The following is a 43,934-nucleotide window of genomic DNA, read 5'->3' as shown; positions in this document are numbered from 1 at the left end:
GCAAGCGAAAATGTATTTTCGCTGACTACGGCTCTTTGGTTGCCTAAAGGCTCGGACGCCCGAGTTTTCTTTAAATATAGAAACCAACAGTCGCGTGTTTGAACCGTTTTATACGGGAGAAAATGGTCGGAAATTTAGAGAATCAACAGGAATGGGACTATATTTAACGAAGGAGGCCGCCGAGTACCTTGGTCACCGTATCGAACTCGACTCAAAGGTTGGAGAAGGCTCGACATTTCGAATTATTTTTAGTGTGACCCAAAACCTTACAACCGTGTAAGGAAACTGAAAGAAAAATCGATTTTTTGAAAGATGAAAAGCAGGTATACTAATCACAAGTTAAGGGATTTAAATTGAAAGGAGAACTTGTGATGCTGGATGTCAAACAAGTAAGTAAAATTTATGAAGGGAATATTGCCTATCGTGCTTTAACAGATATCAATTTAAAAATAGATGAAGGGGAATTTGTTGGCATTATGGGTCCAGCCGGAAGTTTCCTTTACTTCCGCTTGTATATGGATCTAGATGAAGATAAGCAAAAATTCTCATCGATTGCCAAAATGGGTCTAACAGTGAAGGAGCTTAAGAAGGTCTTAACCAGACAAACAGCTATTCTCTTTTTCGCTCCCATTATCGTTGCCCTTATTCATGGAGCGGTTGCGTTAACGGCATTATCCAATCTATTTGAGTTTAATATATTTAAGGAATCCGTAATGGTATTAGGTGTATTCTTGATTATTCAAATAATCTACTTTTTCATTGTCCGCTTTTTCTATACAAAGCAGATTCAGGCTGTTATTTAAATAATACTGGGCACATAGGATATTAAGGTGATTCTGTGTGCTTTTTTTGCAAAGACATCAGCAAAAGGCGGTGAGTAACATACTTGACTCAAAACATCCCTGCAACTATTCAATTAGAAAATCAACATTAAGTTAACGAAAGTTTATTAAACATAAAATTTACATAAACCTCTTTATTAATCAAAGTCTGTTCCTCTGATGTTTATATTTTGACGCAAAGTTCAATAGATTTTCCCCCAAGTTTTCCTATATTTTCAACAATACAATTTCTATTTTTCATGTTAATCTATTAACATAAAATAGATTAGTAGGTGAGAAAATGAACAAGGTGGAACAACTGACAAGTAAGTTGCAAGATTATAAAAATTATTCTGTTGTGTTAACGGCCATCAGTACATTTTTATATATCGGCTTATTTTTAAAAGGCGGACAACTGTCAAACACAAATCAATATATCGTCATTGCCGCAATGACAATAAGTCTTATTTCTGCATTACTCTTCTTCGGTATGGCGTTAGCATGTAAAAAGAAATTAAATGATACAGATGATGATTAACCTTTTCCTCCCCGCTTTTGCTTAACGTGGGGAATCCTTTCCTTTTATCCCACCTTAAGATTTTTGAGTTTACAAAAAAGATAGGTGGGGGATGAAGAAAACCCCACTGATGGAAGTTTCATTGGGTGGTTTGGTTTTTGCAAAGACTGCTATTTAAAAAATCGGAATATCAAGTAATTTAGCGGGACATACACTTTTTTGGGATTTCCAACATAGGTATAACTTATAGGCATTGGAAATTTCATTGGAGGTGGATACATGCCAGGAATTTTTTCTGCACTGGCCGTCCTGTTTAAAGAACTTGTGTTTTTTGTCTCATATGTGAAAAATAATGCCTTTCCGCAACCTTTATCACCTGCCCAAGAACGGAAATATTTAAAATTGATGGCAGAAGGGGATATGGAAGCAAGAAATATTTTGATCGAACATAATTTAAGGCTTGTCGCACATATAGTAAAAAAATTTGAGAATACCGGCGAGGATCAAGAGGACCTCATCTCAATCGGTACAATCGGTCTAATCAAAGCGATTGAAAGCTTCTCAGAAGGAAAAGGAACGAAATTAGCTACATATGCAGCCAGATGCATTGAAAACGAAATACTCATGCACTTAAGGGCGTTAAAAAAGACAAAAAAGGACGTCTCTTTACATGATCCAATCGGCCGGGATAAAGAAGGGAATGAAATTAGTTTAATTGATGTATTGAAATCCGATTCCGAAGATGTTATTGATACCATTCAGTTGAATATGGAATTAGAAAAGGTAAAGGAATATATCAGCATTCTTGATGAGCGCGAAAAAGAAGTGATTATCGGCCGATTTGGGCTTGGTATGGAAAAGGAAAAAACGCAAAGAGAGTTAGCAAAAGACTTGGGGATTTCGCGCAGTTATGTTTCCCGAATTGAAAAACGTGCTTTAATGAAAATGTTTCATGAGTATTACCGGGCAGAAAAGGAAAAAAGGCAATCCTAAGCTGTTGCCGCCTGAAATTAAAACAGGAATGAAAAAATAAGGGCTGCCATCGATTGAATTTCTTCCGGAAAAAGGATGCGGAAGAAAACATTCGATGAACGGTCCTTTTTGTACGTTTTTATAAATTTCCGGGAAAGATGTAAATTCTATGTAGCGGGAAATTTTAAGTTTCAAATTTAAGTACTTAAGAAAAGCTACGAAGCGATACTCCGCAGCCAAAATTTTTTTGACGAACAACACATTGTGATTCGGTTAAACGATCAAATCAAAAAGTTTCGGAATCATATTTTTTTTACCTTTAACGTACTTATCATTAAAAAAGAAAGAATGATCATTAAATATAAATAAATGATGGCCGGGATAAATTGGATGCCAAGATAGCTGAATGTCAGAATACATCCGGCAGCCGTAATTGGCAACCCACTAAAATAACAGTTATTTTCGGTAATATTAAATCTGGCAAGTCGAAATGCCCCGCAACCGATGAAAAAGACGGTGATAAAAATTCCCGCGCTGGAAAAATAATGAATAATTCCTTGATATAATAAAAGTGCGGGTGCAACGCCAAATGATATAATATCACTCATGGAGTCTAATTGTTTACCAAGCTCAGATTCTATTTTTAGCTTACGAGCAACCATTCCGTCAAATCGGTCCAGTAGGGCAGCCGAAAAAATCAAGAATAAACTATAATTAAGTTCACCTTGTATTGTAAAAATAATCGAGAAACCGCCTAAAAATAAATTACTTAGAGTCATCATATTGGCCAATTGTGATTTAATCTTCTTCAGAGTGACATCAATGATTTGAAATTTAAAAAACAAGTAAATCCATCCTCTCTAAAAATTATATTGGTAGAGATTCTTTTCTATATTATTATATTTTATGAAAGATGTTTAGGAAAGCGAATCTTTTGGGAGGTATTCCATGCGAAAAATTATTTATCAAAAATGTATTGAATTGACCAATCGGGCCTGGTTATCCAACTTGATCCGACAATTTACCAGGTCTAAAATTAGTAAAATCATCATCCCTTTCTTTGTCAAGATTTATAAAATTGATATGAGTGAGTTCGAATATCCTTACAATGAATATACGACATTACATGAGCTTTTTATTCGTAAATTAAAAAAAGGGACAAGATTGATTGATTCAAATATAAATACGGTCATAAGTCCGGTTGATGCTACTATTGAGTCGATAGGTTCAATTGAGCCGTCAACGGATATTAAAGTTAAGGGGAAGATGTATTCCTTGAAGGAAATGCTTGGCAACGATGAAAAAGCAGTACAATACCGAGACGGATATTTTATTGTTTTATATTTAAGTCCAAAACATTACCATCGCATACATAGTCCGGTTAATGGAAAAGTAATCAGTCGCTGGGAGTTAGGGGATCGTTCGTATCCTGTTAACCGTTTGGGGCTTGAATATGGAAAAAACCCTTTGGCAAAAAATTACCGCTCCATTTCAGAGATTAATCACAAAACCGGAAAAATGGCCCTTGTGAAAGTCGGAGCGATGTTTGTAAATTCCATTGAATATACGAATGGCAGTATGAATCTAAAGAAAGGAGAAGAGATTGCATATTTTTCATTCGGCTCCACTGTCGTCCTTTTATTTGAAAAGGATACATTTCTAATTGATGAGAGGATATCGGTTCCACATCCGGTAAAAATGGGAGAGGTAATTGGACATTTAGTTAAAAAATAAGGTTCCTCACTATTATACACAAGCAGTGAGGAACAATATGATCAGGAAATTTACATAGGATGGATTTCACTTTGAATTTACGAGCTGCCTAAAGACTTGGACGTCTGAGTTTTCTTTATTTTATTCAAAAGTGATCGACGCTCCAATTCTTTCTCAATGAGGTGGATGAACTCGGGTGAAAGTTGAAGTTCCAGTGCTTTATAATATGATTCGATTAAAAGTTGATCAGATAAATTTTCCATTTTTTCGGTATTCACCGTTCACCTCCAAAATTCATATAATCGGGGAAATCATCATATACTAAAAGATTGGACTTTCATAAAAGTTAATACAACTTTATCAAAAATTTTATTAGAGAACAAGCGTTCCAGTTATCCACATTCAAAGTGGATAAGCTGTGATTAACTTGTTAATAAAACTTTAAAATATAAGAATTGACAAGCTGAAAAATGTGTATAAACTTATCCACAGCTGTTGACAAAAGTAGAAATATGTCGAAATATTTTTTTAAATTGTCAAATAATAATGAAACTTGTCGAATAGAGGGATAGCGGTTTTTCCAATAAAAAATATATCTTAACTTGCAAAAAAACCGTAAAGAAAATATGATTAGTAGTATGTTTAATCCTTTTGTCCCGCACTAACGGTCACTAAATCTTCCTCCAGAGGCTTAAGGGAAGTCAAAGATACAAGGGAGGAAGATAAAGTGTCTGTAAGTGCCCGATTGGTTCAACTAACCGGCAGTGGGCTGAAGAAAACCCCCACTGCTGGAAGTATCACTTGACAGTAACTGGATAGAGATAAACGGAGTCATATGAGGTGTCGACAATGTTAAAACGGTTTTTACCAAATGAGTATGTTCAATCAATTTTTGAAATCACTCCCCAATTTTTAAAAGAAAGGAATATTCACGGGATTATTACCGACCTGGATAATACGTTAGTTGAGTGGGATCGTCCGTTGGCAACGCCGGAACTTACGGCTTGGTTCAAAGAAATGCGCGACAATGGGATACAAATTGTTATCCTTTCCAATAATAATGAAAAACGGGTACATAAATTTGCTACACCTTTAGGCATCCCTTATATATATAAGGCACAAAAACCACTGGGTAAAGCTTTCCGGAAGGCACTTGCAATCATGAAGTTGCCGAAAGAACAAACGGTCATGATTGGCGATCAATTATTGACAGATATTTTTGGCGGAAATTTGTCCGGTTTCTTTACAATCCTTGTTGTTCCTGTTACAGAAACAGATGGACTGGCAACAAGACTTAATCGAATGATTGAAAGAAGAATATTAAATTGGTTTAATAAAAAAGGCTTACTGCAATGGGAGGGCACAAAAGGTGGAGAATAGGCTGATTTGTATCGGATGCGGGGCGGCTATTCAATCAGAAGACCCGTCGCAACCCGGGTACGTACCTGCTTCATCCATGGAAAAGGAACAGGTCATATGCCGTCGCTGCTTCCGATTAAAACACTATAATGAAGTACAAGATGTCGCATTGACCGATGAAGATTTTTTGAAAATATTAAATGGTATCGGAAATACGACCGGACTAATTGTTATGATTGTCGATATTTTTGATTTTAACGGCAGCTGGCTCCCGGGGATTCACCGCTTTACAGGCGGAAATGATGTGCTTCTGGTCGGCAATAAAGTAGATTTGCTGCCAAAATCGGTCAATCATAACCGGCTGAAAAATTGGCTGCAACAACAAGCGAAAAGCTTAGGGTTAAAACCAATTGACGTGGCCTTGGTCAGTGCGGAAAAAGGATTATATATAAAAGAAGTCATGGAATTAATCGAGCAATATCGGAACGGAAATGATGTGTATGTGATCGGTTGTACCAATGTCGGCAAATCGACCTTTATCAATCGAATCATCCGTGAAGGGACCGGAGAAGAAAACATAATTACAACATCTTATTTTCCCGGCACAACTTTGGATATGATTGAAATCCCACTTGATGACGGCAAATCGATCTTTGATACACCGGGAATCATTAATCATCATCAAATGGCACATTTTGTTCATAAGAAAGATTTAAAGCTGATTACTCCGAAAAAGGAAATTAAACCAAAAGTGTATCAATTAAATGAGAAACAAACACTATTTTTCGGCGGGCTGGCACGATTTGATTTTATAAAAGGCGAACGGTCTTCTTTTGTATGTTATTTATCGAATGAGTTACAAATTCATCGGACAAAATTAGAGAAAGCTGATGAGTTATATGAAAATCATAAAGGGGAATTATTAAGTCCGCCGCGAAAAGAAGATTTAACAAATTTTCCGGAATTCGTTCGTCGGGAGTTTTCCGTTAAAAAAGGAAAGACGGATATTGTGTTTTCCGGCCTCGGTTGGGTAATGGTTCCGGACGGTGGAGTTGTTGTCGCCGCCTATGTTCCAAAAGGTGTCGAAGTATATGTACGTGATTCGTTAATTTAATTTATATGACGTTCATAAGGAGTAGGAATTATATGTTAACTGGAAAGTAGAAACGATTTTTACGGTCAAAAGCTCATCATCTCGTACCGATTTTCCAAGTCGGTAAAGGTGGCGTGAATGACAATATGATTAGACAAATAGCAGATGCTCTGGAAGCACGGGAGTTACTCAAGATAAGCGTATTGCAAAATTGTGAGGAAGATAAAGAGACGGTGGCTGAAAAATTATCACGCGGGGCAGATGCAGAACTTGTACAAATAATCGGCAACACAATTGTTCTTTATAAAGAATCAAGGGAAAATAAACAGTTGATTTTACCGCAATAAGAGGATGATGGCATGAAGAAAAAGATAGGAATTCTTGGCGGAACCTTTGATCCTCCACATATCGGTCATTTGATTATTGCCGATCAAATCCTGAACTTATATAAACTGGATGAGATTCGATTTATGCCGAATTATCTTCCGCCCCATAAAGAAAAGCTTTCAAACACAACGATTCAAGACCGGTTACGAATGTTGGAACTTTCGATTAAAGAACATGACCGGTTTAAAATTGAAACAATTGAGTTAAAACGGAAAGAAAAATCATATACTTACAATACGATGGTTTTATTAAAACAATTAGAGCCGGATCATGAATTTTTTTTCATTATCGGCGGCGATATGATTGATTATTTACCGAAATGGTATAAAATAGAAGAATTGATGGAACTTGTTCAATTTATTGGCGTCGAGCGACCGATGTCCAAAGGAGAAACGACTTATCCGATTCAATTTATCGATATTCCGTCAATCTATATTTCTTCGTCAATGATTAGGGAAAAAATTGCCAATGGCCAATCGGTGAAATATTTATTACCGGAACATGTGATTTCCTATATTGAGGAGCATAAATTATATGGAACGAAATGAAGCAATAGCGATTATTAAAGAACATTTACCGGAAAAACGATTTATTCATACTTTAGGTGTTATGGAAACAGCAATTCAATTGGCAAAAACATATCATTGTGATGAGAAACAAGCAGAACTTGCCGCAATTTTCCATGATTATGCAAAATATCGACCGGCGGAAGAAATGAAACAAATTATCATTAAAGAAGGTATGCCCAAGGAGTTATTAGCATTTAACACGGAAATTTGGCACGGTCCGGTTGGCGCTGTTTTGATAAAAAATGAGGTTGGAATTGATGACGAAGATATTTTGAATGCGATTCGTTATCATACGACCGGGAGACCGGGGATGACAACACTTGAGAAGGTCATTTTTTTGGCCGATTATATTGAGCCAGGCAGAAGTTTTCCCGGTGTAGAGGAAGTAAGGGAATTGGCCAAGACCGATTTGGATGGTGCCGTTTTTCGTTCTTTGCAAAATACCATTATTTTTTTAGCTAAGAAAGGTTTTGCTATTTATAAAGACACTTTAGATACGTATAACAGTTTTTTACTAAAAGGAGGCATTAATCCATCGTATGACAAATCGTGAGTTATTATTGACGGCAGTCAAAGCAGCTGATGATAAAAAAGCGGAAAATATTGTTGTATTGAATATGAAAGGAATTTCCTTGATTGCTGATTACTTTGTTATTTGTCACGCTAATTCTGACAAGCAAGTCCAAGCCATTGTTAAAGAAATTAAAGATCAAGTTGATGAAAAAGGCTTCCCTGTCAAACGTTTGGAAGGATTTGAACAAGCAAGATGGGTCTTGGTCGATCTAGGGGATGTGGTCGTTCATGTTTTTCATCGGGACGAAAGAAACTATTACAGCCTTGAACGTTTATGGGGAGATGCCCCGCAAGAAGATGTAATGAGTGAACTTTCACAATGAACTATAAACATTTTTCCCTGCTTTATGATCAACTGATGGATGAGGCACCGTATGATCAGTGGATGGAATTTCTCACAACGCAAGTAAATAACCATTTTTCTGAGGCAAAAAAAGTATTAGATCTCGCCTGTGGAACGGGGGAAATGTCAATCCGGCTTTTTGAAAGAGGCTTTGACGTTGTCGGGGTTGATTTATCCGAAGAAATGTTATCCATCGCATATCAGAAAGCAGTGGATAAAGGTTTTCGTATTCCGTTTTTTCGCCAAAATATGACCGAGCTTACCGAGTTTCCCTATTTTGATATCGTTATTATTTTTTGTGACTCGTTGAACTATTTACACACAGAACAGGATGTCGCAAATACATTTACATCTGTTTTCCAATGTTTGAATCACGGGGGATTGCTGTTATTTGATGTTCATTCTCCTTATAAAATGGAGAATGTCTATGCCGGGGCTACATTTGCGTATAACGGGGACGATATTTCTTATATTTGGAATAGCTATGCCGGTGAGTACCCGTTATCGGTTGAACATGAATTGACGTTTTTTGTTTTTGATGAACAGAGCGGAAAATATGATCGATATGATGAATTACATAAGCAACGCACGTATCCTAAAAGTCAGTATGAAAACTGGTTAAAAGCAGCCGGTTTTCAAATTTTGTCAATAACCGGAGATTTTACGAATGAACCTGTTTCCGAGACAACGGAAAGAATCTTTTTTACGGTAAAAAAACCGTAATCGTCAATCACAAGGTTATCAATGGACGAATCATAAGTCTGTTGATAACCTTGTTGTTTTATGATGGTATACGGATCGCTTTCGATCATAATAAAAGTTTGTCTTTCGATAACCTTGTTGTGTTATGCCCCGCTAACCAGCGTCGCACAAGTTTTTTTAAAAATTTTTTTGAGCAGAAGGATTTTTGGAGAATTTGTCGAATACGTAATTATACGTTATGAAATTCAAACTGATTTTTAATGATATTGATTTCCCTGTCAAATTTGTTATGCGTTGCCCTGAAAATTTTCCTGAAGATATCTTCCATTGCACTTTCTTCCAAGACATTGATTCCTTCTCCGGTGATACCACCCCTTACTGTAACTTTTTTCTGTAGTTCTGGAAAAGTGTAATATTTTTTTTCAATTAACATCCCTATTCCAATAAACATATCCGCGGCTAATTTTGTAGCGAGTTCCTTGTCAATATTTGTTTCACTTACTGCTGCATCGATAAATTTTTGCAATAAATAACTAAAAAAAGCCGGACCGCAACTGACGATATCGGAAGCAACCCTTGTTATTTGTTGATCAATGATAACCGGTTTTCCTATATGGGAGAGTAAACCGATCATTACATTCTTCCAAACATCGGTACATTTTTCACCAAAAGTCAATAAACAAACACCTGATAAGGCACGATTGGTAATACTCGGTATTGCCCGTACACAAGAGCAAGGGACAACTGTTTCCAATTGTTCAACCGATATCGGGCTGGTGATGGAAACAAGACATTGATCCCTTGTTAATCGATCTTTTATTTTTGTAAGAACCGGATGGATATCGAGTGGTTTGGTACAAAGAAAAATTAAATCACTTTTTTCAACTAATTGCTCTATATCTGTTTCGATATGAAGGTTGGGATACATTTGTTTCAGCCGGTTAGCCTTCTCAATCGTACGGTTAGTAATCGAAATATTTTTTTCACATACGGCTTTTCCGTTAATGAGGGCTTCGGTAAGAATCGTTCCCATATTTCCGGTTCCGATGATTCCAATATGCACATAATCCCTCCTTTTCGAAAAAATATCTCATCTAACTGTATGAAAGGAATTGATGTTTTATGACAAAAGGGCAAATGTTCATTCAATGGGTACAGGAAAAAAAGCAATGGTTGATCATTGGTCTTGTTTGTGTCGGGGCTGCGATCTTTTATTTCTATAATCAAAATGATGATGTGGATTTAATGAATCGGCAAGAAGTGATTAGTGAAGACATAGTTGCGGAAAATCATTCCCAAAAGGAGCAAGAACATCCAAATTCAAATGACAGTGCTGCATCGTCGAAATCGCAACCGATGAAAGTCGATATCAAAGGTGCTGTGATGAATCCCGGAGTATACACGGTTACCGGTAACGAAAGGGTTATTGATATTATCGAAAAGGCTGGCGGGTTATTGGATGATGCCGATATTGTAAAGGTGAATTTATCTCAAAAGGTTATGGATGAAATGGTTATTTATATTCCGAAAATTGGTGAAGAAGTCTTGGCAGCTGAAAATATCCCGGTGAATTCGGGTTCACAAAACAGTGGAGGAGACGGGAAAGTGAATATTAATCAGGCAGATGCCAGTGCTCTTGATTCGTTGCCGGGAATTGGGCCTAGTAAAGCAGAGGCAATCATTGAATATCGGGAAACAAACGGACCATTTCAAAAAGTGGAAGATTTAATGAATATTTCCGGCATTGGTGAAAAAACGTTTGAAAAATTGAAAGACCAAATTACTGTACAATGAACAAAACAGGTGTTTTTAAACCTATCTTAGGGATTCCAATTAACGAAGAGGATAGGTGGAGCGGGGATCAAAATGCCCCGATTTGTGCAATAATCAATCAGTGGGATAAAGCCCCCACTGATTGATATATCATTTATGATTGACTGGCACAAAATAATCAGTCTACACTATTGATAGCAAGAAACCAATTATGGACAGAAAGAAGGATGAACCGTGCAACGAATTGAATGGGATCAGTTTTTTATGGCACAGTGTTTTCTCATTTCCACCAGAAGTACATGTACAAGATTGGCTGTCGGCGCAACGATTGTTCGAGATAAACGGATCATTGCCGGCGGTTATAACGGATCGATTGCCGGCGGGGATCATTGTATTGATAAAGGTTGTTATGTGATTGATAATCATTGTGTTCGAACCATCCATGCCGAAATGAATGCGATTCTTCAATGTGCAAAATTTGGCGTTCCGACTGAAGGAGCGGAAATCTATGTGACTCATTTTCCATGCCTGCAATGTACCAAAGCGATCATCCAAGCCGGAATTAAAGTAATCTATTATGCAGAAGATTATAAAAACCATCCCTATGCATTGGAATTGTTGGAGCAGGCCGGCGTAAAAGTGGAAAAAGTGAATTTTGATAAAAGTGTTTTTGCTATGAAGATATAAGGAAAAAGAGGGAAGCAATTGGTTTAGCTGATTGCTTCACCGGTATTTTTCGGTAACCAAGAAAAGATGATGTTTGCTGTTGTAGCTTTTTTGTGCGTATACTTGATTCTTGAATTCGCATCTTTGCCGGAAATTTATACATGGTTAACGTATAAATAGAATGGGAGGGGTTGCCATAAGAAGCGGAACATTCATATATTTCGGTTTGATAATCGTTTTCGCATTTTTAAGTTACCATCACTTTTCCTTGGGGCTTACCGTAATGGTATCGTATTTTTATCTTCTGCAACATCGTCTTGAACAGCGATTTTTACTCATTTTATTAACAAGCTATGGAATTTGTCTTCTTTTTTTCTTTTTCCATTTCGAGTCACAAAATCAGGACCCGATAGAAAAGAAAATCGAGACGGACATATCGTTTACCGGATATCCGAAATTTGATGGGGATAAATTAAGTGCTACGGTTAAGACGGTTACGGGAGAGAAATTGGCTCTCACCTACTATGTTCGGACTGAAGAAGAAAAGACAAAATGGTCCTCGATTCTTCAGCTGAATACCGTTTGTACCGTTAATGGAACACTGAAAACACCGCCGGAACCGACCAATCCAAATGCATTCAATTACCGTCAATACTTGCGAACGCAAAATATTAAATACTTGATATCCGTTAATACGATTCGAACTTGTCAAAAGGGTAAAGAGACATTTTATACAAATTTATTAAAATACCGAGAGCAAAGTATGGCTTTAATTAACCATTATTTTTCGGAGCGGATTGCCCCATTCATTAATGCATTGTTGTTTGGAAATGATGATCAAATGGAAGAAACGACAGCTGAAGCATATCGGCAACTCGGTTTATCCCATCTTTTAGCCATTTCCGGATTGCATGTAACAATTATTAGCGGTTGTGTTTATTTTATATTATTGCGGCTCGGAATCTCGAGAGAATCAGTAAGAACGGGAATGTTATGCTTTCTTCCAATCTATGCAGTTATTTCCGGTGCTGCACCATCTGTGATTCGTGCGGTGGTTATGGCATGGCTTGTCTTATTTCTTTCCAGGTGGAAAACTGTCATTCACCCGGTGGATGCTCTCTCTATATCTTTTATTATCTTTGCTTTCATAAATCCGTTTATTCTTTATCATGTAGGGTTTCAACTTTCCTATTTGGTCACCTTTGGTCTATTATTATCAAAATCTCTTTTTGAGAGAACGAAAAGCTCCTTGGAAAACGGTTTTTGGATTGCACTGCTTTCACAATTAGTCGCCTTACCTGTTTTACTAAATTATTTTTATGAATTTTCCTTTCTCAGTATTTTTCTAAATATTATCTACGTACCGTTATTTTCGGTCATCATTCTCCCTTTATGTCTATTGACTTATTTTCTGCTTTTCCTTTTCCCGGCAATAGGACAACTCGGTGTCAACTTGTTAACACTGATTTTTTCAAATGTGAACCGATTTGCAGAATGGGTTTACCAGTTTGATATATTTCATATTGTTTTAGGTAGACCGCCTCTTATCCTGTTTCTGGCTTTTTTCATTTTTTATTTTATTGGCTTTACCCTCTTGGAAAGGGATGGTTTGAAAAAGAAGAAGCTGCTGATTACCTTATTTGTTGTCCCTGTTTGTCTCCAAATTTTCATGGTGAAATTTTCACCGGTGGGCGAGGTGACATTTATTGATGTTGGGCAAGGAGACAGCATCCTTATCCGGTTACCTTTTAATCAAGGAAATTATTTAATTGATACCGGGGGAAAGGTAACATTTCCATTGGAGGATTGGCAAGAGCGAAGGACAAATTTTGATCCGGGGGAAGATATTGTGGCTCCGTTTTTAAAAAGCAGAGGTATTTCCAAAATCGATAAACTTATTTTGACCCACGGAGACAGTGATCATACCGGTTCGGCCTTAGCAATTCTTGAAAATTTTCGTATTGGTCAAGTTCTTGTAGGTGATACACTGGAAAAGAAGGAAATCGAACTGAACATTATCAATGAAGCAAAGAAAAGAGGAATTCCGATTACGAAAGTTTCCGCCGGCATGCAATGGGAGGAAGCGGGTCATAAGTTTTTTATCATCGCTCCTGAAAAAGCAGCTGTTTCAAGCAATGATGCTTCGATTTGCATATACAGCAAGCTGGGAGGACAATCCTGGTTATTCACCGGAGACTTGGAAGAGATGGGGGAAAGGGAAGTAATTGAGCAATTTCCTCAATTGGAAGTGGATGTTTTGAAGGTTGGACACCACGGGAGTAAAACATCGACAACAGAACTGTTTCTTTCAAAAATAAAGCCTGAATTTGGCGTTATTTCCGCCGGTAGAGATAACAGGTATGGACACCCTCATCAAGAAGTCCTTGAACGATTAAATGCGCATAAGGTAATGATTTACAGGACAGATATTCATGGGGCTGTTACTTATAAATATTTTTTAAGCAGAGGGAAATTTTCAACTGTGGTGCACGATCCATAATTTTATTTGAGCATTTACGGCAAGTCAGGGAGGGAAATAGCTTGGAGAGGCGCTTGTCGCATGTATCTGATTATGGGGGTGGCGTAACAAATTCACTTTTCATCCAGATAAAAATTGTAAAGGGTATCAAAAATTGTCACCTTTTTGATACCCCTGTTTTTTAAGAACCGATTGCTTTAATAACTCCGGCAAGGATGAAGATTGTTGCAAAAAATCCAAATGAAACAATGAACCCAACAGCAGAATCGATAAAATCATTTCTTTTTGATTGGACATCTTGTTCAAATTCGTTCACATACACCCCTCCTCAATCAATTCTAGTATACATAAAATTTTTCTAAAAATCTACATCTTTCATTAATTGTGAAGGAACCAAAACTCATTTCCATATTTTTTCGGTTTTGCCCTTAATAATCTTTACTCAACCCTTGTGAAAAGAAGAAATTTTATTTACGATAAAAGAAACATGTCAGAAGAACGGAGAGATTATGGTGTTTTTAAAAATATGGAAAGATATCAAGAAAGGAAAATTTTCCCCGTTGTATTTATTATATGGGAATGAAGATTTTTTAATAAATGAAACAAAGAAATATATTATTGATGCGGCATTGTCGGAAGAGGAACGTGAATTTAATCTATCGATCTATGATTTAGAAGAAACGACCGTCGAATCGGCTGTAGAAGACTGTCAAACGATTCCTTTCCTTGGCGAACGAAAAGTTGTCATTATGCACAATCCTTATTTTTTAACGGCTGAAAAGGGAAAAGAAAAAGTCGACCACAATGTGAAGGTGTTTGAAGAATATATAATGAATCCAGTTCCGTCTACGATACTCATTTTAATTGCTCCCTATAAAAAACTGGATGAACGGAAGAAAATAACCAAATATTTGTTAAAAAATGCCGTTGTCCTTGAAGCCAAATTTTCGGAAAAAGATACAAAAGATTGGATTCGGCAGCGTATTACGGAAAATGGATTTGAAATAACCCCAAATGCCGTAGAATTACTCTATCAGTTTACCGGCCAAAATTTGACAATGTTAAATCACGAATTGGAAAAAATCTTTTTATACAGTGACGGGAAAATAATCGATGAAGAGATGATTCAGTTACTCGTCCCAAAATCATTAGAAAATAATATTTTTGTTCTTGTTGATAAATTTGTTCACCAACAATTGGACCAAACATTAGAAATTTATCATGATTTGTTAAAGCAAAATGAGGAACCGATTAAAATACTGGCTGTCATTGCAAGCCAAATTCGTTTTATTGCTCAGGTGAAATCATTAATAAAACAAGGGTATGGAGAACAAAAGGTTGCAAGGATTTTAAGATCGCATCCTTATCGGGTGAAATTGGCAATATCCCAGGCAAACAGATTTGATGAAGAAAAATTTTTAGCCATGATTGATGAGTTGGCAGACATCGACTACCAAATGAAAACAGGTTTTGGAAATAAAGAATCATTATTAGAAATCTTTTTCTTTAAATACTTGACGTAATAATAAGTGAGCCAGGCTGTTAAAAATGCCTGGCTCAAAGCTTATATAGAAAAAGAAAATTTGGTGTGAGTTACCAAATTTTCAAAAATCCATTATGCGTTTAATGAGTTCACTTTTTTTGTTAAACGTGATTTATGACGATTTGCTGCGTTTTTATGAATTAAGCCTTTTGAAGCAGCTTTGTCAATTTTACGAATTGCACTAGTTAATGCTTCTTTGGCAGCTGCAGCATCATTGCTTGTTACAGCAACTTCAACTTTTTTAATTGCTGTACGCATGGCAGATTTTTGTGATGTATTAATCGCAGTACTTTTCTTATTAGTTTTAATTCGTTTAATAGCAGATTTAATGTTTGCCAATTTTTTCACCTCCCAATAAAGCTAGACGGTTAAATAACTTTTTAATAGAACATCATAAAGAACAACTGCTATTTTACCAAATGATGACTGTGAATGCAATACTGAAAAAAGGAAAGCTGATATCGAATGAAATCCAATTATTTGGAAATGATAGAAAGAAGAGTAGTTATCTATAAATTTTTCCTATGCTTTTGTATTGCTTCATTGAGAAAAAAAGCTAACAATTGCCTTTTTACACAAATATTCTGTAAGGATAAAGAACCTACACAAATTGAATTTTCCCTTAATAATAGTGATCTGTTTTTGAAAGATATTGAAAGGAGATAAAGAAATGAAACAAGAGATAGAGAATTTTTCAGTGCGCACGGATTTGGCTATTGAAGCAAAGGAGATGGTTGTCGAACAACAAGGGCAACAACTGGATTCAGATCTTAAGGGCGTGATTATTAAAGAAAGAACCGAACAAGATGTGAAAATTTCCGAAGTTACCATTACCGATGAAGGAAGTAAATCGATTGGAAAAAAAGCAGGGCATTATTTAACGATTGAAAGTCAGGCGATTAGACAAGCCAATAGTGAATATGAACAGATTACGAAAAATATTTTTGTCAAGGAATTTAAAAACTTTTTAGCAAATCAACAGATTGGCAGTGATGCAACTTGTTTAATCGTCGGTCTTGGAAATTGGAATGTAACCCCTGATGCATTGGGTCCAATTGTATGTGAGAATATTGTCGTTACAAGACATTTGTTTGAATTTCAACCGGAAACCGTCCAGGAAGGATACCGGTCGGTAAGTGCCATCGCACCGGGTGTAATGGGAATTACGGGGATTGAAACAAGCGATATTATTTTTGGTGTTGTTCAAAAAATAAAGCCTGATTTTATCATTGTCATTGATGCGCTTGCTTCCCGCTCCATTGAAAGAGTTAATACGACGATACAAATTTCAGATACCGGTATTCATCCGGGGTCCGGCGTCGGTAACAAACGGAAAGAATTAAGTAAGGAAACATTCGGGATCCCGGTTGTAGCTATCGGAATTCCAACTGTTGTCGATGCCGTTTCCATTACGAGCGACACGATTGATTTCCTGCTCAAACATTTTGGCCGGGAAATGAAAGAAGGTAACCGTCCATCCCGTTCTTTAGCGCCGGCGGGACTTACATTTGGTGAGAGGAAAGTATATACGGATGAAGATTTACCCGGTGAAGATGAACGGAAAACGATTCTAGGGATCATCGGTACATTGGAAGAGGAAGAAAAACGGTCACTGATTCGTGAGGTTTTATCGCCGACAGGTCATAATTTGATGGTTACACCCAAAGAAGTTGATGTTTTCATAGAACGGATGGCAAACTTGATTGCCGGCGGACTCAATCAAGCATTACATCCAAGTTTGGATGAAACCAGGGCGAATTTTTCAACACATTAAAACTAGGTGGAATCTCGTAATGTTTTCTACTAACATCGCATATTTTATAGTAACAGTGTTTTTTGCAAGTACTACTTTCACAGCTTTGTTACCGAAGCTTTTATCATCGTCTAGTGGAAAGTTTCGGTTAAAATAGGATAAAACGAGGTGATGGATATGTTTCGTTTTCTTTTAAAAACAATGCTTCTTATAAGTATATTATTTATTGGAGTCATTATCGGCTTTCAAGAGGCAAATCACGGCCTAAAGGAGATGAAAGGCTTTGATGATGGCACATTTTCCTCCGTCATATCCGTTCAAGAGGCAGAAGATTATGGAGAGTACGAAGCAACCATCCTTGGTGAGAAAGTGACAAGTCATGACCTGGAAGAAAAGAAAAAGGCGTTGGAAGAGTTAAACAACTATAATCTATTTACAGACATTGCAAAAACATTTACCGATTTTCTGCAAAAAATGATATCTTCCTTGTTTTCATAATAAAAACTGTTCAGAGAGGCAAACCGGCTCTTTGAACAGTTTTTTCTTATCCATGAACCGAAAAAAGGATAAAAAGGTAGTGAAAAACTATGGATTCGTTTTATTGTCTAGCTCGGGTTGCTACTGGCACTTTTCTTAAAATCATCAATTGGTTTCCATTGAATATGGAAAAATGTATTGATATAATCAAAGCTAGTGACTTTGTCCAGTTTACAGGAGTGAACGAAAATGAATCGAGAAGAAAAGTTAAAACGACAGGAACGCATCCGTAATTTTTCGATTATTGCCCATATTGATCACGGCAAATCGACATTAGCTGATCGAATTTTAGAAAAAACAAATACGGTTGCCGAGCGAGAAATGAAAGACCAGTTACTAGATTCAATGGATTTGGAACGGGAACGTGGGATTACAATTAAATTAAACGCTGTAGAACTCACTTATAAAGCGAAAGATGGGGAAGAATATATTTTTCACCTGATTGATACACCGGGACATGTTGATTTTACATATGAAGTATCGAGAAGTTTAGCCGCTTGTGAGGGAGCTGTCCTTGTTGTCGATGCGGCACAGGGAATCGAGGCTCAAACATTGGCGAATGTGTATTTAGCGATAGATAATGATTTGGAAATTCTTCCGGTCATTAATAAAATAGATTTGCCAAGCGCAGAACCGGAGCGAGTCCGTCAAGAAATAGAAAATGTTATCGGACTGGATGCCAGTGAAGCAGTGTTAGCTTCGGCTAAAGCAGGAATCGGGATTGAAGAAATACTAGAACAAGTTGTCGAAAAAATCCCTGCACCAATTGGCGATCCGGATGCCCCGCTGCAAGCACTGATTTTCGATTCCGTCTATGACCCGTACCGCGGTGTTATTGCCCTAATTCGAATTGTTGAAGGTTCGGTTAAGGTCGGCGATAAGATCAAAATGATGTCGACTGGAAAAGAATTTGAAGTGACTGAGCTTGGGGTCAACTCGCCGAAACCGGTCAAACGAGATGAATTAACTGTCGGCGATGTCGGTTATTTGACCGCCTCGATTAAACATGTTGGTGATACACGCGTCGGGGATACGATTACAAGTGCAGTGAATCCGGCCAAAGAACCGTTGCCGGGTTATCGAAAAATGAATCCGATGGTGTTCTGTGGTATGTATCCGATTGATACAGCAAAATATAATGATCTTCGTGATGCGCTGGAAAAATTACAATTGAATGATGCCGCCCTGCAATTTGAACCGGAAACGTCCCAAGCGCTTGGATTCGGATTCCGTTGCGGTTTCCTCGGTCTTTTACATATGGAAATTATTCAAGAGCGAATTGAACGGGAATTCAAAATTGATCTGATTACGACAGCGCCAAGTGTTATTTATCATGTTCAGTTAACTGACGGGGCGTCCATTCAAGTAGATAATCCGTCCAATATGCCGGATCCGCAAAAAATTGAACGAATTGAAGAACCGTATGTAAAGGCATCAATTATGGCCCCAAATGATTATGTCGGTGCGATTATGGAACTGTGTCAAAATAAACGCGGAATATTCATTGATATGCAATATTTAGACGAAACACGTGTGACGATCACTTATGAAATTCCATTATCCGAAATTGTCTATGATTTCTTTGATCAATTAAAATCCAGCACAAAAGGTTATGCATCTTTTGATTATGAATTAATCGGATATAAACCTTCGAAATTAGTGAAAATGGATATTTTATTGAACGGCGAACGGGTGGATGCGCTTAGTTTCATCGTCCACCGGGATTCTGCATACGACCGGGGCAGAGTCATTGTTGAGAAATTAAAAGAATTAATCCCGCGTCAACAATTTGAAGTGCCGGTCCAGGCAGCAATCGGTACAAAAATTATTGCCCGCTCGACCATTAAAGCGATGAGAAAAAATGTTTTAGCCAAATGTTACGGTGGGGACATTTCCCGGAAAAGGAAACTCCTTGAGAAACAAAAAGAAGGAAAAAAACGAATGAAACAAGTCGGATCGGTAGAAATCCCGCAAGAAGCATTTATGGCTGTTTTGAAAATTGACGATAAGTAGTTTGATGAACCGGAGAGGTTAGGTGGAACATCCATACTAACCTCTTTGTACTTAAGAAAGATGGTGATTTTTTTGCCGAAAGCAGTGTATATACACATTCCGTTTTGTACGCAGATTTGCCATTACTGTGATTTTAATAAAGTTTTTTTAAAGGGGCAGCCGGTCGATGATTATTTAAAAGCACTAAAAACCGAAATGGAAAAAACATTTGCAAATTTGCCTCCAAAAAATGTGGAAACTGTGTTTATTGGTGGTGGGACACCGACAGCGCTAAATGAAAAACAATTGGAATATTTAATGCAAACTATCCACTGTTTCATTGATGTTGAAAAAGAGATTGAATTTACGATTGAGGCCAACCCAGGAGACTTGACCGTGGAAAAGCTGAAAATCTTAAAAAATTACGGGGTTAACCGTTTAAGTATAGGTGTTCAATCATTCAATAATAACTTGTTGAAGGCAATTGGCAGAAACCATAAAGTAGAAGATATATACAAAACAATCGAATCAGCAAAACAACAGGGCTTTACCAATATTAGCATTGATTTAATGTATGCATTGCCAAATCAAACGATTCAAGACGTGGAATTTGCTCTCAATGAATTTTTTAAGCTTGATATTGAGCATTGCTCTGCCTATTCCCTGATTGTTGAACCGAAAACAATTTTTTATAATTTGATGAATAGGGGAAAATTGCCGCTTCCTTCCGAGGATGAGGAAGCAACGATGTATCAAATGATCATGGAACAGATGGAGAGCCATGGATACCATCAATACGAAATAAGCAATTACGCAAAAAAAGGCTTTAAAAGTAAACATAATCTTGTTTATTGGGACAATGATCATTATTACGGATTTGGAGCCGGTGCCCACAGTTATATCAATGGGAAAAGGAGATCGAATATAGGTCCTATTAATCACTACTTGAAAGCAATCGAAAAGGGACGGTTGCCAATCCGGGAAGAAATTTCATTGACAGTTAAAGAGCAAATGGAAGAAGAAATGTTTTTGGGGTTAAGAAAAACGGCCGGAGTTTCACAAAAAAAGTTTTATCAAAAGTTTAGTATCGATGTACTGGAATATTATCGAGAGGAAATTGAAAAATTAATCCAAGACGGGTTGCTTCAGATCAATGAGGATGAGATCCAATTAACAAATCGGGGAAGGATGTTGGGGAATATAGTCTTCCAACAATTTATTAAAGACTAATCCAAGTAAATAAAGTTTACCTAATCGGTCAATCTCTGCTCATGAATTGACATATTTACGATAATTTGTTAATTTATATATAGATTTAGCACTCCCATTAGATGAGTGCTAAAAGGAGTGATCGTAATGTTAACAGAGCGTCAATTGTTAATATTGCAAATCATAATTGATGACTTTATTCGTTCTGCACATCCGGTTGGGTCAAGGAGTTTAGCGAAAAAGAAAGGCATTTCTTTCAGTTCGGCAACCATTCGTAATGAAATGGCAGACTTGGAAGAATTAGGTTTTATTGAAAAAACCCATACATCTTCCGGGCGGGTCCCTTCCGAAAAAGGATATCGCTTTTATGTCGATCATTTGCTTTCCCCTGAAAAGGTAAGTCATATAGAGATTAAAAGGATTAATGACCTTTTTACGGAAAAGATTTATGAAATGGAAAAAGTTATCCAAAATGCCGCGAAAGTTTTATCGGAATTAACGGAGTATACAGCGATCGTCTTAGGTCCAACCGTAGAGGATAATAAATTAAACAGATTTCAAATTATCCCGCTTAACGCTGAGACTGCCATTGCCGTTATTGTTACAAATAAAGGGCATTTAGAACACAAACTGTTTTCTTTGCCCAAATCGGTTAATTCTTCTGACCTTGAAAAAACCGTAAATATATTGAATGAACGACTTGTAGGAATGCCAATTCTTGAATTGCAATCAAAGTTAATAAATGAAGTTGTCACTTTAATTAGAGAAAATGTCCATAATTATGAAGAAATGCTCAGATCTTTATTGGATGTATTATCCGTTCCATCGAATGAAAAACTGTACTACGGCGGTAAAACCAATATGTTGAAGCAGCCGGAGTTTCAAGACATCGAGAAAATCCAAGGAATTATGAGTTTAATGGAAGAGGAAAATGATTTTTATCAAATTTTAAAACAAACGCCTTTTGGTATCCATGTAAAAATTGGTTCGGAAAATAAAATTCCGGTGATGGATGATTGCAGTTTAATTACGGCCACATATAGTATTGGTGAAGAACAGGTTGGGACGATTGCCATATTAGGCCCTAAGCGGATGCACTATTCCAAAGTGATTAGTCTGTTAAATCTACTGAGCAAAAATATGACCGTTACACTAACAAAGCTATATGATCTCTGATGGTTCAAATTTTGGCTAAAAGAAAATGGAATCAATTCTTCTCCGCACGTTTCCATTTCCGGTACGTGCGGATATAATTGTTTGTATATTTTTAGAAGCAAGTTTACCAGGAGGTGGATGTAGTGGCGGAGGATAAAAAACAGGTTAAGATGGAGGAAAGAAGTGTGGATGAAGAAATAGAAGTGAAAACAAATTCGAATGAACAGCAAGAAGAAAAAAAGTTTCAAAATGAACAAGTCGAACCAATCTTTGCTGAGGGAGATAAGACGGACACATCAGCTGAACAACAAACAGATGAAAACCACCAGGATGAAGTGACAGATGAAACCGCCGAATTAAAAGCAAAGATTGAACTGTTAGAGAAAGAATTGGATGAAAAAGATAATCGACTGATCCGTGTTCAAGCTGATTTTGATAATTATCGAAAGCGAACACGAAATGAAATCGAGGCCATCGAAAAATATCGTTCCCAGCCACTTGCAACGGAATTATTAACTGTTGTTGATAACTTTGAACGTGCCCTTCAAACAAATGTAACAAGTGAAGATGCAAAGGCACTGTTGCAAGGGATGGAAATGGTTTATAAAGGAATGCTTGAGGCATTTAAAAAAGAGGGAATCGAACCAATTGAATCCGTTGGGAAAGAATTTGATCCGCATGAACATCATGCCGTTATGCAAGGTTCAGATGAACAAGTCAAATCGAATATTGTTCTTGAAGAATTCCAAAAAGGATATCGATTGAAAGACCGGGTGATTCGTCCGGCGATGGTTAAAGTGAATCAGTAGTACATATTCAAGTGAATGGAGGATGAAACTATGAGTAAAATTATTGGTATAGACTTAGGTACAACAAACTCTTGTGTTGCTGTTTTGGAAGGCGGGGAACCTGTTGTTATTCCAAACCCTGAAGGTGGAAGAACAACTCCATCGGTCGTTGCTTTTAAAAATGGGGAACGGCAAGTGGGGGAAATTGCCAAACGTCAGGCAATTACGAACCCAAACACAGTCATTTCGATTAAACGGCATATGGGAACAAATCATAAAGTAAATATTGAAGGAAAAGATTATACACCTCAAGAGATTTCCGCCATCATTTTACAGCATTTAAAATCATATGCGGAAAGTTATTTGGGAGAACCGGTTACAAAAGCTGTCATTACAGTGCCTGCCTATTTTAATGATGCACAAAGACAGGCAACAAAAGACGCCGGTAAGATTGCTGGATTGGAAGTCGAACGGATTATCAACGAACCGACTGCGGCCGCACTTGCTTACGGTTTGGATAAAACTGATCATGAAGAAAAAATTCTTGTATTCGACTTAGGCGGCGGTACATTCGACGTGTCCATTCTTGAACTTGGTGACGGGGTATTTGAAGTTATTTCAACTGCCGGAGATAACCATCTTGGTGGAGATGACTTTGACCAAGCCATTATCGATTACCTAGTTGATGAATTTAAAAAAGAAAACGGAATTGATTTGTCTCAAGATAAAATGGCATTACAAAGATTAAAAGATGCCGCGGAAAAAGCGAAAAAGGATTTATCCGGTGTATCAAGTACACAAATTTCATTACCATTTATTACAGCCGGTCCAAGTGGTCCGCTCCATCTTGATGTAACTTTGACCCGGGCAAAATTTGATGAATTGACTGCGCATTTAGTTGAAAGAACAATGGGCCCGGTTCGCAGAGCTTTGGAAGATGCCGGCTTATCAGCAAACGATATTGATAAAGTTATTTTAGTCGGTGGATCGACAAGAATTCCTGCTGTACAAGAAGCAGTTCGGAAGGAAACAGGAAAAGAACCGCATAAAGGTGTCAACCCGGATGAAGTGGTTGCTATGGGAGCTGCTATCCAAGGCGGTGTTATTTCCGGTGACGTAAAAGATATCGTATTACTTGACGTTACACCACTCTCGCTAGGTATTGAAACGATGGGTGGCGTGTTTACAAAATTAATCGAACGGAATACGACGATTCCAACATCAAAATCGCAAATTTTCTCAACCGCTGCCGACAACCAAACGGCAGTAGATATTCATGTGTTGCAAGGTGAACGTCCAATGGCAGCCGATAACAAGACATTAGGTCGTTTCCAATTGACTGATATTCCACCTGCACCACGTGGCGTGCCACAAATTGAAGTTACATTCGATATCGATAAGAATGGAATCGTCAATGTCAGTGCAAAAGATTTAGGTACTGGAAAACAACAAAAGATTACCATTCAATCGAATTCAGGGCTTTCTGATGAAGAAATTGAACGGATGGTTAAAGAAGCGGAACGAAATGCGGAAGCAGACAAAAAACGGAAAGAAGAGGCAGAACTTCGCAATGAAGCTGACCAACTCGTCTTCACGACTGAAAAAACACTAAAAGAAGTAGAAGGAAAAGTGGACGCCGGTGATGTGAAAAAAGCACAAGAGGCAAAAGACGAATTGAAAAAAGCAATTGAAAGCAATAATTTAGATGACATTCGTGCGAAAAAAGATGCGTTACAACAAATTATCCAAGACATTTCAATGAAGTTATATCAACAAGCCGGAGCCGGTACACAAGGTGCCGAAACAAATAAAGAAAATCAATCATCGGGAAAAGATGATAATGTTGTCGATGCTGATTTTGAAGAAGTTAATGATGATAAATAATGTAGTATTCTAACAGGGTAGTGGTAAACGTCTAAAAAGTCAAAGTCAAGTTCACTTGGCTTTGACTTTTTGCAGTATTGCCCTTATTAGTGGGGATTTGATCCCCGGCAAGAACGGGCATGAAGGCATATCTGATGGAAGGTTCATTAAAATCTTTTATTAGTTGCTAATTATCTTCCAGCGGTGTTAGAATAATTTGTATGTGAAAATGTTCGGGGAGTGGAAAGAATGGCTAAACGGGATTATTATGAGATCCTCGGTGTAAGTAAAGATGCATCAAAAGATGAAATTAAACGTGCTTACCGGAAATTATCGAAGCAATACCATCCTGATATTAATAAAGAGCCCGGTGCAGATGAAAAATTCAAGGAGATTAGTGAAGCTTACGAGGTTTTAAGTGATGATACGAAAAGAGCCCAATATGACCAATTTGGACATGCCGGAGCTAATCAGGACTTTGACGGATTTGGTGGATTTGGCGGCTTCAGTGATGCCGGGTTCGGCGGTTTTGAAGATATTTTGAATACATTTTTCGGTGGCGGAAGTACGAGACGTCGTAATCCGAATGCACCAAGGCAAGGGGCCGATCTTCAATATACAATGACGCTTACATTTGAAGAAGCAGTTTTCGGTAAGGAAACAGATATTGAAATTCCAAGGGAAGAACAATGTTCGACATGTCACGGTTCCGGCGCAAAACCGGGTACTCATCCGGAAGAATGTCCGTACTGTCATGGCAGTGGGCAAATTAGTACAGAACAAAATACACCTTTTGGCCGTATCGTCAATCGAAGGGTATGTCATCACTGTGGAGGAACGGGTCAGGTAATCAAACATAAATGCCCGACATGTCACGGTACCGGGAAAGTGAAAAAGCGGAAAAAAATTCATATAAAAATTCCGGCCGGTATTGATAATGGTCAACAATTACGTGTTGCCGGTAAGGGTGAGCCCGGAATTAACGGGGGACCAAATGGTGATTTGTATATCATCTTTCAAGTAAAAGAACATGAGTTTTTTGAAAGGGACGGCGATGATATTTATTGTGAAATGCCAATTTCGTTTGTCCAAGCTGCTTTAGGGGATGAAATTGAGGTTCCAACACTTTATGGCAAGGTCAAATTAAAAATTCCTGCAGGTACACAAACAAATACAAAATTCCGTCTTCGTGGTAAAGGTGTGAAAAGTGTCCGCAGCACAACACCGGGTGACCAGCATGTAATTGTTCGAATTGTTACGCCCACAAAATTAACAGAGAAACAAAAACAACTCCTTCGTGAATTTGCTGAAATTAGCGGAAAGACTCCTGATGAACAAACAGATACTTTTTTTGAAAAAGTGAAGCGGGCATTTAAAGGCGAATAATTAGACTTTATTCAGATGAATGATTACTTTTAGCTGCGAATTGATAATATCGTGACTCGACTAAAACAACAATCGGACAGGAAAAGTCACATAATTAAGAGGAGTTGTTTCAAATGAAATGGTCTGAAATAAGCATCCATACGACAAATGAAGCGGTTGAGCCAATTTCGAATATTTTATATGAGGCTGGTGCGAGCGGAATCGTCATTGAGGATTCATTCGAACTGTATAAAGAGCGAAAAGATCAGTTTGGTGAAATTTACGAATTGGATCCTCATGATTACCCTGATGAAGGTGTTATTATGAAGGCATATTTACCGGTTAACAGCTTTCTTGGGGAAACGGTTGAAGAAATTAAACAGGCTATAAACAACTTGATTTTATTTAATATTGATATTGGAAAAAATAAAGTGACAATCAGTGAAGTCCATGAGGAAGAATGGGCCACAGCTTGGAAAAAATATTACCATCCGGTCAAAATTTCAAGTAAATTTACGATTGTTCCAACTTGGGAAGAATATGAGCCTGTTAAGACCGATGAACTCATTATTGAACTTGATCCGGGCATGGCCTTTGGAACCGGGACACATCCGACAACCGTCATGAGTATTCAGGCGCTGGAACGGACGGTAAAACCCGGTGATTTCGTCATTGATGTCGGCACAGGCTCCGGTGTTTTAAGTATTGCAGCAGCCCTTCTACAGGCGGATGAAGTATTGGCGCTTGATTTAGATGAAATCGCTGTTCAGAGCGCCAAATTGAATGTGAAATTGAATAAAGTTGACGCGAAAGTAACGGTTAAACAAAATAATTTATTGGACGGGATTAATCAAAAGGCCAATATTATTGTCGGAAATTTGTTAGCTGAAATTATTCTCCGGTTTACAAATGATGCACATGCTTTATTAAAGGATGGCGGCTATTTCATTACATCCGGCATTATCAACCAAAAACGGAAAGAAGTAGAAGACGCCCTTTTACATGCCGGTTTTACAATTGAGGAAACGTTAGTTATGGAAGATTGGATCACTTTTATTGCCAAAAAATAATCTGCTTTAGAAAGTGTGAACAGACAGTGCAACGTTATTTTCTGGAAAACGATGAATATGAAAATGGAAAAATCGAGATTCGCGGGGATGATTTCCACCATATTGTTCGGGTTATGCGGATGTCAGTTGGGAGTAAAATCGACGTTGTGTTCCCTAATGGGCAGACCGCCATATGTGAAATAGCCAACATTTTACCGGATGTTCTTGAAGCAAAAGTGGTTTCGGTTCGCGATGAAGTTCGTGAGCTGCCGATCAAGGTTACAGTTGCCGGCGGGTTGCTAAAAGGGGACAAATTCGATATAGTAGTTCAGAAGGGAACTGAATTGGGAGCCGCTGCGTTTCTTCCATTTACTTCCGAACGATCCATTGTAAAATTGGAAGAAAAGAAAAGGAAGCGACGATTGGAACGTTGGCAAAAAATTGCCAAAGAAGCTGCTGAACAATCGGAACGAACCATGATTCCGAAATGTTTAGAACCTGTTTCCTTCCAAGAATTATTATTAATTAGTCAATCATATGAAAAAAAGATAGTCGCCTATGAGGAGGAGGGGCGAAATCATCACCGTGAACAACTCCCCCAAACGTTAAAAGAGTTGCAAGCGGGTGAGGCTCTCCTTTTTGTTTTTGGTCCGGAGGGAGGATTCACGAAAGCTGAGATCGATGCATTAAAGGCGAATGACTTTATCGTATGCGGCCTTGGTCCAAGGATTCTTAGGGCTGAAACTGCACCTTTGTATGTACTGGCTGCGATATCATTTTATTTTGAATTATTGAGGTGATCTGTTTGTCTACCGTCGCTTTTTATACACTTGGATGTAAAGTAAACCATTATGAAACAGAGGCGATTTGGCAGCTGTTTAAACAAAATGGGTATGAACGTGTGGAGTTTGAACAAAACTCGGATGTGTATGTCATTAATACTTGTACAGTTACCAATACCGGTGATAAGAAAAGTAGGCAGGTAATCCGTCGTGCAATTAGGCAAAATCCGGATGCCGTTATTTGTGTTACCGGTTGCTATGCACAGACCTCACCTGCAGAAATTATGGAAATTCCCGGTGTTGACATTGTCATCGGAACACAAGACCGGTTAAAAATGCTGGATTACATTGAGCAATACCGTAAGGAGCGGAAACCGATCAATGCCGTTCGTAATATTATGAAAAACCGTGTCTATGAAGAAATGAGTGTTCCATATTTTACCGACCGTCATCGTGCTACCTTGAAGATTCAAGAAGGTTGTAATAACTTTTGTACGTTCTGCATCATTCCTTGGGCAAGAGGATTAATGCGTTCCCGCGATCCGAAAGAAGTCATCCGGCAGGCTCAAACTCTTGTTGATGCGGGATATAATGAAATCGTGTTAACCGGAATACATACTGGTGGTTACGGTCAAGACTTAAAGGATTATAATTTAGCGATGCTTTTAAAAGACTTAGAAGAGCAAGTGCCCGGTTTAAAACGACTGCGCATTTCCTCCATTGAAGCCAGCCAACTGACAGATGAAGTGATTGATGTGATTGAAAAGTCAAAAGTTATTGTGCGCCATATGCATATTCCGCTCCAATCCGGTTCTGACACCGTGTTGAAACGAATGAGAAGAAAATACACCATGGCCGAATACGAAGAAAGATTATTGAAATTGAAAAAGGCTGTACCGGATTTGGCGGTAACTTCCGATGTCATTGTCGGTTTTCCGGGTGAAACAGAAGAAGAGTTCATGGAAACGTATAATTTTATTAAAAAGCATAAATATGCAGAACTCCATGTATTCCCGTACTCAAAACGGACCGGAACCCCTGCCGCCCGTATGGAAAACCAAATTGATGAAGCAGTGAAAGAAGAACGGGTCCATCGCTTGATTGCCTTATCGGATCAGTTAGCGAAAGAATATGCCTCTCGTTTTGAAGGGGAGGTATTGGATGTAATCCCGGAAGAACCTTACAAGGAAGACCCAAATAGCGGTTTATACGAAGGTCATTCTGATAATTATTTGAAAGTAGTTTTCCCTGCAACGGAAGATATGCTTGGGAAAATTGTCCGCGTGAAAATTACCAAAGCCGGTTATCCATACTGTGAAGGTCAATTTGCCCGGGTTATCGACAACGAAACATATGTAGCAAGTGAAAAACTAATTATTTAACCGGATAGCAAATTTTTCCTAAAGGAGCGAACAACCATGGAAATTGCAAAATATATTGATCACACTTTACTTAAAGCGGATGCGACCAAGAGTCAAATTGAAACATTATGTAATGAAGCGAAAGAATATGGCTTTTTCTCAGTATGTGTGAATCCAACTTGGGTTTCATTTGCCGCTAACATTTTGGAAGGCTCTGATGTGAAAGTTTGTACAGTAATTGGCTTCCCGTTAGGTGCGACAACATCAGAAACGAAGGCTTTTGAAACAGTCAATGCGATCCATAATGGTGCCAAAGAAGTCGATATGGTCATTAATATCGGTGCGTTAAAAAGCGGTGATCTTGACGCCGTAAAAAACGATATTGAAGCGGTTGTCAATGCAGCAAAAGGTCAAGCGTTAGTAAAAGTCATTATTGAAACTAGTTTATTAACCGATGATGAGAAAAAAACCGCTTGCCGATTAGCGGTCGAAGCGGGTGCTGATTATGTAAAAACATCAACCGGTTTTTCAACTGGCGGTGCGACTGCCGGTGATATTCAATTAATGCGTGAAACAGTTGGACCTGAGATTGGTGTGAAAGCTTCCGGCGGTGTCAGAACTGCCGCCGATGCCAAAGCGATGATTGAAGCCGGAGCCAGTCGGATTGGCGCAAGTTCCGGTGTTGCTATTGTAAAAGACTGGAAATAATCGTAAGAACCCAAATTACTCTTTCTTTGAGTAGTTTGGGTTCTTTTTTTATTTTCCCTTATTACCATGCAAATTTTCAATAAACGCAGCGAATGGTTTTGCAAACGGCAGGACAAGGAGTGAAACAACAATATTAAAAACAACACTGGCGTGGGCTAACTGTTTTTCCGGAATGAGGCTTAGATGCTCCATATACTTGGCAAACGTTTCCGTAAATGGAAGAAACAACAGAACACCGACCACGTTTAACCAAATATGGGCATAGACGGATAATTTTGCTTCCCGTCCTCCACCAATACTGGCGATATATGCATCAAGGCATGTTCCAATATTCGAACCGAGCATTAAGGCAATCGCAGCGGGCAGATTTACGATGTTTGCATTCATAAAACCCATGGCAATACCGGTCATCGCTGTACTCGATTGAATAATCGCTGTTAAAATACATCCGACAATTGCGGAAACGAGTACACTGTTGTTAACATTTGCGATCAAAGGCCGGATGGCGTCACTGTCTGCCAAAGGGGCTGCTAAATGTTCAAAACCGAACATGGCCAAAAAAATGGCGCCTAACCCATAAAAAAACAAACCGATATTCCGCGCTTTCGTCATCGGAATTAATATAAAAATACTGCCTAAGATTAACAAGGGGATAATCATTTCATCGGTCCCATAGGCTAAAAATTCAACCGTTGCAGTCGTCCCGATATTCGTCCCAAGAATAATACCGATTGACTGCGGAAATGATAACAGACCGGCGGAAATAAATCCAACAGTTAAGATCATAACGGCCGAACTGCTTTGTAACAGCACGGTAATTATTATTCCAAATAGCAAACCTTTAAAAGGAGTTGAAGTGAACCTCAGCAGCCACTCCTTCATTATTTTTCCGGAAATATTCATTAAACCGGTACGCATGACCGTCATACCGCCGATAAATAGCAATATATATAAAATAAACTGGAAAATTGATAGCATGTCCTCACCCCATTCCATTTTATTGTCAGGCGGGAGAAAACATGTCATCAAAATTTGACGTTGATTAGTTGACCAAACTTGATTTTTTTATTATAATTTTGTAGGTACATGGAATTTCCCATGTGTTTGATGTAAGGTGTTTTGTTCGGAGGGAGGGAAAGATATGTCAAAAACAGTCGTTCGTAAAAATGAATCCCTTGATGATGCATTGCGTCGTTTCAAACGTCAAGTATCAAAAACGGGTACGCTGCAAGAAGTTAGAAAACGCGAATTTTACGAGAAGCCAAGCGTAAGACGGAAGAAAAAGTCTGAAGCTGCTAGAAAACGGAAATGGTAAGAGGGTGTAAAAATGAGTCTTCTCGAACGTTTAAATGAAGATATGAAACACGCGATGAAGAACAAGGAGAAGGAAAAACTCTCAGTCATTCGGATGATTAAAGCGGCTTTGCAAAACGAAGCGATTAAGCTTGGCAAAGAATTATCCGAAGAGGAAGAGATTACCGTTCTTTCACGTGAAGTCAAACAACGAAAAGATTCCCTCCATGAATTTGAAAAAGCAGGTCGGACGGACTTAGCTGAAAAAATCAATACAGAACTTACTTATGTCAAAGAATATATGCCTGAACAATTAACTGAAGATGAAATAAAAGAAATCGTCAAAGAGGCTATCCGGGAAGTGGATGCTTCTTCTAAATCCGATATGGGGAAAGTCATGGCAGTTGTTATGCCGAAAGTAAAAGGAAAAGCTGATGGTTCGCTCGTGAACAAAATTGTTGTAAGCGAGTTATCAAAATAGATACAGCTTTCATAGATAAAAAAGGTTGTCCATTTTGTCTTATCCATGGACAGCCTTTTTCATTTAAAAACCGCTTCTATAATTATTTATAAAAAATGAAACCATTTTCGCTCCCATCCGTATTATAAGTTAACCTTTGAAAAGAAGGGAGGCATTGCTTTGCATAAGAAGATTTTACGGTTAAGTTTTCTTCTGATTTTACTCCCGTTTCTGTTAATGACCTTCCATGAAACAGATGCGAATAATGATCTTGTTTATTATGCTAAGATTGATAGTGAAGTAACGAAAGGTCTATCCGAGTTTATCGGGCGTGCCATTTCCACTGCCGAAGAAAATCAAGCTAATGCGATCATTTTTGAAATCCATACACCGGGTGGAGCGGTTGACGCAGCTTCAGATATTGCAAAAATTTTAGGCGATACGGATGTGAAAACAATCGCCTTTATCAACCATGATGCTTTATCGGCCGGTGCATATATTGCATTGAATATGGATGAAATTTATATGGTCCCCAATGCAACGATCGGTGCTGCTGCAGTCATCACACAAAACGGAAATGCCGCAGATCAAAAAGCACAAAGTTATTGGCTGGCGGCAATGAAATCCGCTGCGGAACAAAACGGTAGAGATCCCATTTATGCGATGGCGATGGCGGATGATTCCATTGATCTTCCGGAATACGGCGCTCCAAAAGGAAAATTATTGACTTTGACTGCCGCCCAAAGTGTTGAAGTCGGTTATGCAGAAGGAATTGTTGCAAATAAAAATGAGCTGTTGAATACATTAGGGTACGAAAATGCAGAAATCAAACAGGTAAATAAATCCTGGTCGGAGCGGATTGCTGAATTTGTAACAAATCCGTTTATAGTCCCGATTTTATTGACCATTGCCAGTCTCGGGTTAGTCATTGAACTTTATTCACCGGGTTTTGGTCTTCCGGGAATTGCCGGTCTGACTTCACTGCTCTTATTTTTCTACGGACATTATATTGCTGGACTCGCCGGATATGAATCGCTAATTTTATTTATTTTAGGTATAATATTAATTGTTGTTGAATTATTTGTTCCCGGGGGTATTGTCGGATTTCTCGGTCTGGGAAGTATTTTATTTTCCATCATTTTAGCCGGGAAAAGTATTGTTTTTATGAGCATAAGTTTATTCATTGCAATAGCAGTTGCAATAACGGCGATGGTGATTCTAATGAAGTTTTTTGGGAAAAAAATCAAAGTGTTCAATAAGATTGTGTTGAGTGATTCAACAAGTACAGAAAAAGGTTATGTCTCAAATGCGTCAAGAACAGACTTGTTAGGAAAAACAGGTATAGCCCTCACCCCGCTGCGCCCATCGGGGACCATCATTATTGATAATGAGCGCATTGATGCGGTGACAGAAGGCGGCTTTATCAATAGCGGTGCTCGTGTTGAGGTTGTGGAGGTAGAAGGCGTTCGTATCGTTGTTCGTGAACTGGTTGATTAAATTATTTAACATATAAAAAGGAGGATCATTCATGCCCTTTAATTTTGTTCCATTAATTTTTGCAGCGATAATTATTATTTTTCTCGTTTTATTATTATCCTTTATTCCGGTGGCACTCTGGATTTCCGCTTTAGCTGCAGGGGTAAGGGTAAGTATTTTTACATTAGTTGGGATGCGCCTGAGAAGAGTTATTCCGGGCCGAATCGTTAATCCGTTAATTAAAGCCCATAAAGCCGGTTTGCCTGTCGGGATTAACCAATTGGAAAGTCATTATTTGGCCGGAGGAAATGTCGACCGTGTTGTCAATGCACTGATTGCCGCCCAAAGAGCAAATATTGATTTGACCTTTGAACGTTGTGCAGCGATCGACTTAGCAGGACGGGATGTATTGGAAGCCGTACAAATGAGCGTTAACCCGAAAGTGATTGAAACACCGTTTATTTCCGGGGTTGCCTTGGATGGCATTGAAGTGAAAGCAAGGGCAAGAATTACCGTTCGGGCCAATATTGATCGTCTCGTCGGTGGTGCCGGTGAAGAAACGATTATCGCCCGTGTTGGTGAAGGGATTGTCAGTACAATCGGGGGATCAAGAGACCATAAAGCCGTACTTGAAAACCCGGATCTAATTTCACAAACTGTTTTGAAAAAAGGTTTAGATGCCGGAACTGCCTTTGAAATTCTATCGATTGATATTGCCGACGTAGATATCGGTAAAAATATCGGTGCGATACTGCAAACGGACCAAGCTGAGGCCGATAAGAAAATTGCTCAGGCAAAAGCAGAAGAGCGCAGGGCCATGGCTGTTGCCACAGAACAAGAAATGGTGGCTCGTGTTCAAGAAATGAGAGCAAAAGTGGTGGAAGCAGAATCCCAAGTTCCGCTTGCTTTGGCAGACGCATTAAAATCGGGAAATCTCGGTGTTATGGATTATATGAATTATAAAAATATCATGGCTGATACCGATATGAGACAATCAATCAGTAAAGCAACGGATATTAATAATGATCAAGATAAAAAGTAGAAAGATGAAGGGGGAATTCCCTCATGATCGAATTTATATTGAATAATATACCTCTTGTAATCATAATTATAGGCGGGATTCTTTCTTTACTTGGAAGGAAAGAAAATAATAAAGATACATCAACTAAACCGATAAACCCCCTTCCGCCCGTGAAGAAAGATATACGGCAAGCTGAGAAAACGACAGAGAAAAAAGAAAAACCTTTTGACGTATTAAAACGGGAAATGGAAGAGAAATTAAGACAAGAAGTTCAAAAACATCTGCCGACCGTCACTCAGCAAGCGAAAAAAATAAGGCCGGTGATTGAGGAAAAGAAAACAGAGGTAGTCCAAACCGCTCAAACAACAAAGCAGCTTCAACAGGAATATACAAACTTAAAAACAGAATTATCAAGGAAGCAAGCAATGGCTTCTCAACCATTGCCAAACCGATCTGCTCATAAAGTCGTTGAGGGGATTATATGGTCAGAAATATTAGGACCCCCTCGTGCCAAAAAGCCGTTTCGCCCAAATAATAAGATATAATGTGCTTCCTTACTTTGAAATAAAATGAAATAAGAAAAATAGTGCTAGAACCCTCTTTCCATTCATAATTATGAATGAAAGGGGGTTTCTTTTTTGGCGAAAAAATGGAGACAGAAAATGCGCAGATGGATTACAAATCAGCTGGATCTCCCGGAAGATGTTATGATGGATTTTCCCCGGATAACCATGGTGGGACAAATTCATATTTATATTGAAAATCATAAGGGACTACTCTCCTTTTCAGATAAAGAAATCCGTATTTTATTAAGTCAAGGGCAATTATTGATTAAAGGAAAAGCATTTGTCATTAAAACGATTTTACCTGAAGAAATATTGTTGGAAGGGAAAATTGAACAGGTGCTCTTTATACCAGAGTAAATACTATTCGGAAGAGTTTACTGTTTGCCCGTTTTTTCAAGTCTAACTGGAGCTCTTTATATCAGAACAACAACCATTCGGCGGGGCAAAACCGCTGGATGGCTCGAATCACCACTTGCACGAGAGAGATGTACATATAAGAATTATTCGGCGAAGAGAGCCGTTCAAGTGTAGAAAGAATCTTCACTTGATTGGCAAAAAGAAGGTTGGCAGATGGGGTGTGGTTATGAAAAATTTATGGTTTCACAAGTTATCAGGTCATTTAACCGTAAAAATTGAAGGGAAAGGAATGGAGCGTTTTATCAACCAACTAACCAGGGATAAGGTACAAATTTGGAATGTAAAACGTGTCGAGCCTAATGTGGTCACATTCCAAATGTTTATAAAAGACGTTCCCTTCCTTAGACAAGCCGTTCATTATCATCAAGTAAAAGTTAGATTTATTAAAAAAGCAGGGTTTCCTTTCTACTTGAAAAGATTAAAGAAAAATGCAGGTTTTCTGCTCGGTGCCGTCATTGCCCTCTTTATTGTGCTACTATTATCCAATATGATTTGGAACATTGAAATAAAAGGTGCAAGTCCGGAAGTAGAGTATAAAATCACCAATCAATTGAAACAACTAGGAGTAAGAAAAGGTGGATTTCAATTTTTTATTGATGACCCGGAAACCATTCAGCGAAAGCTTTCCAATATGAATGAAGATATTACTTGGATTGGTGTGGAGTTAAAAGGGACAACCTATCATTTTCAAGTGGTTGAAAAAGAGCAGCCGGAACCACAGGAGAAAAAAGGTCCTCAGCATCTGGTTGCGAAAAAAGAGGCTGTCATTGTAGATTATTTCGTTGAAAAAGGACAGCCTGTCATTTCTGTTCATGATTTTGTCAAACCGGGTCAGCTTTTAGTCTCTGGGATTATCGGCAAAGAGGATGAACCTCAATATGTATCTGCTAAGGGAGAAATTTTCGGTAAAACATGGTATGATACCGAAGTGGAGGTTCAATTACACAATCAATTTGAATTAATGACTGGTAATGAAGTGAGACGGACGGCAATTAAAATCGGTCATTTATCGATACCGATTTGGGGATTTAAAAAAGTGCAATATCAAAATAAACAACAAGAGCAAGACGAGACGGCGATAAAGTTTTTAAAATGGACGTTGCCTATAGCTATTGAGAAAACTACCATTCGGGAAGTCGAAATTCATGAAAAAGCATATAATGAGGAAGAAGCAAAACAATTGGCTTTATCCATTGCAAAGAAGAATGTCATTGAATCGATCCCGAAAGATGCTAAAATTGTGGAAGAAAAAGTTTTGCATGAAAAGGTAGAGAATGGTAAATTAAAATTATTGGTAACTTACGATGTGATTGAAAATATTGCAAAAGAAGAACCGATTATTCCGCAAGAAGAGCCAATTATTCAAAATTAGGGGTGTTGTCATTTTTGAATACACTAGAATATCCTTTAGATGATTTAGAAAATCCGATTGTTTTATTCGGAACAGCAGATAGCCATTTAAAATTGATTGAAAATGAGTTGGGTGTTTCGATCACGACAAGAGGTGAAGTGATCCGGATTACAGGTGAAGAAGCGAATATCCAATCGGCGAAACATATTTTAAACGCCCTTCACCAAAATGTTCAAAAAGGAATTACGATTAGCCCTCGTGATGTTTCATTAGCCTTACAAATGGAAAAACAAGGGACAATCGAATATTTTAATGAATTATATAAAGAAGAAATTACGAGGAATGCAAAAGGAAAACCGATTCGTGTAAAGACATTGGGTCAGCGTCAATATGTTCATTCAATAAAAAATCATGATCTTGTTTTCGGAATTGGCCCGGCCGGTACAGGAAAAACTTACTTGGCCGTTGTATTGGCCGTTCATGCGCTAAAAAATAATCTGGTGAAACGAATCATTTTAACCCGTCCGGCTGTGGAAGCGGGAGAAAGTTTAGGGTTTTTGCCCGGGGACTTAAAAGAAAAAGTTGATCCTTATTTAAGACCATTATATGATGCACTTCATGATGTCCTTGGACAAGAACATACCCAAAGATTAATCGAACGCGGATCGATTGAAATTGCTCCGCTTGCTTATATGCGTGGCCGTACACTAGACGATGCTTTTGTTATCCTTGATGAAGCACAAAATACAACGCAGGCGCAAATGAAAATGTTTTTAACAAGACTCGGTTTTGGTTCCAAAATGGTCATTACCGGGGACTTAACACAAATTGACTTACCACGTGGGATACATTCAGGTCTTTCGTCGGTAGAAAAGATTTTAAAGAACATCCCGGATATTGCTTTCGTTTATTTGGAAGAAAGTGATGTTGTACGCCATCCATTAGTTGCGAAGATTATTCATGCGTACGAGCATTTTGATACAAATTAAGGCTGTACCAAAATATACCCGGCAATCGTTGAAGTTTATTGGGTGGTTCGTTACGGTTGTCGGGTTAAGCGGACAGCCTCTTTTGCATTTTATTAATAATTAGATTTTCGCTTGGCTTGCGATAGGTTTCACAACCCATTGCTTTTTTGCTTTAATAGTTGATTAAAAATTGCTTTCATCGGGATTTAACCAAAATCGGCCACTTTATCTGTAACAAAAAAATTCCAACTGATCGTACGGGCAACCTTGCTGGAAATCTATATTTAACGTATAATCTATTATTACTACAATTTAGCAGAAAAATTCTGTACAATAATATACGAACGTACCTTTTTGGGGGCCTGACGAGTGTGAAAACAAATAAAAAGTTTTTCATTAAAAGACTAGTCAAATTGAATAAAAAGCTAACCTACTGGATGGTCTTTCTTACTATCGGCTTAGTCATGTTTTTCTCCATGTACAGTAATGTCAAACCGGCTAAATTGGATGTGGAACAATTTTCGATTGCAAAGGAAACAATACGTTCTCCGATTACAATTGAGGATAAAGAACAAACTGAAAAAAAACGGAATGAAGTGGTTAGTCAAGTTAAACCACAATATGTGATGAAACAAGAATATACGCAAAACCGTGTTGATTTGATTAGTTCCATCTTTGATTCGGCTATTGACTTGCAAAATGAACTGGTAAAAAATTCAGCGGCGACCGAAACTCCTGACAGTCCGGTAAGTGTACCGTCAGAAAATGAGCGATTGGAATGGCTAAAGGAAAAACTTACCAATACTGTAAACAATGATCTTTCGGAAACAACGCTTAAAGCTCTTGTAAACCATACAAAAACCGATTTATCAATAGCAAAAGACGCAGCGGTAACAGCAGTCAATAAAGTTATGACCGAACGAATTTCCGCAAATGAAGTGGAAAACGCAAAGAAAAAAGTGGAAGATCAAATTCGCTACATTTCATTGCCGCAAGATTTAAAAAATGCAACGATTGAGCTCGGCCGATATGCGATTATCCAAAATGAATTTTATGATCCGAAAGCCACGGAAGAATTAAAAAAACAGGCGAGTGAAAATGTTGAACCTGTAAGGATTCTGCAGGGACAAATTATTGTGGAAGAGGGCCAATTAATTGATCAGGAAATTTACCGGCAACTTCAATTGCTCGGTCTATTGGATAATAATAATTCGCATCTGCCTTTTATCGGCTTACTTTTATTTGTTCTTATTCTTTTAGCAAGTATATTCTCCTATTTTCGGGGATATAAGCGGCAAGATCAAAATCAGCAAAAGGAATTACTAATTTTCGGTACCATATTGATTATTTCATTCATAATCATGAAAGGGATCAGTTTGATTCCGGTTGATAATGTTGATTTGGCCATCATTTTTCCGGCAGCCATGTGTTCAATGCTCATAAAAATACTGCTTAATGATCGTCTCGGTTTTATCGGTACGGTAATTTTAGCCGCAAGTGGTGCGATTATTTTTAATAGCCAAACATCCGGTCCTTTTCATTTAATCATTAGCCTGTACATTTTATTTAGCGGATTAAGTGGGCTATTCTTTTTAACAAATCAAAATCATCGCACAAAAATTTTTCAAGCAGGTCTGTTTGTATCGCTCGTAAATATTGTTGTTATTGTTGCCATGCTCTTTATTCCAAATTCAAAGTTTTCCGGCATTCATTATTTGTTTTATGTAGTGATGGCAATTTTCTCCGGCGTCCTTTCGTCTGTATTAACGATCGGACTATTACCATTTTTTGAAGCTGGGTTTGGCATTTTATCAACCATGAAATTAATCGAATTATCGAATCCAAATCACCCTTTATTGAAAAAAATCTTAACGGATGCCCCCGGTACCTATCATCATAGTGTGATGGTCGCAAATTTAGCGGAAGGTGCATGTGAAGCCATTGGAGCAAATGGGTTATTAGCAAGAGTGGCAAGCTACTACCATGATATCGGGAAAACGAAAAGACCAAGCTTTTTTATCGAAAATCAAATGAATATGAGCAACCCGCATGATCGATTGACACCGGAACAAAGTCGGGATATCATCATTGCCCACACAACTGAAGGGGCTGAAATATTAAAAGCCCATCGAATGCCAAAAGAAATCGTTGATGTGGCAGTACAGCATCACGGAACAAGTTTTTTGAAATTTTTTTACCATAAAGCGAAAGAAATGGGGAAAGATGTAAGTGAAAATGATTTTCGCTATCCGGGGCCGAAACCGCAAACGAAAGAAATTGCTGTGATAAGCATCGCCGATAGTGTTGAAGCGGCTGTCCGTTCGATGGCGAATCCGACGATGGAAAAAATTGAACAGCTGGTAAAAAATATTATTAAAGATAAGTTAAATGACGGGCAATTGAGTGATTGCGACCTAACGTTTAAAGAACTGACGATTATTGAAAAAACATTGTTAGAAACTCTACATGGCATCTTCCATAATCGGATCGAATATCCGGAAATAAAAAATGAAAGGTGAAAAAAATGACATTAGAAATTGACTATATAGACGAAACAGGAGAATTAGCACCTGAACAAGTGCAACAAATATTACAGTTATTACAATTAGCGGCGAAACGGGAAGAAGTAATCGGAGACAGCGAGTTATCATTAACTTTTGTCGATAATGAAAAGATTCATGAAATTAACCGGGAATATCGAGGAATCGATCGTCCGACTGATGTGATTTCCTTTGCTTTGGAGGAAAATACAGAAGGTGAAATGGAAATTATCGGACAAGATATGCCGCGTGTGTTAGGTGATATTATCATTTCCATACCAAGAGCAAAACAGCAAGCAGAGGAATATGGTCATTCGTTTATGAGAGAATTGGGTTTCCTTGCTGTTCACGGGTTTTTACACTTGTTGGGCTATGATCACGGAACAAAAGAAGAAGAGCAGCAAATGTTTTCGAGACAAGAAGAAATTCTCCAAGAGTTTGGATTAACCAGGTAGGGAAGGTTCTACCATGAGGAGATTCTTTTTATCTTTTCGCTATGCATTTGAAGGATTAATGACCGCTTTTAAACGTGAAAGAAATTTAAAAGTACATATGATTGCAGCTTTCCTTGTGATCGTTTTTGGCTTTGTCTTTCAGCTAACCATTTCTGAGTGGATGATTCTTATCCTAACTATAGCCGTTGTGATTATTGCTGAATTAATCAATACCGCTATTGAACGGACCGTCGATTTGGTGAGTCCAAAATATCATCCGCTGGCGAAAGAGGCAAAAGATATTGCTGCGGCTGCCTGTCTCATTTCCGCTGTAACAAGTGTGATTATTGGAATTTTGCTGTTTGGTTCCAAGCTTTATATCTTTTTCATTGATTAATTGAAATTTCCTTCTAAGGTATAGCCTTAAATGAGGTTAACTACAGATTTTTCTAACCAACAAACACGAAAGGCCGGATTTTTTCGTAAAATCTTTTTAAACGCTTAGTATTAATGCCTATAATTCGAAAATATAAAAGAGTTAGTCTATTCTACAAATTGACTATTAACAAATGGATATTTTTATAGTAAAATAAATTTAAGTCAGTAAGAAAGGATTCGACAGTGATGGATATTGAACAATTAATTGAAGAAGCAAAAGAAGCAAGAAAACAAGCATACGTCCCTTATTCCAAATTTGCCGTTGGAGCGGCGTTGCTGACGGAAAATGGTAAAGTATACCGAGGCTGTAATATTGAAAATGCAGCCTACAGTATGGCGAATTGTGCCGAAAGAACTGCATTTTTTAAAGCGATTTCAGAAGGTGAAAAAAACTTTAAATTGTTGGCTGTTGTTGCCGACACGGATCGGCCCTGCTCTCCTTGTGGTGCTTGCCGTCAAGTGATTTCAGAATTTTGTCCGCCCGATATGAAAGTTGTTTTAACCAATCTAAAGGGCGACTTGCTGGAAACAACCGTCAAAGAGTTATTACCGGGCGCATTTAACGCGGGTGATTTACATGAGTAACGGTGAAAAGACATACAAATCAGGTTTTATCACCATCATTGGTCGCCCCAACGTAGGAAAATCGACATTTTTAAACAAAGTAATCGGTCAAAAGATTGCTATAATGAGCGACAAGGCACAAACGACAAGAAATAAAATCCAAGGAGTTCTCACAACCGAAGAGGCGCAAATGATCTTTATCGATACACCTGGCATCCACAAACCGAAGCATCGTTTGGGGCAATTTATGATAAAAGTGGCGACAAACACATTGAATGAAGTAGATCTTATTTTATTTATGGTTAATGCTTCGGAAGGATTTGGTCGCGGTGAAGAATTTATTTTGGAGAAATTACAAGGGATTCAAACGAAAGTATTTTTAGTTATTAATAAAATTGATTTAGTTCATCCGGATGATTTAATCACCATCATTGACCGGTATAAAGACAAATTTCCATTTTCTGAAATCGTACCGATCTCTGCTCTCGAAGGAAATAATGTGGATCATCTACTTCATACGATCCAAAAATATTTGCCTGAAGGTCCACAATATTATCCGAGTGATCAAGTAACCGATCATCCCGAAAGATTTATTATTGCCGAGCTAATCAGGGAAAAAGTACTCCAATTAACTAGGGAAGAGATTCCACATTCGGTAGCGGTAATCATTGAAAAAAATGAAACGAGAGAAAACGGAACCGTCCATATTATGGCAGCCATAATTGTTGAAAGAGATTCCCAAAAAGGGATCATTATCGGAAAACAAGGAAGTATGCTCAAGGAAGTCGGGAAGAGGGCGAGAACTGATATTGAAAATTTGCTCGGGTCAAAAGTGTTTTTGGAATTATGGGTGAAAGTTCAAAAAGACTGGCGGAATAAAGCGTCTCTCCTGAAAGAATTCGGTTATCGTGAAGATGAATATTAATGATTTTGTTGTCGCCGATGATTAAGAAAATGACAAAATCTGTAACTTATGATTTTTTTAAAGTAAGGAAACATAACGATTAGGTTAAGGTCTTAGCTAGTTTAAAAATTTGAAAGGTGGGGATTTCCATGTTACATTTTACTTGGAAGGTTTTTACCCAAACAGGAAATATTGACACATATCTCCTTTACAAGGAATTATCAAAAGAAATGGAACAAGCACCAGAAAATAATCTAGAACTAGCTGATGTTGATATTTCTGTGACCTGAAACCTTTACGTTAAAATCGGATGGTGACCTTCAATGCTTCAAAAAGTTGAAGGTATTGTTCTGCGCTCGATCGATTATGGAGAAACGAATAAAATATTGACCATTTATTCTCGTGAAATCGGAAAATTTGGCGCTGTGGCCAGAGGAGCGAAAAAACCAAACAGCCGGCTTGCCTCTGTGTCACAGCCTTTTACTTATGGGTATTTTCTTTGTTTCACCGGTCAAGGTTTAGGAACAATCCAACAAGGTGAAATCATTGAGATATTTCGCTCAATCACGAATGATCTGATCTCCACGGCCTATGCTTCATACATAGTTGAATTGTTAGATAAAAGTACCGACGAGCGTAAGAACAACCCTTTTTTATTTGAATTGTTATATCAAACCTTGAAATATATAGACGAGGGATATGAACCTCAAATTATCAAAAATATTTTCGAGATAAAAATGCTGCCCGTTTTAGGGTTGCGTCCAAATTTTGACTGTTGCGCCATTTGTGGAAATCAGGACGGTCCATTTGTTTTTTCAATTAAAGAGGCCGGTATTTTATGTGAACATTGCCTGCATCATGATCCGCATCATTTAAAGGTTAACCAAGCGACCATCCGCTTATTACGACTGTTTTTTCATTTTGATCTTAATCGGTTAGGAACGATTAATGTAAAAGAATCAACAAAAAAGGAACTTGAGACATGTATATCCGCTTATTATGAAGAATATTCCGGTTTATATTTAAAAGCGAAAAAGTTTTTACAACAGTTGGATAAACTTCAATAACTTTCATTAGTCAACAGTGAAAACAAATCAGCTGCTCAATATTCGGTGGATATTGACATGAATCATTTTTTTCGATATGATACGTTAAAAATATACTTTTTTATTGCAGTGAAGGAAAGGAGTACTTAATTACCTCTATAAGAGCGAACCTAGGATGGTGCAAGCTAGGTATAGAGCATTAAGGAATGGCGTTCCTGAGCAATTTGTAATAAAGGTGGTCGGCAAAAATCCGGCAAATAGGGTGGAACCGCGGGAAAAACTCTCGTCCCTATGCTGTTCATTGGCATAGGGATGGGAGTTTTTTGTTCTAGTATAAGAAAGTATAAAAATACAGGTAAATAACTCGGGATTAGTTTTATTGTC

46 protein-coding genes, 3 pseudogenes and 1 other annotated feature are annotated in these 43,934 nt (G+C 38.0%); of the genes and pseudogenes, 43 read left to right on the top strand and 6 right to left on the bottom strand.

Features of this window, described 5'->3' with window-relative positions; translation table 11 throughout:
* Positions 1 to 91 precede the first annotated feature (91 nt).
* The 4 genes and pseudogenes from LIZ98_RS06980 to sigK form a co-directional block, all read left to right on the top strand.
* Positions 92 to 280: pseudogene (locus LIZ98_RS06980) on the top strand (ATP-binding protein); the annotation flags it as partial.
* A gap of 178 nt (positions 281 to 458) precedes the next feature.
* Positions 459 to 803: pseudogene (locus tag LIZ98_RS06975) on the top strand (ABC transporter permease); the annotation flags it as partial.
* A gap of 319 nt (positions 804 to 1,122) precedes the next feature.
* Positions 1,123 to 1,359, top strand: coding sequence for a YrhC family protein (locus tag LIZ98_RS06970; protein WP_034771233.1), 237 nt, complete (start codon positions 1,123 to 1,125; stop codon positions 1,357 to 1,359).
* 258 nt (positions 1,360 to 1,617) lie between these two features.
* Positions 1,618 to 2,331, top strand: a complete 714-nt coding sequence (gene sigK, locus LIZ98_RS06965) for an RNA polymerase sporulation sigma factor SigK (protein WP_227138885.1) — start codon at positions 1,618 to 1,620, stop codon at positions 2,329 to 2,331.
* A 281-nt stretch (positions 2,332 to 2,612) separates the two neighbouring features.
* Here sigK and pssA read toward each other — a convergent pair whose 3' ends face one another.
* Positions 2,613 to 3,092 (bottom strand): CDP-diacylglycerol--serine O-phosphatidyltransferase, encoded by a 480-nt coding sequence (pssA, locus tag LIZ98_RS06960; RefSeq protein ID WP_043988670.1) that lies wholly within the window; start codon positions 3,090 to 3,092, stop codon positions 2,613 to 2,615.
* A gap of 166 nt (positions 3,093 to 3,258) precedes the next feature.
* Here pssA and LIZ98_RS06955 point away from each other — a divergent pair, with 166 nt between their 5' ends.
* Complete coding sequence (locus LIZ98_RS06955) at positions 3,259 to 4,044, top strand: phosphatidylserine decarboxylase (protein WP_227138884.1); 786 nt, start codon at positions 3,259 to 3,261, stop codon at positions 4,042 to 4,044.
* A gap of 77 nt (positions 4,045 to 4,121) precedes the next feature.
* Here the strand turns inward: LIZ98_RS06955 and LIZ98_RS06950 are convergent, their stop codons facing one another.
* The gene (locus tag LIZ98_RS06950; RefSeq protein ID WP_227138898.1) at positions 4,122 to 4,286 is read right to left on the bottom strand and encodes a sporulation histidine kinase inhibitor Sda; all 165 of its coding nucleotides are present in this window, start codon (positions 4,284 to 4,286) and stop codon (positions 4,122 to 4,124) included.
* A gap of 586 nt (positions 4,287 to 4,872) precedes the next feature.
* On the opposite strand from LIZ98_RS06950, the gene LIZ98_RS06945 reads away from it, so the two are divergent.
* From LIZ98_RS06945 to LIZ98_RS06915, 7 genes and pseudogenes are all read left to right on the top strand, one after another.
* Complete coding sequence (locus tag LIZ98_RS06945; RefSeq protein WP_034771228.1) at positions 4,873 to 5,403, top strand: YqeG family HAD IIIA-type phosphatase; 531 nt, start codon at positions 4,873 to 4,875, stop codon at positions 5,401 to 5,403.
* Positions 5,393 to 6,496, top strand: coding sequence for a ribosome biogenesis GTPase YqeH (gene yqeH / locus LIZ98_RS06940; protein ID WP_108898320.1), 1,104 nt, complete (start codon positions 5,393 to 5,395; stop codon positions 6,494 to 6,496). Before LIZ98_RS06945 ends, yqeH begins: the two co-directional genes overlap by 11 nt.
* 32 nt (positions 6,497 to 6,528) lie before the next feature.
* Positions 6,529 to 6,822, top strand: a pseudogene (yhbY, locus tag LIZ98_RS06935) (ribosome assembly RNA-binding protein YhbY).
* A 12-nt stretch (positions 6,823 to 6,834) separates the two neighbouring features.
* Entirely contained in the window at positions 6,835 to 7,410 is a 576-nt protein-coding gene (locus LIZ98_RS06930) for a nicotinate-nucleotide adenylyltransferase (RefSeq protein WP_034771209.1), read from the top strand.
* The gene (yqeK, locus tag LIZ98_RS06925; protein ID WP_227138883.1) at positions 7,397 to 7,984 is read left to right on the top strand and encodes a bis(5'-nucleosyl)-tetraphosphatase (symmetrical) YqeK; all 588 of its coding nucleotides are present in this window, start codon (positions 7,397 to 7,399) and stop codon (positions 7,982 to 7,984) included. Before LIZ98_RS06930 ends, yqeK begins: the two co-directional genes overlap by 14 nt.
* Positions 7,971 to 8,327, top strand: coding sequence for a ribosome silencing factor (gene rsfS / locus LIZ98_RS06920; RefSeq protein ID WP_034771205.1), 357 nt, complete (start codon positions 7,971 to 7,973; stop codon positions 8,325 to 8,327). The genes yqeK and rsfS overlap by 14 nt, the downstream gene beginning before the upstream one ends.
* Positions 8,324 to 9,070, top strand: coding sequence for a class I SAM-dependent DNA methyltransferase (locus LIZ98_RS06915; protein WP_227138882.1), 747 nt, complete (start codon positions 8,324 to 8,326; stop codon positions 9,068 to 9,070). The genes rsfS and LIZ98_RS06915 overlap by 4 nt, the downstream gene beginning before the upstream one ends.
* 208 nt (positions 9,071 to 9,278) lie before the next feature.
* Here LIZ98_RS06915 and comER read toward each other — a convergent pair whose 3' ends face one another.
* A complete protein-coding gene (gene comER, locus LIZ98_RS06910) occupies positions 9,279 to 10,112 on the bottom strand; it encodes a late competence protein ComER (RefSeq protein WP_041846236.1) in 834 nt (277 codons plus the stop codon).
* A 59-nt stretch (positions 10,113 to 10,171) separates the two neighbouring features.
* Between comER and LIZ98_RS06905 the strand changes: the two genes are divergently transcribed.
* The 3 genes from LIZ98_RS06905 to LIZ98_RS06895 all read left to right on the top strand — a co-directional run bounded on the left by LIZ98_RS06905 (position 10,172) and on the right by LIZ98_RS06895 (position 13,988).
* A complete protein-coding gene (locus LIZ98_RS06905) occupies positions 10,172 to 10,843 on the top strand; it encodes a helix-hairpin-helix domain-containing protein (protein ID WP_227138881.1) in 672 nt (223 codons plus the stop codon).
* A gap of 213 nt (positions 10,844 to 11,056) precedes the next feature.
* Positions 11,057 to 11,509, top strand: coding sequence for a ComE operon protein 2 (locus LIZ98_RS06900; RefSeq protein WP_034771187.1), 453 nt, complete (start codon positions 11,057 to 11,059; stop codon positions 11,507 to 11,509).
* A 160-nt stretch (positions 11,510 to 11,669) separates the two neighbouring features.
* Positions 11,670 to 13,988 carry a DNA internalization-related competence protein ComEC/Rec2 gene (locus tag LIZ98_RS06895; RefSeq protein ID WP_227138880.1) on the top strand — a complete coding sequence of 773 codons (2,319 nt, stop codon included), beginning with the start codon at positions 11,670 to 11,672 and terminating at the stop codon, positions 13,986 to 13,988.
* A 160-nt stretch (positions 13,989 to 14,148) separates the two neighbouring features.
* On the opposite strand, the gene LIZ98_RS06890 is transcribed toward LIZ98_RS06895, so the two are convergent.
* Positions 14,149 to 14,283 (bottom strand): YqzM family protein, encoded by a 135-nt coding sequence (locus tag LIZ98_RS06890; protein WP_034771185.1) that lies wholly within the window; start codon positions 14,281 to 14,283, stop codon positions 14,149 to 14,151.
* 193 nt (positions 14,284 to 14,476) lie between these two features.
* On the opposite strand from LIZ98_RS06890, the gene holA reads away from it, so the two are divergent.
* Positions 14,477 to 15,490, top strand: a complete 1,014-nt coding sequence (gene holA / locus LIZ98_RS06885; protein ID WP_227138879.1) for a DNA polymerase III subunit delta — start codon at positions 14,477 to 14,479, stop codon at positions 15,488 to 15,490.
* A gap of 92 nt (positions 15,491 to 15,582) precedes the next feature.
* Here holA and rpsT read toward each other — a convergent pair whose 3' ends face one another.
* Entirely contained in the window at positions 15,583 to 15,849 is a 267-nt protein-coding gene (gene rpsT / locus LIZ98_RS06880; protein ID WP_034771180.1) for a 30S ribosomal protein S20, read from the bottom strand.
* Between the two features lie 331 nt (positions 15,850 to 16,180).
* On the opposite strand from rpsT, the gene gpr reads away from it, so the two are divergent.
* From gpr to deoC, 12 genes are all read left to right on the top strand, one after another.
* Positions 16,181 to 17,284, top strand: a complete 1,104-nt coding sequence (gpr, locus tag LIZ98_RS06875) for a GPR endopeptidase (protein WP_227138878.1) — start codon at positions 16,181 to 16,183, stop codon at positions 17,282 to 17,284.
* Positions 17,285 to 17,440: 156 nt separating this feature from the next.
* Entirely contained in the window at positions 17,441 to 17,761 is a 321-nt protein-coding gene (locus tag LIZ98_RS06870; RefSeq protein WP_227138877.1) for a DUF3679 domain-containing protein, read from the top strand.
* A 228-nt stretch (positions 17,762 to 17,989) separates the two neighbouring features.
* On the top strand, positions 17,990 to 19,813 hold the full coding sequence (lepA, locus tag LIZ98_RS06865; protein ID WP_034771171.1) for a translation elongation factor 4: 1,824 nt from the start codon (positions 17,990 to 17,992) through the stop codon (positions 19,811 to 19,813).
* 72 nt (positions 19,814 to 19,885) lie between these two features.
* A complete protein-coding gene (gene hemW / locus LIZ98_RS06860; protein ID WP_227203000.1) occupies positions 19,886 to 21,022 on the top strand; it encodes a radical SAM family heme chaperone HemW in 1,137 nt (378 codons plus the stop codon).
* Positions 21,023 to 21,148: 126 nt separating this feature from the next.
* The gene (gene hrcA / locus LIZ98_RS06855) at positions 21,149 to 22,177 is read left to right on the top strand and encodes a heat-inducible transcriptional repressor HrcA (protein ID WP_227138875.1); all 1,029 of its coding nucleotides are present in this window, start codon (positions 21,149 to 21,151) and stop codon (positions 22,175 to 22,177) included.
* Between the two features lie 149 nt (positions 22,178 to 22,326).
* Positions 22,327 to 22,965 carry a nucleotide exchange factor GrpE gene (gene grpE, locus LIZ98_RS06850; protein ID WP_255601944.1) on the top strand — a complete coding sequence of 213 codons (639 nt, stop codon included), beginning with the start codon at positions 22,327 to 22,329 and terminating at the stop codon, positions 22,963 to 22,965.
* 30 nt (positions 22,966 to 22,995) lie between these two features.
* A complete protein-coding gene (gene dnaK / locus LIZ98_RS06845) occupies positions 22,996 to 24,828 on the top strand; it encodes a molecular chaperone DnaK (protein ID WP_034771167.1) in 1,833 nt (610 codons plus the stop codon).
* Positions 24,829 to 25,056: 228 nt separating this feature from the next.
* Positions 25,057 to 26,193, top strand: coding sequence for a molecular chaperone DnaJ (gene dnaJ, locus LIZ98_RS06840; protein ID WP_095141284.1), 1,137 nt, complete (start codon positions 25,057 to 25,059; stop codon positions 26,191 to 26,193).
* A gap of 113 nt (positions 26,194 to 26,306) precedes the next feature.
* The gene (gene prmA / locus LIZ98_RS06835) at positions 26,307 to 27,242 is read left to right on the top strand and encodes a 50S ribosomal protein L11 methyltransferase (protein WP_227138873.1); all 936 of its coding nucleotides are present in this window, start codon (positions 26,307 to 26,309) and stop codon (positions 27,240 to 27,242) included.
* A gap of 26 nt (positions 27,243 to 27,268) precedes the next feature.
* Entirely contained in the window at positions 27,269 to 28,021 is a 753-nt protein-coding gene (locus LIZ98_RS06830; protein WP_227138872.1) for a 16S rRNA (uracil(1498)-N(3))-methyltransferase, read from the top strand.
* 5 nt (positions 28,022 to 28,026) lie between these two features.
* Positions 28,027 to 29,385 (top strand): tRNA (N(6)-L-threonylcarbamoyladenosine(37)-C(2))-methylthiotransferase MtaB, encoded by a 1,359-nt coding sequence (gene mtaB / locus LIZ98_RS06825; RefSeq protein ID WP_227138871.1) that lies wholly within the window; start codon positions 28,027 to 28,029, stop codon positions 29,383 to 29,385.
* 36 nt (positions 29,386 to 29,421) lie between these two features.
* Positions 29,422 to 30,072 (top strand): deoxyribose-phosphate aldolase, encoded by a 651-nt coding sequence (gene deoC / locus LIZ98_RS06820; RefSeq protein ID WP_227138870.1) that lies wholly within the window; start codon positions 29,422 to 29,424, stop codon positions 30,070 to 30,072.
* Positions 30,073 to 30,120: 48 nt separating this feature from the next.
* Here the strand turns inward: deoC and LIZ98_RS06815 are convergent, their stop codons facing one another.
* Positions 30,121 to 31,050 carry a Na/Pi symporter gene (locus LIZ98_RS06815; protein WP_227202998.1) on the bottom strand — a complete coding sequence of 310 codons (930 nt, stop codon included), beginning with the start codon at positions 31,048 to 31,050 and terminating at the stop codon, positions 30,121 to 30,123.
* 163 nt (positions 31,051 to 31,213) lie between these two features.
* Between LIZ98_RS06815 and rpsU the strand changes: the two genes are divergently transcribed.
* From rpsU to recO, 15 genes are all read left to right on the top strand, one after another.
* Positions 31,214 to 31,387 (top strand): 30S ribosomal protein S21, encoded by a 174-nt coding sequence (gene rpsU, locus LIZ98_RS06810; RefSeq protein ID WP_033828375.1) that lies wholly within the window; start codon positions 31,214 to 31,216, stop codon positions 31,385 to 31,387.
* A gap of 12 nt (positions 31,388 to 31,399) precedes the next feature.
* Positions 31,400 to 31,846, top strand: a complete 447-nt coding sequence (locus LIZ98_RS06805; RefSeq protein ID WP_034771149.1) for a GatB/YqeY domain-containing protein — start codon at positions 31,400 to 31,402, stop codon at positions 31,844 to 31,846.
* A gap of 159 nt (positions 31,847 to 32,005) precedes the next feature.
* Positions 32,006 to 33,322: an NfeD family protein gene (locus tag LIZ98_RS06800; RefSeq protein ID WP_034771145.1), complete on the top strand. Its 1,317-nt coding sequence runs from the start codon at positions 32,006 to 32,008 to the stop codon at positions 33,320 to 33,322.
* 31 nt (positions 33,323 to 33,353) lie between these two features.
* Positions 33,354 to 34,343: a flotillin-like protein FloA gene (gene floA / locus LIZ98_RS06795; protein WP_108898309.1), complete on the top strand. Its 990-nt coding sequence runs from the start codon at positions 33,354 to 33,356 to the stop codon at positions 34,341 to 34,343.
* 23 nt (positions 34,344 to 34,366) lie between these two features.
* Entirely contained in the window at positions 34,367 to 34,867 is a 501-nt protein-coding gene (locus LIZ98_RS06790; protein ID WP_227138868.1) for a hypothetical protein, read from the top strand.
* A gap of 93 nt (positions 34,868 to 34,960) precedes the next feature.
* Positions 34,961 to 35,245, top strand: coding sequence for a sporulation protein YqfC (gene yqfC, locus LIZ98_RS06785; RefSeq protein ID WP_034771140.1), 285 nt, complete (start codon positions 34,961 to 34,963; stop codon positions 35,243 to 35,245).
* 226 nt (positions 35,246 to 35,471) lie between these two features.
* The gene (gene yqfD, locus LIZ98_RS06780; RefSeq protein WP_227138867.1) at positions 35,472 to 36,677 is read left to right on the top strand and encodes a sporulation protein YqfD; all 1,206 of its coding nucleotides are present in this window, start codon (positions 35,472 to 35,474) and stop codon (positions 36,675 to 36,677) included.
* 14 nt (positions 36,678 to 36,691) lie between these two features.
* Positions 36,692 to 37,645, top strand: coding sequence for a PhoH family protein (locus LIZ98_RS06775; RefSeq protein ID WP_082026150.1), 954 nt, complete (start codon positions 36,692 to 36,694; stop codon positions 37,643 to 37,645).
* Positions 37,646 to 38,061: 416 nt separating this feature from the next.
* The gene (locus LIZ98_RS06770) at positions 38,062 to 40,143 is read left to right on the top strand and encodes an HD family phosphohydrolase (RefSeq protein WP_227138896.1); all 2,082 of its coding nucleotides are present in this window, start codon (positions 38,062 to 38,064) and stop codon (positions 40,141 to 40,143) included.
* A 5-nt stretch (positions 40,144 to 40,148) separates the two neighbouring features.
* Positions 40,149 to 40,619 (top strand): rRNA maturation RNase YbeY, encoded by a 471-nt coding sequence (gene ybeY, locus LIZ98_RS06765; protein ID WP_041846250.1) that lies wholly within the window; start codon positions 40,149 to 40,151, stop codon positions 40,617 to 40,619.
* Between the two features lie 13 nt (positions 40,620 to 40,632).
* The gene (locus LIZ98_RS06760; protein WP_034771130.1) at positions 40,633 to 40,995 is read left to right on the top strand and encodes a diacylglycerol kinase family protein; all 363 of its coding nucleotides are present in this window, start codon (positions 40,633 to 40,635) and stop codon (positions 40,993 to 40,995) included.
* 227 nt (positions 40,996 to 41,222) lie between these two features.
* Positions 41,223 to 41,621, top strand: coding sequence for a cytidine deaminase (locus LIZ98_RS06755; protein ID WP_034771128.1), 399 nt, complete (start codon positions 41,223 to 41,225; stop codon positions 41,619 to 41,621).
* The gene (gene era, locus LIZ98_RS06750; protein ID WP_227138866.1) at positions 41,614 to 42,525 is read left to right on the top strand and encodes a GTPase Era; all 912 of its coding nucleotides are present in this window, start codon (positions 41,614 to 41,616) and stop codon (positions 42,523 to 42,525) included. The genes LIZ98_RS06755 and era overlap by 8 nt, the downstream gene beginning before the upstream one ends.
* Positions 42,526 to 42,653: 128 nt before the next feature.
* A complete protein-coding gene (locus tag LIZ98_RS06745; RefSeq protein ID WP_227138865.1) occupies positions 42,654 to 42,794 on the top strand; it encodes a YqzL family protein in 141 nt (46 codons plus the stop codon).
* Between the two features lie 33 nt (positions 42,795 to 42,827).
* On the top strand, positions 42,828 to 43,571 hold the full coding sequence (recO, locus tag LIZ98_RS06740) for a DNA repair protein RecO (RefSeq protein WP_227138864.1): 744 nt from the start codon (positions 42,828 to 42,830) through the stop codon (positions 43,569 to 43,571).
* A gap of 99 nt (positions 43,572 to 43,670) precedes the next feature.
* Positions 43,671 to 43,844, top strand: a binding site (T-box leader).
* Positions 43,845 to 43,934 lie beyond the last annotated feature (90 nt).

The organism is Caldibacillus sp. 210928-DFI.2.18 (assembly GCF_020554505.1).
Classification (GTDB): domain Bacteria; phylum Bacillota; class Bacilli; order Bacillales; family Caldibacillaceae; genus Caldifermentibacillus; species Caldifermentibacillus hisashii.
Note: the sequence above shows the minus strand (reverse complement) of the source record. Positions and strands in the feature narration are given on the sequence as shown.

Bases quoted from the DNA above. Each gene is read 5' to 3' on its own strand.
- LIZ98_RS06970 (WP_034771233.1), top strand. From the start codon at position 1,123: ATGAACAAGGTGGAACAACTGACAAGTAAGTTGCAAGATTATAAAAAT.
- sigK (WP_227138885.1), top strand. From the start codon at position 1,618: ATGCCAGGAATTTTTTCTGCACTGGCCGTCCTGTTTAAAGAACTTGTG.
- pssA (WP_043988670.1), bottom strand. From the start codon at position 3,092: ATGATGACTCTAAGTAATTTATTTTTAGGCGGTTTCTCGATTATTTTT.
- LIZ98_RS06955 (WP_227138884.1), top strand. From the start codon at position 3,259: ATGCGAAAAATTATTTATCAAAAATGTATTGAATTGACCAATCGGGCC.
- LIZ98_RS06950 (WP_227138898.1), bottom strand. From the start codon at position 4,286: ATGGAAAATTTATCTGATCAACTTTTAATCGAATCATATTATAAAGCA.
- LIZ98_RS06945 (WP_034771228.1), top strand. From the start codon at position 4,873: ATGTTAAAACGGTTTTTACCAAATGAGTATGTTCAATCAATTTTTGAA.
- LIZ98_RS06930 (WP_034771209.1), top strand. From the start codon at position 6,835: ATGAAGAAAAAGATAGGAATTCTTGGCGGAACCTTTGATCCTCCACAT.
- yqeK (WP_227138883.1), top strand. From the start codon at position 7,397: ATGGAACGAAATGAAGCAATAGCGATTATTAAAGAACATTTACCGGAA.
- rsfS (WP_034771205.1), top strand. From the start codon at position 7,971: ATGACAAATCGTGAGTTATTATTGACGGCAGTCAAAGCAGCTGATGAT.
- LIZ98_RS06915 (WP_227138882.1), top strand. From the start codon at position 8,324: ATGAACTATAAACATTTTTCCCTGCTTTATGATCAACTGATGGATGAG.
- LIZ98_RS06905 (WP_227138881.1), top strand. From the start codon at position 10,172: ATGACAAAAGGGCAAATGTTCATTCAATGGGTACAGGAAAAAAAGCAA.
- LIZ98_RS06895 (WP_227138880.1), top strand. From the start codon at position 11,670: ATGGGAGGGGTTGCCATAAGAAGCGGAACATTCATATATTTCGGTTTG.
- holA (WP_227138879.1), top strand. From the start codon at position 14,477: ATGGTGTTTTTAAAAATATGGAAAGATATCAAGAAAGGAAAATTTTCC.
- gpr (WP_227138878.1), top strand. From the start codon at position 16,181: ATGAAACAAGAGATAGAGAATTTTTCAGTGCGCACGGATTTGGCTATT.
- LIZ98_RS06870 (WP_227138877.1), top strand. From the start codon at position 17,441: ATGTTTCGTTTTCTTTTAAAAACAATGCTTCTTATAAGTATATTATTT.
- lepA (WP_034771171.1), top strand. From the start codon at position 17,990: ATGAATCGAGAAGAAAAGTTAAAACGACAGGAACGCATCCGTAATTTT.
- hrcA (WP_227138875.1), top strand. From the start codon at position 21,149: ATGTTAACAGAGCGTCAATTGTTAATATTGCAAATCATAATTGATGAC.
- grpE (WP_255601944.1), top strand. From the start codon at position 22,327: ATGGAGGAAAGAAGTGTGGATGAAGAAATAGAAGTGAAAACAAATTCG.
- dnaK (WP_034771167.1), top strand. From the start codon at position 22,996: ATGAGTAAAATTATTGGTATAGACTTAGGTACAACAAACTCTTGTGTT.
- dnaJ (WP_095141284.1), top strand. From the start codon at position 25,057: ATGGCTAAACGGGATTATTATGAGATCCTCGGTGTAAGTAAAGATGCA.
- prmA (WP_227138873.1), top strand. From the start codon at position 26,307: ATGAAATGGTCTGAAATAAGCATCCATACGACAAATGAAGCGGTTGAG.
- deoC (WP_227138870.1), top strand. From the start codon at position 29,422: ATGGAAATTGCAAAATATATTGATCACACTTTACTTAAAGCGGATGCG.
- LIZ98_RS06815 (WP_227202998.1), bottom strand. From the start codon at position 31,050: ATGCTATCAATTTTCCAGTTTATTTTATATATATTGCTATTTATCGGC.
- rpsU (WP_033828375.1), top strand. From the start codon at position 31,214: ATGTCAAAAACAGTCGTTCGTAAAAATGAATCCCTTGATGATGCATTG.
- LIZ98_RS06805 (WP_034771149.1), top strand. From the start codon at position 31,400: ATGAGTCTTCTCGAACGTTTAAATGAAGATATGAAACACGCGATGAAG.
- floA (WP_108898309.1), top strand. From the start codon at position 33,354: ATGCCCTTTAATTTTGTTCCATTAATTTTTGCAGCGATAATTATTATT.
- LIZ98_RS06790 (WP_227138868.1), top strand. From the start codon at position 34,367: ATGATCGAATTTATATTGAATAATATACCTCTTGTAATCATAATTATA.
- yqfD (WP_227138867.1), top strand. From the start codon at position 35,472: ATGAAAAATTTATGGTTTCACAAGTTATCAGGTCATTTAACCGTAAAA.
- LIZ98_RS06770 (WP_227138896.1), top strand. From the start codon at position 38,062: ATGGTCTTTCTTACTATCGGCTTAGTCATGTTTTTCTCCATGTACAGT.
- ybeY (WP_041846250.1), top strand. From the start codon at position 40,149: ATGACATTAGAAATTGACTATATAGACGAAACAGGAGAATTAGCACCT.
- LIZ98_RS06760 (WP_034771130.1), top strand. From the start codon at position 40,633: ATGAGGAGATTCTTTTTATCTTTTCGCTATGCATTTGAAGGATTAATG.
- LIZ98_RS06755 (WP_034771128.1), top strand. From the start codon at position 41,223: ATGGATATTGAACAATTAATTGAAGAAGCAAAAGAAGCAAGAAAACAA.
- era (WP_227138866.1), top strand. From the start codon at position 41,614: ATGAGTAACGGTGAAAAGACATACAAATCAGGTTTTATCACCATCATT.
- LIZ98_RS06745 (WP_227138865.1), top strand. From the start codon at position 42,654: ATGTTACATTTTACTTGGAAGGTTTTTACCCAAACAGGAAATATTGAC.
- recO (WP_227138864.1), top strand. From the start codon at position 42,828: ATGCTTCAAAAAGTTGAAGGTATTGTTCTGCGCTCGATCGATTATGGA.